Genomic DNA, 57671 nt, shown 5'->3' on the forward strand with positions numbered 1-57671 from the left:
GTATCTGCCGATCGAGCTGATTCGCGAGGTCAAGCATCACGCGGTCGACACCGAGCAGTCGCTCTCGGCGATCGTGGCCGCCGCGCTGCGCGCCTACCTCGACGAGCAGCGACGCAAGCGGAGGAAGCATGGAGACTGAGGGCATCGAGGGCCTGCTCATCGAGACCCACAACTGGGGCAAGACGGTCGCGTTCTGGCGGGGCCTCGGCTACGAGCTCGATTTCGAGACCGATCACCACTCGGGCCGCCTGCGCCACCCCCGCGGCGGTCCCTACATCTTCGTCGCGGAGCGGCCGCGCGACCGTGCGCTGCAGGTCCTGCCGGTGGTCGCCGTGGCCGACCCCGCGCGGTTCTCGCCGCCGAGCGCCGGCGCCGTCCTTCGCCCGTTCGAGCCGCAGCATTGGCGCGCGCTCGAGATGCTGCTCGCCGACCCCGACGGTCGTCCGCTCAGCGTGCAAGCGCCGCTCGCGGCGGCAGAGTAGACGAGAGGAACACCATGCCTGAAAAGCCAATGACGGGAGCAGATGCAACGGCGGTGCGCGTGGCCCTGTGGCGCGCCATGCACGTCCAGATCGACGCGCCGCCGCACGTCCTCGACGACGAGGTTGGCCTGAAGCTGGCGGCCCCGGACGACGGCTGGCGCCAGCGTCCGGACATGAACCCAGGAGCCACGAGCCGCTTCCGGGCCTCCATCGTGGCCCGCGCTCGCTTCATCGAGGACCTCGTCGTGGAGGAGGCGGGCCGCGGCGTCCGCCAGTACGTCATCCTCGGCGCCGGTCTGGACACGTTCGCCCAGCGCCGGCCGGACATCGCCTCTCGCCTCCGGGTCTTCGAGGTCGACCGGCCCGGCCCTCAGGCCTGGAAGCGGCAGCGCCTCGTCGAGCTCGGCTTCGGCGTCCCGGACTGGCTGCGGCTCGTGCCGGTCGACTTCGAGGCGGGCGCCTCCCTCTGGGAGCAGCTCGCGAGCGCCGGCTTCGACGCGACCGAGCCGGCGGTGGTGGCGTCCGCGGGCGTCAGCATGTACCTCACCAGGGACGCGAACCTCGCCTCGCTGCGCCAGGTCGCCGGGCTCGCGCCGGGCTCCACGCTGGCCCTGACGTTCATGCTGCCCCTCGAGCTCGTCGAGCCCGAGGTGCGCCCCGCCACCGAGTGGGCGCACAAGGGAGCGCGAGCCGCCGGCACGCCCTTCCTCAGCTTCTTCACGCCGCCCGAGATCCTGGCGCTCGCGCGCGACGCCGGCTTCAAGGACGCGCGGCACGTATCGGCGGCCAGCCTGGCCCAGCGCTACTTCGCCGGGAGGGCCGACGGCCTCCGGCCCGTGAACGGCGAAGAGCTGCTCGTCGCGACGACGTAGCGCCGCCGACGGCCGCGGGGGAGCGCATGCGCCGGCGCGTCGTGGACGCGCGCGGGCGCTTCGCGGCGCAGGTGGTCTCCGCGCTGGACGAGCGCGATCTTGATGACCCCGATCGCATTACCTACAAGCTGTTCGCGGCCTTCCGCGCCCCTCCCGCCGCGGACGAGGCGGCGCGCGGCGACGGCCCTCGCCCGGGGCGGCCCGCCCGCCCCCAACCACGAAGGAAGATCCGCAAATGAGCAAGACAATCGCGATCAACGGCTTTGGGCGCATCGGGCGCTGCATCGTGCGCGCCCTGTCGCAGCGCGGCGCTCCGGACATCGAGCTCGTGGCGCTCAACGACATGGCGAGCCCCGAGACGCTGGCTCACCTCTACAACTACGACACGGTGCACGGCCGCGCCGAGCGGCGCGCCGTCGCCGCCGAGGGGCGATTGCTGATCGACGAGCGCCCCGTCCGCGTGCTCGCCGAGAAGGATCCGGCCAAGCTCCCGTGGCGCGAGCTCGGCGTGGACATCGTGCTCGAGTGCACCGGTGTGTTCACCGATCGCGACAAGGCGGCCGCGCACCTCGCGGCCGGCGCGCGCAAGGTGATCATCGGCGCCCCCGCCAAGGGCCACGACGCGACGATCGTGCTCGGCGTCAACACCGAGGAGTACGACGCCTCGGCGCACACCATCCTGTCGTGCGGCTCCTGCACCACCAACTGCCTCGCCCCCGTGGCCAAGGTGCTGCTGGACGCCTTCGGCCTCGAGCGCGGGCTGATGACGACCACGCACGCTTACACCAACGATCAGGTCCTGCTGGACGTGCCGCACCGCAAGGGCGACTTGCGCCGCGCCCGCGCCGCCGCGCAGAACATCGTGCCCACCTCGTCCGGCGCCGCCAAGGCGCTCAGCGAGTGCCTGCCGGCGCTCGCCGGCAGGTTCGACGGGCTGTCGATGCGGGTGCCCACGATGGACGTCTCCGTCGTGGATCTCACGTTCGAGAGCACCCGGCCGCTCACCAAGGACGCGATCCATGCCGCCATGAAGCGCGCCAGCGAGGGTCCGCTGCGCGGCATCCTCGGCTACACCGAAGAGCCGCTCGTCTCCAGCGACTACCTGGGCGATCCTCGCTCGTCGATCTTCGACGCGACGCTGACGCAGGTGATGGGGGATCGCTTCGCGAAGGTGTTCGCCTGGTACGACAACGAGTGGGGCTTCTCCAACCGGATGGTGGAGCTCGCCCAGCTCGTGGCGGCGAAGCTCTGAAGAGCGCCTCGGCGGTGGCGACGATCGCTCTTCCTCGGTAAGCTTCGCGCCAATCCGGCCCACAAGGAGGCTACTCCCGATGAAGAAGATCGACATCTCTCAGGCCCCGACGCGCCTCGGCACCGCATACCCGGCGCCGTACGACGCCCCGTGCCGCGAGCGGGCGCGGTGGCGGCTCGGCAAGGCGGCGGGGCTGACGCAGTTCGGCGTCAACCTGCTTCGCCTGCCTCCCGGCCAGTGGTCGAGCCAGCGTCACTGGCACCATTCAGAAGACGAGTTCGTCATGGTGCTGGAAGGCGAGGTGGTGCTGGTCACGGACGGGGGCGAAGAGGTGCTGCGCGCGGGCGACTGCGCCGGGTTCCGCGCGGGAGATCCCGACGGACACCACCTCCAGAACCGCTCGGATCGCGAGGCCGTGCTGCTGGAGATCGGCTCGAGCGTCCCCGGCGATGTGGCCGAGTACCCCGACATCGACCTGCGAGCCCTGCCCGACGGCTACGTCCGCAAGGATGGGACGCCCCATGTCGGCAAGAGGGTGCGCTGACACAGCGCGATGCTCGGATCATGAGCGGCGTGGACACGGGGCCCGCGCGCCTGAGTCGCCGCTGCCGGCGACACCGCGTCACGCTCACACCCAGCGACGATCGCAGCCTCGGTGCGCGTCCTGAATACATGGATATCTCCAACCATCGCAGATCGTGATCAAAGACCCGTTTACCGGGCATACTCCCCAATGCGCGGGGCTACCCGCTCCGCGCGTAAAACGCTGACGTAAGATTCTTACTTGAGCATCTTTGCCGATTACCTTGCGGCTCACCTGGCCGCTCCAAGGAGAAATTTATGCGTCTTACCAGCTTGCTGGGCTACGGTTCGGTCTCGCTCGCCTGCTTCCTCTTCGCGTGCGTCGGGGACCCCTACGGCGAGGGCGACGAGATGGAATCGCTGGAGGGCGATCTCAGCAGCGCGGACTCAGTGCTCGAGGCGGACCTCGCGCTCCAGTCGCAGTGGTCGACGGGGTACTGCGCGAACGTGACCCTCAAGAACACGACCAACAACACGACCCGGACGACCACCACCGCCTGGGGCATGACCGTCGCGCTCAACGGCTCCACGGTGAGCAACGCGTGGGGCGCGCGCACGACGTCGTCGGGCGGGCAGCTCGTCGTCACGAACGAGACCTACAACGGCACGCTGGGCCCGGGAGCGACGACGAGCTGGGGCTTCTGCGCGAACGGCACCGGCAGGCCGTCGCTCGTGTCCGTCACCGGCAGCGGGACCGGCGGCTCGACCTCGGCGAGCTCCAGCAGCAGCAGCAGCAGCGCTTCGAGCAGCAGCTCCTCGGCCAGCTCTGGCGCGGGCGGCAGCGGCGGCGCGGGCGGCGCAGGGGGCTCCGGCGGCGCAGGGGGCAGCGGCGGCGCAGGCGGCGGTGGCGGCGCAGGCGGCGGCGGCGGTAGCGCGGGCGGGAGCTCCGGGCTCCCGGTCCCGCCTGGGGGCGGCGTGCCGAGGCCGACCGGCTCGCCCGGGAACCTGGTCGTGCTCAACTGGGCGGGCTTCCAGGGCGCCGTCTCGTACACCTTCGACGACTCGAACTCGAGCCAGATCCAGAACTACGACCAGCTGAACGCGCTCGACGTGCCGTTCACCTTCTATCTCCAGACCGGCAAGAGCGAATCGAACAACCCGGTGTGGCAGCGGGCCGTGGCGGACGGGCACGAGCTCGGCAACCACACGAAGAGCCACTCGAGCAACGACAGCGGCGCCGACACGGACGCGGCCACGCAGTTCATCGAGAGCAAGTTCGGCGTCAAGGTGTGGACGATGGCGGCCCCGAACGGCTCGTCGGTGTACGGGAACATCGCTCGGTCGCGCTTCCTTATCAATCGCGGCGTGGCCAACGCCCTGATCGGCCCGAACGACTCGACCGATCCGTTCAATCTGCCCTGCTACATCCCCCCGACCGGCGCCTCCACGCAGATGTTCGACGATCAGGTCACGAGCGCGCGGTCCGCCAACAAGTGGCGCACCGTCCTGGTGCACGGCTTCACCGGCGGCAGCGACGGCGCCTATCAGCCCGTCCAGCTCCGGGCGTTCCTCGATCACGTCCAGCACACCAAGGCGCTCGGCGACGTGTGGATCGACAGCGTGGTGAACGTCGGCGCCTACTGGCGCGGCCAGAAGATGCTCTCCTCGGTCACGCCCACGACGTCGGGCAGCGACAGGACGTGGCGGTGGACGCTGCCGGCCCACTTCCCGCCGGGCAAGTACCTGCGCGTCAAGGTGAGCGGCGGGACGCTCAAGCAGGGGGGCCGCACGCTCCAGTGGAACGATCACGGCTACTACGAGATCGCGCTCGACGAGGGCTCGCTCACCCTGTCGCCGTAGCGGGAGGGAGAGCGACCGCTGGCCGCGCGCGACGGCGACGGGGCGCGGCCAGCGCGCTCATCCGCCCGCCGCGCGCGGCTGGTCCGGCAGCGGCGCCGCGCGCGACGGCGACGGGGCGCGGGGGTCCGCCGGCACGCCGAAGGCGGCGAGGGTGAACACCGGCATGATGGCGCCGAACACGCCGAGCCCCATGAACGCCGCGATCCCGAGGTGCAGGAGCGCCGTGGCCACGATGACGGCGCGCCGGGTGAGCCGCGGCCAGATGAGGAATGCGTACCCGATCTCCACGGCGAGCACCGCCCACCCCGCGGCCTGCGCGATCCACGGGTGCCAGGCCAACCAGGAGAAATCGAGCTGGCGGTACTCCGGGAGCATGACCGAGCGCCAGATCGCCTCGCCGTTCCACCACGACGGGCCCGACGCCTTTTCCAGCCCGCTGGCCAGGTACGCGATGCAGAGGTGCACTTGGACGACGCGCAGCCCGAGCCGCGCGGCCGGCGTCGGCTCGGCGGCCGCGCGGCTCGGTCCGAGCAGCCATCGATCGACGGACAGCGCGACGCCCGACGGGATCCAGACGAGATAGAAGAGAAAGATGTTGGCGAAGAGATCCGCGCCGTAAACGGTCGCGTCCGCCGTCACCATCAGCATCCTGTGGGTGATCCACGCGAGCAGGGCAGAGGTCCTCGTCCAGAACCCGCAGAGCAACGAGGCGAGGGAGAGCACGTACACGGCTCCGACGCATGCGAGGAGCGATGTCTCGCCGATCCCGAGCGGGCCGAGCCGCTCGGCCAGCCAGCCGATCCCCGGCAGCTCGATCTGGGCGAAGGCCTCCCGCAGCGGGCCCTGGAGGATACCTGCTGGACCGTAGAGCTCGAAGAGCGAGGGGGCGACGAGCGCCGCCTGGACGAGGAGCACGGTCGCGAGGCCGATGCGGAGCGCCGCGAGCGGCTCCGCGGACGCAGGGGCGAGCGCGAAGCGCTCGACGCGCGAGGCGACGCGGGAGAGCCCCGCTCTGCAGGAGATCCCGATCGGCCCGATCACGGCTCACCGCCGCTGTTCTGCCGGGCGGCCGGCCCCCTGGACTGCTGGACCAGCTTCGCCCGATAGAGGAGGTTCCACGCGGGCCGGCGGCCCTCGCGGTACTCCTGCATCGGGGGCAAATCGCAGATCTCCAGCCGGACGACCACGCTCGTGGCGCCCGGGTGCCTCGCGAACATCTTGCCTGCCCACGAGGCGACGAGCGACCGCCGCAGCGCCTCGTCCTGCGCCTGCAAGAACAGCGAGAGGATGCTCCTGACGCGGAGATCCGCCTCGTGGTTGGCTCCGGACTCCAGCACCTCGGCGCGGGCCGCGCCGCTCGCGTCGGTGACCTGGAACCTGGCCCAGGGCAGCGCGCTGACCGCGGGAGCGAAGAAGTTGTAGCCGCTGTCGGCGCCGGAGAGCGCGCCATGATAGGCGATCACCCCGCCGAGCCACCCCGCCCTCTGCAGATCGACGTGGAGCGCCCCGAGGACGACGCACCCGAGGTGCACTGCGGCGGCGGCCGCGATCAGGACGGTGCGCCCGCGACTCCGTGCTCTTCCACCCATGAGGATCCCCTCCGACTTCACGCGCCCGGAGGCCCTGCGCGGCCGCGCCGCCGAGGCCCGGAGGCCGGGCCTCGACGCCTCGGCCTTGCGAGCAGCGCGCCATCAGCGATCGTCGGGGAGATTCACCGCGGGCGTGGGAATATCCCTTCCCGGAGCCGCCGAGGAGAGCGAGCGCCACGGCTGATACCACCCGAACGGCTGGAAGCCCGGCCGGTAGCCGTAACCGCCGTACGGCCGGTAGCCGTAACCGCCGTACGGCCGGTAGCCGAAACCGCCATACGGCCGGTAGCCGAAACCGCCATACGGCCGGTAGCCGAAACCGCCATACGGCCGGTAGCCGAAACCGCCATACGGCCGGTAGCCGTAACCGCCATACGGCCGGTAGCCGTAACCACCGTACGGCCGGTAGCCGTAACCGCCATACGGGGCCACGATCCGGGAGGCGTCGAGATCCGGGCTCGCCGTCTCCTCGACGATCACGAGATCCTGGATCGGTGTCGAGGTCTCCGCCGCAGCGAGCTGCGTCGTGCCGAGGGCGACGCCGAACAGGGCCAGCGCACCAAGCGCTTTCACCAGCTTCATCATGGACTCCTTTGCAATGCGAGCCGCTTGATGGGCATCCCCCATCCAGGCTGCGTCCGTCGTGATGCAAGCGTGAGACCCGTTCGCGGCGTATCGCCGGCGCCCCGCGCCGCGGCGTCGACTCCCGAGAGCCCCGCCTCCGCGCAGGGCGCGCCGACCGACGGAGGCTCGAGTGCGCAAATGGCCGTCGGCGCCCGGGGCTCGCGGCTCCGGCGTGCACGATCGCGGGCGTCGGGCGCGCGGCGACCGCGCCCCGCCCGGCTCAGGGCATGATCAGGACATCCGCCAGATCGTCGACGATCCTGCCCGCGTCGCCGACCTCGAGGTTGACGAGCACGGTGATCGAAGCGTCGCTGTCGATCGCGTAATAGGACGAGGACGTGAAGCCCCAGATACCGCCGTCATGCCCGACCTGGGCGCCGAGCCGGGATTCACGGCGGGAGAGCCCGAGCCCGTACCCGGTCACCTCGCCGAGCCTCGCGTCCACCCAGGTGGTCATCTCCGCGAGCTCGGCTGGGCCGAGCAGCTCGCCGCCGAGCACCTTGCGGTAGAAGCGCGTGAGGTCGTCGGTCGTCGAGACCAGGGCGCCCGCCGCGCCGGCCGCCGACGGATCCGCCGCGGAGGTCGTGTCGACGAGCTTTCCCCGGTCGACCCCGTAGCCGTGCACGAGCCCCGGCACGGCCGCCTCGGCGCCGTCGAGGTAGGTGCGCGCGAGCCCGGCCGGCTCCAGGATCCGGGCGCGGAGCAGCTCGCCGACGGGCTCTCCCGACGCGGCTTCGAGGATCAGACCAGCGATGATGTAGTTCGTGTTGGAGTAAGCGAAGCCCTCCCCAGGCTCGAAATACGGCGGCTCCGACGCGGCGATCTCGATGAGCTCCCGGGGCGCCCACGCGCGCTCCGGGTCGGAGAGGGCCGCGGACCAGAACGCGTCGCTCTGCGTGAAATCGTAGAGCCCGCTCGTGTGGTTCAGGACCTGCCGGACGGAGATCTGGTCGCCGCCGGGGACGCCCTCCACGTGCTCGGAGACGGCATCGTCGAGCGACAGGCGGCCTTCGGCGCGCAGCATCAGCGCCAGGGTCGCCATGAAGGTCTTGGTGATGCTTCCTACCCGGAAGAGATCATCGGGCCGCAGGGGGACCTCCGCCTCTGCGTCGGCCACCCCGGAGGCGCCGCGCCAGCTGCACGCCCCGAGGCTCACGGCGGCGGCCGCGCCGGGGAGCCGCTGGTCCTCCACGGCCGCGTCGAGCGCGGCCTGGAGCTCGGCCGAGAGCGCGTCGCAATCGACGGTCGTCCCGCCGCCCGCGCCCCCGGTCCCTGCGTCGCCGCTCTCGATTCCATCGCTCCCGCCGCCCTCACCGTTCAAGCTGGCCTCTACCGGCAGCGGCGCGGGCGAGGAGCCGCCGCACCCGGCGAGCAGAACGACCCCAGCGCAGGCGAACCAAGCGGTCCGCCGAAGAACACGGCTCATCGATCCGATCTCCACGATTCCTAAAAGAAGCTCACTGCTGCGCTCCGCCGCGCCGCTGCCGAGGGCGCCTCAGGGCGGCCTGCGGAGGGCGCGCATCAAGGCGCAAGTCGTCCGAGCGTGTCAACCCGCGCGAGCAATAGCGGTGCTCCCCCCGACACGATCACAGCAAAGCCAGACGCGAGCGGCTTCGCCGCGGTGGGCCGCGCCACCTCAGGGCTCGAGATCAGGGCGGCCTACGGCGCCGCGGCCCATCCGGACAACCCACGGCGGACGCGCTCGAGATAGCCGCTCTCGCGCACGACCTCCTCGTATCCAGGCACCGCGCCGACCCACGCCCGCATGCGCACGTTCGGCGTATCGGTGAGGTACATCGTGGGGATCCCCATGAGCGCGGGGCCATCCATGCCCGCGGTCGTGACGCCGACCTGGCCGACGAGGCCGTGCGTCCGCTTCAGGTGCTCGAAGAACTGCAGCTGCGCCCGGCGCATGTCGAGCTGCCGAAAGATGGGGTCCTTCCAGAAGAGGGTCATGTCGACCGCGCCCTCGGGGACCCGTCCGTCGCGAAGGGCGTCGCCGGTCAACACGGGCACGAGCCCCGCGCGTCGAGCCAGGTCCGTCAGCTCCAGCAGCTCGGCGAGCGTCGTGTTTCGGTGCGGGTGGTGGACGCACTCGCGGATCCAGAGCAGCACCTTCTTCCGGCACGGCGCTCCGGCCCGCGCGTCCGCGAGCCTGCGATCGACCCAGCCGGCCACCGCCTCCGGGATCGGCGCGTCCCCGAGGAACGCCGCGCGGAGCCTCCGCTGGGCGGACGACGGATCGGCGTCGAAGGCGCGCGCGACGATCTCCGTCGTCTGCTTCATCGCGCGCGGGCGCGAGCGGTACGCCTGCAGGTGATCGCTCAGGCCCGCATCGCGGAGAAACGCCTCGGCTTGCGGCGTTCCGGCCTTGCCTGGCTCGATTTGAACGGTCGCGCCCGCGAGGACGGCGGCCGCGGCGACGTGCCACCCCTCGCCGAACGAGAAGCCGTTGTCCGTGTGGAACGTGTACGCGTGGTTTCGCTCCTCGACGATCGTGCGCGCCGCGCGCGCGGCGACCTCGGCCCTGTGCGCCGCCGCGCGCGCCGCGCGGGCGGCCTTCGAGCGAGGCGCGCCGGCCTCGAGCTCCGCGGCGCAGGCCGCGGCCGCGCGGGCCGCGGCCTCCGCGCCGAGCACGATCGCCTCCACGCGCCGCCAGCCGTCGTCGCACGCCTCGCGCGTCGGCGCGCGCTGCGCGCTCATCGAGAGCTGGCCCGCGCCGTGGAGCGCGTCTTCGGCGCGCGCCGCGTGGGCCCTCGCCAGCGTCGAACGGGCGCCCATCCCCGTCGCGAGGGTCCGCTCTCTTCCAGCGGCGCGCTCCTGCCCCTCGAGCGCGGCGCGCTCCTGCTCGGCGGCGGCCAGCGCGCGCTCCGCCTGCGCGATCGCGCGCTCCAGCAGGCGTCGGTAGCGCTCGCGCTGCCCCGGCGCGTGCAGCGTGGTCGCCAGGGCGAGCGCGGCGTCGAGGCTGCCTTCGGCGTCGCGCTCGAGGTGCTCCGCGGCGAGCGCCTCGGCGACGGCCGCCCCCGTGCACCCCGGCTCGGATCCCTCGGTCCTCATGACCTGCGCCTTCTACCCCAGCGGACGACATGTCCGCTATGGTGGAAACACCATGACCTCCTCGCTGGTGCAAGCGACCGCCCTCGAGCTCCTCGCCCTCTACCGCGCCCGGAGCGCCTCGCCGGTCGAGGTGACGCGGGCCGTCCTCGCCCATGTGGAGCGCCACGGCGCGCCGCTCAACGCGTTCGTGCTGGTCGACGAGGAGCGCGCCCTCGACGCCGCGCGCGCGTCGGAAGCGCGGTGGGCCCGCGGCGCGCCGGCGGGGCGGCTCGACGGGGTGCCCGTCTCGGTGAAGGACCTCTTGCTCACGGCCGGCTGGCCGACCCGGCGCGGCTCGCGCACCGTGGACGCGAGCGGCCCCTGGACCGAGGACGCGCCCGCGGTCGCGCGCCTGCGGGAGCACGGCGCGGTGCTCTTCGGGAAGACGACGACCTCGGAGTTCGGCCTGAAGGGCTCCGGCGACAGCCCCCTGACCGGGATCACCCGCAACGCGTGGGACCCCCGGCACACGCCGGGGGGCAGCAGCGCGGGGGCCGTCACCGCGGTGGCGGCGGGGTTCGGCCCGATCGCGGTGGGGACCGACGGCGGCGGCTCGATCCGCGTCCCCAGCGCGTTCTCCGGGGTGGTGGGGCTCAAGCCGACCTTCGGCCGCGTGCCGGCCCACCCGGCGAGCGTGGTGGGCGTGCCCCCGCACGTGGGGCCGATCGCGCGCGCGGTCGGCGACGCGGCGCTGCTCCTCGCGGTCCTCTCCGGCCCTGACGACCGCGACCCGTTCCGGGCCCCGCCGGCGCCCGGGGACGCGGCGGACGCGCTCGACGGCGCGCCCATCGCGGGCGCGCTCCGGGGCGTGCGCATCGGCGTGAGCGCCACGCTCGGCGCCATCGAGCCGGCCGGCGAGACGCGTGCCCGCTTCGCCGCGGCGGCGGCGACCCTGGAGGAGCTCGGCGCCGAGGTCGAGGAGGTGGATCCCCCGCTCGCGGACGCGGGGGGCGTGCTGCGGACGCTGTTCGCCGCCCGCGCCGCGCACACCGTGCGGGAGCTCGGACCGGAGCAGCGCGCGCTGCTCGATCCCGCGGTGCGGAGCGCGGCCGCCGAGGGGGAGGCGCTCGGCGCGGTGGCGTACCTCGAGGCCGAGCGGCGCCGCGCGGAGCTGGCCCTGGTCATGGCCGCGCTCCACCGCCGCTTCGACCTGCTGGTGACGCCCACCTCGGCCGGGGCGGCTCCGCTCATCGAGGGCGGCGGCCCGCCCCCCGCGTCCTTCGCCGGCCCCTTCAGCCTGACGCGCCAGCCGGCCATCAGCGTGCCCATGGGCGTGACCGGCGCCGGCCTGCCGCTCGGGCTCCAGATCGTCGGGCGCCACTTCGAGGAGGCGCTGGTGCTGCGCGCCGCGCGCGCCTTCGAGGGCGCCAGCGTCCCGCTCCGGGCGCCGCCGCTGCTCTCACTCCGGTGAGGCGGCGGCGTCGCGTGCCCCTCTCGGGGGAACCACGGTGGCCTCTGCCCGCTTCAGGCCGAGGCGCGAGAGCCGGACCGGGGCGTCCCCGGGCGCCGGGTGCCGGATCGTCCCTCGGGGCTCGAGCGGCGGCGCCGCCGGCTCGTTGCCGGTGACCTGCTTCAGGCCGTAAAAGCCGTTCATCGCCGCCGACAGCATCATCCCGCCGCGGCTCAGCGACCGCGCGCCGCGCGCGAGGCGCTCGACCACCGCCGCGGGGCCGAAGGCGCGATTCCACATCTGCCGGTGGGCGGCGAGGAGCTGCTCGGGCGACATGCGCGCTGGCCGGAAGGCGACCCCGTAGCCGCTGTAATGGGGCCAGTCGCGCTCTTCGAGGATCCGCCCATCTCGCCGGTGCTCGTCGTACAGCGGCGTGCCCCGGAACGGCGTGAGGATGCTCAGGAACGGGACGTCGACGCCGATCTCGTTCAGCCGATCGGCCGTGGAGGCGATGACCTCCGGCGTCTGATCGTCGAAGCCCGAGATGAAGCCCGCCATCACGCAGATCCCGCGATCGTGCAGCTCGCGGATCGCCTCGCGGTACTCGCGCGCGCGGTTCTGGCGCTTGTCGACGCTCTTCAGATCGGCCTCGTCGAGGCTCTCGATCCCGAGGAAGATGCCGATGCAGCCGGACCGCTCCATCGCGTCGAGGAGCTCCCGGTCCTTGACGATATCGATGGACGCCTGCGTGAGCCACCAGCGATCGAGGCCGGCGAGCTCGCGCAGGAGCTCCTTGGCCCAGCGGCGCTGGACGAGCAGGTTGTCGTCCCAGAACCAGGCGACCTTCTCCTGCCAGAAGCGGGGGAAATGCGTGGTGGCGATGTCGCGGATCACCTCGTCGACGGGGCGCACGCGGAAGCCGGGGTTGAGGTCGGGCACCGTGCAGAAGCTGCAGGTGAACGGGCAGCCGCGCGTCGCCTGGAGCACGCGGGGCACGAGGAAGCGGCCTTCGAGCAGATCGTAACGAGGGGTCGGCAGTCCGGCGAGCGAGGCCGGCTCGCCGTGATACACGCGGCGCTGCGTGCCTCGCTCGAGGTCGCGCAGGACGGCGGGCCAGACCGTCTCGGCCTCCCCGGTGACCACCACGTCCACGTGCTGGAGCGCCTCTTCGATCCAGTACGAGACGTGCGGCCCGCCGGCGACGACGCGCACGCCGAGGGCGCGGTAGCGGTCGGCGAGCGCGTAGGCGCGGCGCGCGAAGCCGGAGAAGAACGAGAGCGCGACGACGTCCGGCGCGGCGTCGACGGGGACGGGGCGCACCTGCTCGTGGAAGAGCTCGACCTCGTGCTCCGGCGGGGTGATCGCCGCGAGGTGGATCCCGGTGACCGGCGGGACGAAGTGGAAGCGGTGCCCCCTGCGATAGCGGGGGACGTAACTCACGACGATCCTCACCTTCATGGGCGCCTCCTCGGGGTCGTGCGCCGCATCGGACCGGCCCCGCCATGACGATGTGGATCCGCGGGCGGACGGAGCTCCGATGAGGCGCGCTGAGGATAACGTGAGGCGGCCAGTGTCGCTTCCAGGAGCGGGAGGAGCGACCGTGGAGAGACGGTGGTGGGCGCGTGCGCGGGCCGAGGAAGCGAGCGCCCCTTCCGCCCGCCAGACGTCCGGCCAGGGATCCGGAGAGAGAGTTCAACGCAAAGGCGCAAAGACGCAAAGACGCAAAGACGCAAAAAAAATTTTTAGTTTTGTAGTTTTGCGCCTTTGCGTCTTTGCGACTTTGCGTTTATTTCTCTTCGCTCGCGAGGCAGATCCCTGGCGGGAGCTCTGATCCGCGGTACTACAGGCCGAAGCTCGCCTTGATCGCGTCGAACTCCGCGAAGGCGTCGCTGCTCGCCCTGGTCGCGCCGCCCTGCGACGTGAAGAGGGACGAGCCCCATGTGCCGCTCTGCGTCGGCTCCCAGAAGAACGTCCCGAGCCCCCTGCCGTCCGGCAGGTCGCGCATGATCCGATTGGCCTTCGTGCGTTCGGGGTTGTATTCCGCGATCGCGAACGACAGCTCCGGGAATGTCTCAGCCAGTTCATTGAAGGTGTTCTGCCACACCTCGGGCTCCCCCTGAAATGCCGTGTAGCAGGAGAGCCCGAGGACGTCGAACGCGACGCCTCGCGTCCTGGCGCTGTTGACCCACCACGCGACGCCGTCGACGTCCTCGGTGTTCTCGACATGCAGCATGATCTTGATGGTGTCGTCGACCTCCTTGACCCCGGCGATGCCTGCCTTGAGCAGCGCGGCCAGGTTGTCCCAGTTCTGGTTCGACGCTCGCCCGGTGAGGCCGCTCGGATTGACGACCGACTCGTTGCCCCAGCAGTCCGTGTCGGCGGACGGCACGTGGATCAGCATGCCCGGCGTGATCTCGTTGCCGATCTGCACCATGTCCGGGCGCGCGCCCGCGCCGACGAGCGCGGCGACGACGTCCTTCGTGTAGTCCTTCAAGAGGCCCGCCATCTCGTCGATCGACCGGGCGCCCCGCCAGGCCTCGGGGATGATCTGTTTGCCGGGGTCGGCCCAGGTGTCGCTATAATGGAAGTCGAGCAGGAACCCCATGCCCGCGGCCTTGATCTGCTTGCCGAACTCGATCGTGTGGTCCTTGTCGCAATAGCTCTCTTCCTTCTCGCAAGAGCCGCCGGTCCCGAACGCATAGCCGTAGGTAGCGCCCGGGTCCACGAACGTCCGGAGCCGGATGTAGTTGAACCCGTGGTTCTTCAGCAGCTCGAGCATCCCTTTTTCGTTGCCGTCCGTGTCCACGTACGTCGCGCCGCTATCGACCGCCTCTTGAACGCTGGAGATATCGGCGCCGAGGATGAAGCCGGGCTCGAACGGCGCCATGCCGCCGGCTCCGCCCGTTCCGGCGCCACCCACGCCCACCGACGTGGAAGCGGACGACGACGAGCTCGTCGCGACGGACGCGCCTCCCCCGCTCGAGCTCCCGGCCGTCGCGCTCCCGCCGCCTCCCCCCGAGGCGGATCCCCCCTGACCCGCGCTGCTTGCGTCGTCTCCACCCGCGCTCGGCTCTGTGCAGTGACAGAGAAAAATTGGAATGAAGAGCGCAGCAAGCCTGGTGCAGGAGCGTACGGTGGAGCGCATTGTGGACATCATGCCACCATCCTACCCGGGCTCGACGGCCAGAGTCACGCGGCGATCGTTCCGCCCGCAGGCGGCGCGGGGTCACCCGCCAAAGCGACAAGCGGGCTGAAACCGCCTGAAAAGCGCAGAACATATCGAACCGCCAAGGACGCCAGGAAGACAGCAAAGATCCTATCTTGGCGTCCTTGGCGGTTGATTTCTCGCTTGATGAACGCGATCGGCCTCTCAAGCGGTCAGGCGCGCGCGCTCACGAGCCAGCAGGCCGCGGTGAAGCGCGCCGCGCCATCGCGGACGTACGGCTCGAAGGCGGCGCGAACCACCTCGGCCGTCCGGGCGCGCGTCGGCTCGTCCGCGTCCCGCAGCGCGAGGCCCACCGGTCCGAGCTTGATGACATAGGTGAGCAGGTCTTTCTCCGCGACGCCGGTGGGCACGTCGAGCGGGCGAATGGCGACGTCGGTCCAGCCGCTCACGTCCAGGATGCGCTGCACGCGGTCGCTGTCCGCGAAGGCGAACGGGCCTGGCGCGTCGGGGCCCGGGGTGGGCAGGTTGGGCAGCAGCGGCGCGGCGGCGCGGGCGGCCTCGGTCATGAACGGGTTCTCGGCCGGGCTGCGCCAGGCCACGAACGAGAGCCTGGCGTCGCGCCGCGCGGCGCGCCGGAGGTTGGCGAACGCCGCGGCGGGATCGGCGAAGAACATCACGCCGAAGCGCGAGATCACCGCGTCGAACTCGCCGGGCTCGAAGCGATGCGTCTGCGCGTCGGCCTGGACGAAGGCGGCGGAAGCCAGGCCCTCGGCGGCGGCGCGCGCCCTGGCGGCCGCCACGAGCGGCCCTGAGATATCGACGCCGAGACAGCGGCCCGCCGGCCCGAGGCGCCGCGCCATCGCGAGGGCCGTGGCGCCCGCGCCGCAGCCGACGTCGAGCACACGGCCGCCCTCGCCGGGGAAGGCTTCTTCGAGGAGCGGCGCCCCGAGCGGCGCCAGCATGGCGTCGAGCACTCCCTGCATCTCCACCCAGATGGGCCCCCCGGCGTCGTTCCACAGGGCGGCCTGGTCGCGATTGGGCTGGTCGGCTTCGGACATCGGAGTCTCCTTTCGCTTGCGATGGGCAAGCACGCCCCGTAGTCTGCAAGTTCAAGTCGACTTGAGGTCAAGGGTGAAAGACAAGGATCTGGACATCGCCGAGGTCGCCCGGCGCTCCGGCGTGCCCGCCTCGACCCTGCGGTACTACGAAGAGAAGGGGCTCATCGCCTCGACCGGGCGGCGGGGCTTGCGGCGCCTGTTCGCCCCCGGGGTGCTGGAGCGGCTGGCGCTGATCGCCCTCGGCCAGGTGGCGGGGTTCTCGCTGGACGAGATCGCGCAGATGTTCGCGCCCGACGGCCGGGTGCGCATCCAGCGCGAGCGGCTGACGGCCAAGGCCGACGAGCTGGACCAGACCATCCAGCGGCTGGTCGCCATGCGCGACGGCCTGCGCCACGCGGCGGCGTGCTCCGCGCCGAGCCACATGGAGTGCCCGCGCTTCCGCAGCATCGTCCGGCTCGCCGGCGCCGGCCGGCTCGAGCCGCCGCCGCGGGGAGCCTCGGGGCGGAGGCGGTCCGGGCCGCCCGCGGAGCCGCGCCGGCGCCCCGTCGGTTAGCTCGTCATTCCCGAGGCGCTGCTGCTCGCCGACGCACCGGCGCTCGCGGGCTGGATCATCGATCGATCTCGCGTGTCGACGCGCGGTCCCGTATGTGGCGACAGCCCGGAAATCGTCATCCAGGCCGACCGAGACGAGGGCGGACGCCGGGTGAACGAGGGGATCGATGAACGTGTGAGAGAAGAGGGTCCGCCACCCGTATGCGCCATTGCAGCGGTCCCCTTGCGCCGACGACGATGATTCGAAGATTCCAGATTTATTCTCCCATGGTTGGTCATGCCGTCAAGAGCACCAAGCAGGCCGAGCTGCTCGCGCTGGAGGGGTCGGCGCGAGCGATGGGCCCGGCCGCAGTAGAAGATCAGGCAAATTCGGACTCTCGCTGAGCGCCCGGGGCGGCACTGCGCTTGCCTCCTGTCATGGCGGTGCGCGCGGTCTCGCACGATTCCCGCACCATTCTCGCAGGATTCCCGCAGCACCCCGCACGAGTCCCGCACGAGTCCCGCACGATTTCCGCACGAGAGGAGCATTCGAATGGGCAGCAAGGCGAAGACGACGACCGCGGTCGCCCGGTCGATCGATGATGTCTCCGAGCAGATCTTCCGGCAGGTCGAGCAGAGCGGCGCGCTGCCGCCGCACCTGGGGGCGCCCGAGGCCGTCGGCGCGGCGCTGTGCACGCTGTCGCGCCGGCTGAGCGGTGGAGAGGCGCGGGACCTCGCCTCGGCCCTGCCCTCGACGATCCAGGCGATCGTCCAGCCATGCGCCACGCACCGCGACGAGGATCCGGAGGTCTTCGGTCGTCGAGAGTTCCTCGAGACGCTCGCGGAGCACCTGCACATCGATACCGACCAGGCGAGGGCGGTGTCCCATGCGGTCTTCGCTGCCGTGGAGCGCGAGATCCCCATGAAGGAGGTCACGGACATCGAGAGCCAGCTCCCGGCCGATCTGAAGGAGCTCTGGGGGCGCCACCGCTTCGCGGGCAGCTCCCACGCGGAGCGGCCGGCGGACACGTCGCTGGCGGAGCCTCCCCCGCGGGCGTCCGTGGACACGCCCGCGCCGGACCAGCTCCGCGACGACGTGGGCGCGGACGGCACGGCGGCGACCTCATCCGGCGACGCCCCCGCCGTCCGGCGCGCGAGCTGACGGCGGCACGGGGCGGCGCTCCGGGGAGCTGGACGGTCCAGCGGGAGGAGCCAGCCCCGGAGCGCCACCTTGACGCGCTCCGCCAGCGCCACCGGGGCGGGGCGCGCGAACGACGGGAGAACCTCGGCCAAAACGACGGGAGAACCTCGGCCAAGAGGAGCGGCGGTCGAGGTCCCGCAGGCGCTCGGCGTCCATCCCGGCGTCCTGCTGCGCCGCGCCACGCTGGCCGAGGTGACGCGCGGGAGGCCCCCGCGCAGCGCGCAGCCTGCGAGCGAGGCGACAGCCGTCGAGGTAGTCCGGCAGCCGCCACGTGATGACACCCTCCTCACAATTCCAGCGTCTGTGCAGAATTACGCAAAGGCTCGGTGTTGATTGTTGATTCGGCGCGGGCGTAACCTGCCCTCACCGGAGGCCGAACGGCCGCCGTCCACCATGGCCACCCAACCATGAGGCCGTCCAGCGGCCCATGGAGAGCACAGCGAGGAGGAGCGAGTTAGATGACAATCTCCGCGTCAGCGCCTGAAGCAGACGAGCCCCAGCTCGCCGGCCTCGCCGCGGAATGGCGCGCCATCGTGGCACGGGAGCGGGAGAACCGCGTGGCGCAGGTCGCCGCGTGGGAGGCGAAGCTCGCCGAGCTCCGCGCCGAGCAAGAGGAGCTCGTGAGGGGTGGCCGCTGGGCCGGCGGGCCGGACGATCTCCTGAGCATCCTCGGGCAGAGCCGGCAGGAGCGGTATCACTCCGCGCTGTTGGCATGGCTGCTCGATCCCCAGGGTCGACATGGCCTCGGCGCTGGCTTCCTCGAGGCGTTGCTCCGCCGCTGCGCGGCCGATCCGCCGAGGGCCGCGCTGAACCGCGCCCGGCCCGCGCTCGACGTGAGCAAGGGCGACGCCCGCGCCGATGTCGTCGTCGCTGGGCCTGGGCTCTTCCTCGTGATCGAGAACAAGGTCGATGCCCGTGAGCAGCCCCTGCGATGCGATCGCCTTTACGAGAGCTTCTGTCGAGAGCCAGGCGCGCTGTTCGTCTTCCTGTCGCCGTCCGGACGAGCGCCCGTGACAGCCACGGGCCCCGCGCGGGAGGCGTTCACGCCGATGAGCTACGCCGACATCGCGGCGATGCTCCGCGACGCGATCGCCTCGGCGCCGGGCAAGGGCGCGACGGCGCATGGGCGCGAGGCCGCCTCCAACTATCTCGCCACCTTGGAGAGGGAGTTCCGATGAACCGCATCGACGATCCGCGTGCCGTATTCTACCTCCGGAATCAGCCGCTCATCGAGGAGTGGGCCGCCATCGGCGAGTCCGTCGCCGACCTCGCGCACGCGTTTCTATGCTCGTGCGCGGATGGGATCGCCGAGCTCGCCTCCGAGCTCTCTCCAGATGTCGACGTCTACAAGTTCCTGGAGGACGACGAGGACTGGCCGAAGATCCTGCTGGTCTTGCCAGGATGGTTCCCGTCGAGCCAGGCCGGGCTCGTCCCCGGCGTCGACGTCGCCCCCAGGGTCGGGGTCGGCCTGGAATGGAACAAGTCGAGGCGCCTGAACTTCACCACCTCTCCTGCTTGCGCGTTCACGGGCGTATGGGTGGATATCGACATCGCCGGCGGCAAGGAGCTGTCGAGGAAGCTCCGCGCGGCCTTCGGAGAGGCCGGCATCCTCAAGCAGCACAGGCTCACCTCCAGCGCCTGGTGGCCCGCCTACCGCTACGAGACCGCGACAGGGGATTACTGGAACGATCTCGCCCCCTACCGCGAACAGCTCATCCAGTCGGTGCGGTCCCACTGGATGGAGTTCGCGCCGCGGATCCGGGACGTGCTGGCGGGCTGAGCGCCTGGCGCCGTACGCCTCGGTGGGGCGCCGCGGCATCCGCGCTCCCCTCCTCCTTCGCAGAGCGAACGCAGAGCGACACCGGCGCCCGCAGCGCCGACGCGAGCTCGCCGTGGCTCGACGAGAGCGCGGCGAGCGCGCGGCGAGCGGCCCTGCGCGACGTCGGGTCGCCACCGCGACCTCGTGGCCTGACATGCGGGGAGCCTCGGCCGCCCATCGGTCGGCCAAGTGGATCGGGGTCGGATCGAGCCGTTCAACGGGGCGCCGTGCGCGCGCCGCGCGCTGGCCACTCCGCGCACGTGACGATTTCCGCGCCCCTGCCGCGAAAGACGGTGTTGACGAGGAGCTCGTGCACCGCCGGGTCCGGGTCGGCGCACCCGTCGCGGAGCACGGTCAGCCCGTAGCCCCGGTCCGACGCGTCGTAGAACGTGGCCGCGACCATGGCGCTCGTCGCGACGCCCGTGAGCGCGAGCGAGTCCACGCCGCGGGCGCGGAGCACCAGATCGAGATCCGTTCCTGCGAACGCGCTCGTGCGCCGCTTGAGCACGACGATGTCGTCCGCGGTGACCTCCAGCGCGACCTCCGTACCCGGCGAGCCCTCGTGGAACAGGTCACCGGCCCGGTGGAAGGCCGCGAAGACCTCACCCGCCAGGTCCGCGCCGTTGGCCCGAAACGCGGTACGCACGAACACCACCAGCACCCCGGCTGCGCGGGCTCGCGGCAGCAGCTCGGTGACCGGCGGCACCACGGCCTTCGCGAACGGGTAATTGTTCAGGATCCCGACCTGGAGGTCACCGACGATCAGCGCGCTACGCATGGTGCGAGCTTCTCCATCCAGCGGTTCACCGTCAACAGCATTCCGAGGGACGAGCACCGCGCGCGCCGTCGCGATGCCCATTTCTTGTCTCCCCTCTGTGCTCTCTGTGCCTCCGTGGTTCGAATCTCTTCATTCTCCGGCGTTTCAAGCTGATCAGTGCCAGCTCCGAGCTCTCGACGGACACGCCGGCGGAGGCTCGTCACCGGTAGGACCAAACGCTCCCAGGCGATGTTTCTCCATCAGAGCGTCTGGGGTGTGCGTGCGCTCCCCCGCGCGAGCGCCGTCCGGCGACTCGTGGGCCGGCGAGCTCGCCGCGTCGTCAGCGGGCCGGGTGCCTAGTCGGAGTCGGGCACCCCACGGGCGCGCCGCTCGCGGACCCGACCTTCATCCATGCTGAGTTGCACGATCAGGTAGATCCAGAGCGGGAAGAGCGTCCGCACGACGTCTACGATCCTCCCTAGCGAGGGAGAATGTGCGTCGTGGCAAACAACGGCCGGGGCTCCGAGCGCGACGCCACAGACCACGATGCCGATCGTCCTTAGCGGCTGGGGGACAATCATGACCGCTCCGCTACAACGGGACGGCGCACAGGAGGCCCATGGCGACTCCGCCCCAGAGCCCGGTGTCGTCGCACTGCTGACGCGCCCTCGCGGTCCTGGCCCGCGGACACACCGCGTAGCGCAACGTCAAGAGAGAGCCGCCAGCGTAAAGGCCGCACATCAGGAGGCTGATCGGGCCGATGGCCTGCTGGACGTCTCCGGTCGGCTCGTCGCCATCGGAGACGGGCATGGCGTTCTCCTCCTGCGCCGCGGCGTCATCGAGCACCGAGGCGCAGGGCACGTCCGCGTAGGCTCCCGGGTCGAGCGGGTCGAAGATGCGGATCGCCGCTTCGGGACAGTCGGCGCACGCCGCGGCGAGCTCGTGCCGCCCGGCCGCCACGATCTGCGGGATCGCGGGCTCCTCCGGGTCGAGGCTCAGCTCGAAGTGGCGCGTCGAAAGGCCGGCCTCCTCCTCTCCCGCCGCGCTCGGTTCGTCCGCTGCTCCGCAGGCCGGCGCTCCCATGAGCGCGGCCACGGCCAGGGTGATCCCGATGTGCACGGTCCACCTCCACGCGACGCATTCCGTCGCGCGCGGGACTTTGTTGCCAGCGGCATGCCAGGGCCGCATGAACCAGCGCGCGTGGGCTCAGGGCAGGGTGAAGTCGTCGAGCTCGTCCCGTTGGCCGAGGCCATCGCGACCATCGCCAAGAACGAAGGGCGCGCCCCGAGCAACCCCACCACCCAACATCGAGCACTAACCTCTGTGGTGCGCTCCAGAGCGGTTCCGACCCCGCCGGTGCGCTCTGCTTTGCGCTTCGGAGGGCTTCCGACCCCGTTCGAACGCTCTGCTTTGCGCTTCGGAGGGGTCCGGACCCCCTTCTGGCACAAGATCTCGCGGTTTTGCGGGGATTCTGGCACAGAATTTCGGTTTGAAACGCGTTTTCTGGCACAATCCTGCCCAGAAAGACGCTCCGCGGAGCGATCTCGAGGGGTCCGGACCCCGGTGTGTCGCAATGCATTGCGTTTGTGCCGGTGCCGGACCCCCCCCACGTGGCACATGCCAAGGCGGCTTGGCACAGGTCGCACGGGGCGTCGGGGGCTCGCTCCGCCACGAGCGCGGCTCGCCCCGTCACGAGGCGCTGGGCGCTCGCGGCGGGCAGAGGAGAACGGGACCGGGCGCCGGGATGCTCGCCGCGCGACCCCGGAGGACGCCATCGGCGGATGCCGGGGGCATGCTCTCCGGGCGGGCGGTGACGGGTGGAGGACGAATCGACGGGGAGGTCGGAGCGCCGCCAGCGGGCGCGCGCGGCGCGAGCCCGCCTCAGAGGTCGGCGGGCACCGGCGCGGCGGTCGGCGCGTCGGCCGGAGGCGGCGCTGTCGCCTCGTCCTCGGGCTTGCCGTTCTTCCGCGCGCCCCGGCCGGTCGGCCCGACGCTCCAGCCCGCGAGCGGCGCGAGCAGCTTGTCGGCGAGCTCCTGCGTCTCCGGCTCGTCGGGCTCCACCGCGCCCATCACCTTGATCACGTACGCGCGCAGCGCCTCGGTGAAGGCGTCGAGCGCCTCGCGCACGCTCGGCGGCGCCGCCGCGGCCGCGGCCGCGGGCGCCGTGACGCCGAGCGCCTTGCCGTACGCGGCGTGCGCGGCCTCGAGGGCGGCGAGGAAGCGCTTGCCGCCGAGCGCCTCGATGCGCGCGTCGAGGCCGTTCTTGCGGATCCGCTGCAACCGGAGCTCGCTCTCGGACCATTCGAGGAGGTACGTGAGCTGAAGGAACTTGAGGCCTCCGGTGAAGATCGCCGCCTTGAGCGAGCTCGCCTCCGCGGCCTCGGGCGCGCCCGGCGGCAGCTTGGTGAACGCGGTCAGGAAGTCGTGGAGACCGCTCCAGCACCCGTCGAGGACACGGTCGCACTGGACCGTATCCTCGCTCGCCTCCCCTCCCTCGGAGAGCGACACCTGATCGCGCAGCGCCGACGCGAGCGCGGCGTGGCTCGACGAGAGCGCGACGAGCGCCCGCGCGATGCCCTTCGCGAGCTGCCTCTTCACGGGCTTCGCCACCGTGACGAGCTGCTCGCCCAGCGCCATGGCCCCGACCGCGGTGAACCGGGGGACCTGGACAACTTCAGAAGCGGTGTATTTGCTCATGAGATCACCCTCGTCCGTGCAGGAGCGCGGGATTGCGCTGCTATGCCGGACGGGCCGGCGTCGTTTATTCATGACGCGAAGAGAGGTGTCCAGAGCGAAGTGGATGGGAAGATAGGTTATAGAAGAAGCTCGGGTGTCGAATTCCTGCCGTGCGTCGGGGCGCGCAAGGGACGCGCGGGGAAAGAGATGGGTGAGAAGAATGAGAGATGTTGAGGAGATAGCCGGGTTGGCACCGATCTGGCCAGGAGGGGAGCTGGAGGCGCGCTGTCCGGCCTGGGGAGGACCCGTCGAAAGAGTGCTTTCGTAGGGGGCGACGTTCTCGTGATGGTGATCGCGCCATTCTCGACGTACAGATCCGGCGGCGGTGAATCTGCGGCTGCCGAGATCCGGACGGGTTAGCGGGAGGACGCAGCCCGGAAGACGGAGGCGAAGCGGCCGGCGGGCGTCACGATGACGTGGTCCTGGAGGGGGACGCCGATCAGGTGGGCGGCGTGCTCGATCGCATGGGTCAGCTCCACGTCGTCCTCGGACGGCGCGGGGTCGCCGCTCGGGTGGTTGTGGGCCATCACGAACGCGACGGCGCCCAGCTCGAGGGCGGCGCGCAGGACATCGGCGGCGCGCAGGGATCCGCTCAGGAGGCCGCCGCGGCAGACCATGCGCGCGCCGCGGACGCGATCGTGGGCGTCGAGCGCCGCGATCCAGACCTCCTCGTGGACGAGGGGCGCGAGCGTCGCGTGGAAGAAGCGGGCGACGTCGCGCGGGCGCCGCAGGCGCTTGGGCCGGCGCATGCGCGCGGCGTGCAGCCGCCGGCCGAGCTCGAAGGCGGCCGCGAGGCGGGTCGCCGCCTGGAGGGCCACCTCGGCGCGCTCCGCCAGCGCCGCCGGGGAGAGGCGCGCGAGCGACGGGAGATCGTCGGCCAGGAAGAGGGGGCGGCCGAGGGCGGGGAGGCCGAGCACCAGGGTCATCGAGGAGCTGATCCGGATGGCCAGGGACGTGAAGGTCGCGCAGAAGCGCGGCGAGGACCTGAAGCTCAACGACGCGGAGCTGGCCTTCTACGACGCCCTCGGGGCGAACGACTCGGCCGTGCAGGTGCTCGGCGACGCGGTGCTCGCGCAGATCGCCCGCGAGCTGACCGAGACCATCCGCAACTCGGTGACGATCGACTGGGCCGTGAAGGAGACGGTGCGGGCGAAGCTCCGCACCCTCGTGCGCCGCAGGCTGAAGAAGCACGGGTATCCGCCGGACAAGACGGACGATGCGGTCAAGAAGGTGCTGGATCAGGCCGAGCTGCTCGCGCTGGAGTGGGCGGCGCAGACACCCTGATGAATGCCTTGAGCTCAGCATCGGGAAGGGTATCGACTCCAGAACAACGCTTGACTCGGGCCGCCGCGCCGTGGCGTCCTCGGTGCGAGGGAGGCTGCGATGGCGCTCGCTCTTCGACGCGTTCTCCGGGCGTTGATCCCGCTCTTGATGTTTCTCGCATGCGTGCTCGCGCAGGCGGGATGCCAGTGCATCTCCGGCGACCCGCCCATGGATCCGCGTCAGGGCGTCGTCGCCTGCCGGACCCAGAGCGCACGCAGCCCTGCCACCTCCCTTCCCGCGCCAGAGGTCGAGACCGTCGCCGCCGGCACCATCCCGGGGGCGTTCTCCATCACGAACACCGGAGAGGCCGTGTACAGCATGGATCTGGCCTCCCCGCCCTCGCGCGCGGGCGTGGGTCCTCGGATCGAGCTCGTTTATCGCAGCGACGGCGGCGACGGCGTGCTCGGGGCCGGCTTCTCGATCGCCGGGCTGTCCGCGATCACGCGATGTCCCAAGAGCCTCGCGCAGGACGGGGAGATCCGCGGCGTGCGGTACGACGGCGACGACGCGCTTTGCCTCGACGGCCACCGCCTGGTTCCCGTGGGAGAGGGGCCGGGGATCATCGAGTACCGGACGTTCCCGGAGTCCTTCGTCAAGGTGGTCGGGCGCTACGGTCCGGAAGGCGGCGCGCCCGCCGAGGCGCTCTTCTTCGAGGCAACCCTGCCCACCGGCCGCGTCGTCGAGTACGGACGCACCGAGGGCAGCAAGCCGCTCGCGCGGGGCGGCGTCCCGCGCGCCTGGCTCGCGAACAAGGCCCGCGACGGCCGCGGCAACGCCATGACGTACGCGTATTGCCTCGCCGAGGCGGAGGACGGCCATGCCGCCGAGTACGCGGTGGACGAGATCCGCTACACGGCTTTCGAGGGAACGCCGTCGCTCGAGCCTTCGCGGGCGGTACGCTTCGTGTATGGGACCAAGGATCCGGCCGCCATTCGCACCGGGTACTCGGGCGGCATGGCGCTCCAGCGCTCGCTTCGCCTGGAGGAGATCCAGATGCTCGGTCCGGGCGATGCGCTGGTCCGGAGCTACGGGTTCCGCTATGAGCTCAGCCCGACGACGAGCCGCACGCTCCTGACCCAGGTCGAGGAGTGCGCGAGCGACCGGGTCTGCAAGCCTCCCACGCGCGTTCAGTACAGCCACGCGAAGCCCGGATTCGAGCGGGTGACGACGGAGATCGACGAGCCGGTCTCCGAGAGGGCGAGCCCGATGGTGTTCGACCTCGACGCCGACGGGCTCGACGACCTCGTGATCCCGGACATGGTCGCGGGGCTCAGCACGCCGGGGAATCCGATCACCGCGTGGCGGGTGGCGCGCAACGTCGGGGCGCGCGCCTCGCCGTCCTTTCTCGCACCGGCGGAGCTCGCCTTCCTCGAAGAGTGGCCCACGGTCGCCGATCCGATGGGGTCTTCCGATCCGGCCCTTCTTCAGCCCGAGCTCGGCACGGTGCTGGACTACGACGACGATGGGCGGGCGGACGTGCTGCTCCATGACGTCTACGATGCCAAGACGACGTGGCATGTGCTCCTGTCCCGGCCGGACTGGACCTTCGCCCTCCATGACACGGGCATACGCAGGCCCTTCCCGCTCGGAGTCACGCCCGCGCCGCCGAGCCTGAGCAGCCCCGGCGCGTCGATGCACCTCGCCGATCTGGACGGCGATGGTGTGCCGGATCTGATCCAGTGCGAGGACCACGCCCGCGAGGGGCAGGCACCGCTCCCGCTCGCTGCCGTGTGGGCCGTCCACCCCTGGCGACCAGCGCGCGGCACGACGCCCGCGGGCTTCGACCCCGCGGGCGAATCGATCGAGCTGCTCACCGGCTACCCCTGCGATACGGAGCTCCACACGCTCGACATCGACGCCGATGGCAAGATCGATCTCGTCGTGCCGGCGCTGCGGCGGTTCGGTGACGGGACGGTCCTCGTCGGATCGAGCTACGACGCGATCATGCGCCGGGGCGATGGGCGCTGGGAGGTGATCGACACGGAGCTCCCCGTCGTGTGGCCCGGGGGCCGCGTCGTCTTTCTCGACGCGAACGGAGACGGCCTGCCCGATGCCGTCGAGTCCGGCCCGGGTGACCACCAGCTCACTACCTACTTCAACACGGGGCCGACCTTCGTGGCCTCGCCGTTCCGGACCGTCGATGCGTTCAGCTTCGGCGATCTGTTCGGTCTTCCCGATCAGGACGTGTTCTTCCGGTTCGCCGTGCCGCTCGACGTCAACGGCGACGGGCGGCAGGATGTCCTCATGCCGGTTCCACCAGGCATGCTGCTGGGCGGCTCCGACGCGCTCCCGTCGTGGGCCGTCCTGCTGGCGACCGGCGACCGCGCGGGGCCGCCCTTCAGGCTGGTCGACGCAGGGCTGCCGTTCGAGGCCAGCCTGGGCGACGCGGTCACCCTCGCCGATCCACGCGGGCCGCGCATCGGCGACGTCGACGGGGACGGCGCGCAGGACGTGATCCTGACGCTCGGCGGCGTGTTCAACGTGTTCCGGAACCTCTCGGCCGATCAGGATCTCCTGGTCGCGGTCTCCGACGGGATGAACGCACACGACCCGACCGAGCCGGGCTTCGTGCCCAATGTGAGCATCTCGTACGGGCACCTGACCGACGCGTCGGTGGCAACGGGCGACAGGGCGGAGGATCCGGCGCGGGAGAGCCCGCTGTACCTCGCGCGTTCCGGCGCGGCGGACGACTGCGGCTACCCGCGACGCTGTGTGATCGGGCCGCGGCGGGTGGTCAGCGCGTACGCCCTCAATAACGGCGCCGATCGACCGCGGCGCTTCGAGGTCAGCTACCGCGACGGGCGCTACCATCGGCTGGGCCGCGGATTTCTCGGCTTCGGCGAGCGGCTCGTCACCGACCTGGATACGGGCGCCGCGACGCTCGATGTGTACGATCACGTCACCTTCGACGACGAGCTCCAGGTCTTTCCGTTCGCGGGGAGCGTCCAGCGGACATGGCGCTGGGCTCCGGGGCTGGCGAGCCAGCCCAGACCGGAGCAGATCGAGCTCTCGTTCGTCGACGTGACGCGGACGCTCGTTCCGACGAACGACGGCGCGACGTATTTCACGCTGCCGACCGAGCGCCGGGTGAGGCGAGCGCAAGGGGTCTATCCGCCTCCAAACGCCGCGACGCCGAGCATCGAGGCGTACGTGCGGGAGGTCGAGGCCGGAGGCGGCAGCGCGACGCTGCTGCGCGACTCGGTGTCGACGGTGACGGACTTCGACACGTTCGGCAATGTGCGCGCCGAGGAGAGCTCGACGAGCGGCGTCGACCTGACGGTCAAGGTCACGCGGACGTTCAAGAACGACACCGAGCGCTGGGTCCTCGGCCAGCTCCAGACGCAGAAGGAGTGCAGCGCCGCGGCGGGGTTGTCGCAGTGCCGGAACGTCACGCGGACTACGACGATCTACGGCGAGGTGGAAACCGAATCCACCGAGAGCGACGACGGTCTGCCGGACACGAAGCTTACGATCGCTTACGTGCGCGACGACTTCGGGAACATCACCGGCGTCACGGCGGAGGACGCCTTCGGACACCAGCGGACATTCAGCACGGACTTCGACGAAGAGGGCATGTTCCCCGAGAAGCACGTGAACGCGGCCGGGCACACCACGCTCGTGGAGTTCGACGACGCGCTCGGCGTGCTCCTCAAGAGGGTCGATCCGAATCAGCTCGTGACGACGTGGGCGCACGACGGTTTTGGGCGCCTCGGCGTCGAGACGCGCCCGGACGGCACGACGACGACGGTCACGCTCTCCCGCACCAAGGACGGCGGCCCGGAGCAGGACGCGTGGCGGGTGAGGCAGCGGAGCACCACGAGCGGCGGAGCCGACGACACGGTCGAGCTCGATGCCCTCGGCCGCCCGATCCGGTGGTGGTGGTACGGGCCCGAGCCGGAACCGGCGCAGGGAGCGGGCGATGCGAAGCGCATCCTGCAAGAGGTTGGTTACGACGCGCTGGGCGAGCACATCGCGCGGCGCTCGGTGCCGGTTCGCGAAGATACCCCCGAGAGCGAGAGGCTGTACGATCGCTTCGAGTACGACGCGGTAGGCCGCGAGGTGCGGCATGCGACGCCATGGAACGCGGTCACGACGACCGAGTACGATGGCCTGCGCGTGCGCGCCACCGACCCGCTCGATCACGTGACCGTGACCGAGCTGGATCCACTGGGGCGAACCGAGTCGATCACCGACGCAGCCGACGGGATCACCCGCTACAGTTACGGCCCGTTCGGCATGCTGCACACGGTCACCGATCCAGGCGATGCGGTGACGCGCACGACGCGCGACGCGTTCGGCCGCGTCCGGCAGCTCGACGACCCCGATCGGGGCACGACGGTCTCGATCCATGACGGCTTCGGCGAGCTGGTTTCGTCGACCGATGCGCTCGGGCGAGAAACCACGTGGGCGTACGACGCGCTCGGGCGACCGCGCTCCCGCGTCGACCAGGAGGGCGCCGAGCGCCTGACGACCACGTGGACGTGGGACACCGCGGCGCACGGGATCGGAAAGCTCCACGCGCTCGCGAGCCCCGACGCAGAGAAGACGTACGGGTACACCGACCACGGCCAGCTCGATGTGATCTCGCTCCGCATCGACGGCGAGCGCGCTCCCCTGGAGGCGAGGCTCGGCTACGACGAGCTCGGTCGCGTCGAGGCGGTCACGTATCCGGCGCCGGCCGGCGCGGCGCCGTTCGTCGTGGCCCACGATCGCGACGCGCATGGCCATGTGCTCGCCGTGCGCGACCGCGGAACGGGCTCCGCCTACTGGCGCTTGACGGACGTGGACGACGCGGGGCGCTTCCGGGAGGAGGTGTTCGGCAACGGCGTCGTCACGGAGCGGAGCTACTTCGCCGACAAACAGCGCCTGAGGCGCGTGGTGACGCAGAGCGGCGCGGGTGAGGTGCAGGACCTCGACTATGGGTTCGACGATCTCCTCAATCTCACGCGCCGCACCGACGCGCTCCAGCCCGAGAACACGACGGAGCGCTTTCGCTATGACCCGCTCCAGCGGCTGACCTGCGCGTACTTCGGCGACCTCGAGCGCGCGTCGGCGCCCTGCGCGCTCCGGTACGGCCACGACCCGAACGGCAATCTCACCTTCAAATCGGACATCGGAACGCTCTCGTACGATGACCCGCTGCACCCGCACGCGGTCACCGGCGCGGGCACGGGCAGCTTCGCCTACGACGCCGTTGGCAATCAGGTCGCGCGGCCGGGCGGCACGATGGTGCGCTATACGCCGTTCGACCTGCCGGAGCGCATCACCCAGGGCGCGAGCACCATCACGTTCGGTTACGACGGCGACCAGCAGCGGATCCGCAAGACCACGCCGGAAAAAGAGACGCTCTACTTCGGCGATCTGTACGAGCGGGTCACCGATCGTGCGTCGGGCGCCGTGGAGCACCGGTACCACGTCCGCTCGCCGGAGCGCGTTGTGGCGATCGTGACCCGCGGAGGCTCGGACGCCGGCACCCGTTACGTGCATGTCGATCACCTCGGCTCGGTCGACGCGCTCACCGACGAGGACGGCGACGTGATCGAGCGGCGGAGCTACGACCCGTTCGGCCTGCGCAGAAACCCCGTGTGGGGAGAGACCGCGCCTGCGTCGTTCTCCAGCGAGACGACGCAGGGGTTCACCGGGCATGAGAGCGACGACGAGCTCGGGCTCGTGAACATGAAGGGCCGGCTCTACGATCCCAGGATCGGGCGGTTCTTGACCACGGACCCGATCGTTTCGATCCCGTCCTTCGGGCAGAGCTGGAATCCGTACAGCTACGTGCTGAACAACCCGCTCGCGTACGTCGACCCGGGCGGCTTTCAGGCAGCGCTCCCGGAGGCCGGGGCTCGCTCACCGCTGCCGGCCGGCGCCGATTTCCGTTGGGAAGTGCTCGACCTGCCCCCGATCGGACTCAAGCTGATCGTCCGCCAAGCTCCGGAGGTCGAGGCGCGCTCCGACGCCGACACCAACACCGTGGCTGCCGAGACGGGCGGCGCCATGCGGCCGATCGACGTCAGCACGACCGGAAGCGCGTCCGGGTATGTGCCGCAGCCGGTGATCGCGGTGCCGGAGGACACGGGCGCCGACGCCGTGGTTGGCCAGAGCTTGCTGGGCGCCGCCGAAGGGACGGTCGAGCTGGCGGCAGGCGTCGCGCGGTCGCTGGCGCTGAACGCGCTGACGCTCGGAATCTACAGCGGATACGAGCTCGGGAGCGCGGCGTGGGCGGGGTACGAGGAGGGCGGGCTCCTCGGCGCGCTGAACGCCGTGAACCCGCTCTACCAGATCGGACAGATCGGGGCGGATACGGCCCTCGCGATCGACCGAGGCGACCACCGGGCGGCGGGCGCGGCGGGGGTAAAGACGATCCTCCTCGGCGCGGCAACGGTGTACGGTGCTGGCAGAGGGCTGGGAGCGCTCGCGGAGAGCTCGGCGGCTGCGGTGGGGGCCACCACGGCAACACCGACAGCGTACTCGGTGGCGTTTGAGACCACCATCCCGAAGGCCGGGATCGGCCGATACCCTGCGCACTTCGCGGCAGCGAATGAGAATTTACTTCGAGCGATGGCTGATCCACAGCTCGCGCCAATGCTTCGTCAGACTCTAGGGCAACAGTTCGAGAGCACGATCCTTAGTCCAACAGGCCGCGTTCTTGGAAGATCACCGGCGGGGTGGACATGGCATCATGTTCCCGGTAGACCTGGCGTACTTCAACTGGTTCCAATCGAGCAACACGCGTCCGGTTCGTCCTGGCAGCATCTACTTCACCCGAACGGACAGGGAGGGATGAGCGAATGGGGACACCTCTTCTAAAAGAAGTTCTTCAGGACTGGCAAAAGTATGAGCCCGATGACGACATCTATGCCCCATTCGGAGCAAGCGTAACCTTGGACACCGCCGTCACCATTCTTCCGTTCGATCGGCATCGTCCTCGGAGGTTCGAAGGTCTCGAATATATCTTGAGTTTTGAGCAGGTCAGGGACGCCATCGTCGGGCTTGAGGCCCAGCTTCGACGCGAGACATCGGCTGAAGAGCGGCTCGCAGCAGTTCTGCACTATGCGCGACATGACGCGTTCATCGATCCCCAGCACGTGTTGGTGGGTAGATTGCGCGAATGAATCGGCTCGCCGCGAGCGCCGTGGGCGTACGACGCGCTCGGGCGACCGCGCACGCGCGTCGACCAGGAGGGCGCCGAGCGCCTGACGACCACGTGGACGTGGGACACCGCGGCGCACGGGATCGGAAAGCTCCACGCGCTCGCGAGCCCCGACGCGGAGAAGACGTACGGGTACACCGACCGCGGCCAGCTCGATGTGATCTCGCTCCGCATCGACGGCGAGCGCGCTCCCCTGGAGGCCAGGCTGGGCTACGACGAGCTCGGTCGCGTCGAGGCGGTCACGTATCCGGCGCCGGCCGGCGCGGCGCCGTTCGTCGTGGCCCACGATCGCGACGCGCATGGCCATGTGCTCGCCGTGCGCAACCACGGAACGGGCTCCGCCTACTGGCGCTTGACGGACGTGGACGACGCGGAGCGCTTCCGGGAGGAGGTGTTCGGCAACGGCGTCGTCACGGAGCGGAGCTATTTCGCCGACAAGCAGCGCCTGAGGCACATGGCGACGCAGAGCGGCGCGGGTGAGGTGCAGGACCTCGACTATGGGTTCGACGATCTCCTCAATCTCACGCGCCGCACCGACGCGCTCCAGCCCGAGAACATGACGGAGCGCTTCCGTTACGATCCACTCCAGCGGCTGACCTGCGCGTACTTCGGCGACGTCGAGCGCGCGTCGGCGCCCTGCGCGCTCCGGTACGGCCACGACCCGAACGGCAATCTCACCTTCAAATCGGACATCGGAACGCTCTCGTACGATGACCCGCTGCACCCGCACGCGGTCACCGGCGCGGGCACGGGCAGCTTCGCCTACGACGCCGTTGGCAATCAGGTCGCGCGGCCGGGCGGCACGATGGTGCGCTATACGCCCTTCGACCTGCCGGAGCGCATCACCCAGGGCGCGACGACCATCACGTTCGGCTACGACGGCGACCAGCAGCGGATCCGCAAGACCACGCCGGAAAAAGAGACGCTCTACTTCGGCGATCTGTACGAGCGGGTCACCAAGGCGGCATCGGGCACCGTGGAGCATCGGTACCACGTCCACTCGCCGGAGCGCGTGGTGGCGATCGTGACCCGCGGAGGCTCGGACACGGGCACGCGGTACGTGCATGTCGATCACCTCGGCTCGGTCGATGCGCTCACCGGCGAGGACGGCGACGTGATCGAGCGGCGGAGCTACGACCCGTTCGGGCAGCGCAGGAGCCCCGTGTGGGGAGAGCCAGCGCCGGCGTCGTTCTCCAGCGAGACGACGCAGGGGTTCACCGGGCACGAGAGCGACGACGAGCTCGGGCTCGTGAACATGAAGGGGAGGCTCTACGATCCCAACACCGGGCGGTTCTTGACCACGGACCCGATCGTTTCGATTCCGTCCTTCGGGCAGAGCTGGAATCCGTACAGCTACGTGTTGAACAACCCCCTCGCGTACGTCGACCCGGGCGGCTTTCAAGAAGCGCCCCCGGAGGCGGGGGCTCGCTCACAGCTGCCTGCCGGCGCGGACTTCAGCTGGGAAGTGCGCGACCTGCCCCCGATCGGACTCAAGCTGATCGTCCGCCCGGTTCCCGAGGTCGAGGCGCGCTCCGACGCCGACACCAACACCGTGGCTGCCGAGACGGGCGGCGCCATGCGGCCGATCGACGTCAGCACGACCGGAAGCGCGTCCGGGTACGTGCCACAGCCGGTGACCACGGCGCCGATCGGCTGGTCGCAGAATCCCTACGTGCAGGTGGAGGGAGGGTTCGTCGCCGGGTTGTTGCTCGGGGCGGTTCCTTTCGCCGGCGTGGGTCACGAGCTGCTGGACGCCGCCGGCGTGCTGGCCCATGGGACGCCTGAAGCCAGGATGGGGCTGGCTATCGGGCAGATCGTGGGTGGGGTTGCCCTCACGCTGGGAGGCTTGACGGGGGAGGTGTTCGGGGGCATCACGAGCGCCACCGGAATCGGCGCGGCGATCGGTCTGCCTGCGATCGCGGTGTCGACCGGGCTCGTCGTCGGTGGGGCCAGCAACATCGCGGCGGGGATCCAGGGGCTGTCGCAGGCGCTGATGTCGCAAGGGTCGGGCAGCAGAGGCCCGCAGGGGACGGCGCCCTCCGCCGGCGGAACAGCGGGAGGTCCTAGATCAGGCAAGAGCTTCACCCCCAGTGGAAAGAAAGAGATCGATGCAGCAAATGCGGCGAGCAATGGTGGCGTAAACAAGTGCGCGAATTGTGGTACTGATGTTGTCCCCGGAAAGAGAAGCGAGGCAGGCGAGAGGCCGCCTGGGAATGAACGCCAGCGCGATCACATCATCCCGCGAAGCAAGGGTGGGGATGGGGGCCCATCGAATGGTCAGATCCTCTGTCGTAGTTGCAACATCCGCAAGTCGGACCGGTGAAGCGTCAATGAGGCACGTGAAGATTTTGTTCAAGTACGACTGCGACATCGCCGACCATTATGAGGTCGAGAGCCTATGGGCGCTCCCCCACGAGGACGGCTATCAACTAGACAATATTCCATTCTACGCTCGTGATGTTGCAGACGGAGACGTCGTGATCGCACAGCGAGGACCTGACGGGGAACTATGGTACGACAAATTGGCAAAATCCTCAGGTCATAGCACTATACGTCTATGGTTTGCCCGTGTAGAGGACGTCCAGAAGACGCGCGAGGAGCTTCGTGCCCTTGGCTGCGCTTCGGAGCAGAGTGATTTGCCGCGGCTGGTCGCAGTGGACGTGCCTCCCAACGTTCCTTATCCGCTAGTGAGAGCGAAGTTGGAGCAGGGTGAGCGAGATGGTGTGTTTGAGTTTGAAGAGGCGTGCCTTGGACAAGCGGCGTAGTCGGCAGGGTTGCCCTTGTGCTTGATCGCCAGAGCTGCCGGCGTTGTCAGCACAGAGGTAAAGATCGCAGCCACCGGCTCGCTGGCTGGATTCTCCAGGACTACGGAAGGTTACACCTGGCACCACCAGCAAGACGGGATGACGATACAGCTTTCAACGGCGGCAGCCCTACGCCAGACACAATTAATATCGAAGGCCTACCAGGGGCATCGGCGGACGTACAAGTATTTTTCGGAATTGGCAGATCAGTAGAGTCGAGCGATCTCGGTTGGAATCTTACCACTCTCGCCGAACGACTAGAAGAGGGGTTGCTGCCGATAGCAGCTGACTCCGGCGGGAACGTCTTCTGTCTCGCCCTCCAAGGACGCCGCCGCGGCAATGTCCTTTACTGCGATCTCCAATCCGTTTTCGGCGACCTTGAAGCCACACCGGACTTGTTGCCGGTAGCGTCGGATTTTGATGCATTTCTGACGAAAATGCGTCCGTTCGCATGACGGAGCGAACGACGGCGAGCGCTCTCCCCTGGAGGCCAGGTTGGGCTACCTATGAACGTGTCAAGCCCGGGAGCGGTCACGTATCCGGCGCCGGCCGGCGCGGCGCCGTTCGTCGTGGCCCACGATCGCGACGCGCATGGCCATGTGCTCGCCGTGCGCAACCGCGGAACGGGCTCCGCCTACTGGCGCTTGACGGACGTGGACGACGCGGGGCGCTTCCGGGAGGAGGTGTTCGGCAACGGCGTCGTCACGGAGCGGAGCTATTTCGCCGACAAGCAGCGCCTGAGGCACATGGCCACGCGGAGCGGCGCGGGTGAGGTGCAGGACCTGGACTACGGGTTCGACGATCTCCTCAATCTCACGCGCCGCACCGACGCGCTCCAGCCCGAGAACACGACGGAGCGCTTCCGTTACGATCCGCTCCAGCGGCTGACCTGCGCGTACTTCGGCGACGTCGAGCGCGCGTCGGCGCCCTGCGCGCTCCGGTACGGCCACGACCCGAACGGCAATCTCACCTTCAAGTCGGACATCGGAACGCTCTCGTACGATGACCCGCTGCACCCGCACGCGGTCACCGGCGCAGGCGCCGACAGCATGCTGCACGCGACCTGCGCCAAGACAATCACGTGTCCCGCGGGACAGGTCGAGGCGTTCGAACCGGGCGACACGGTCGAGTTTGATCCCGACGAGTGCGGCGCGTGCCCTCTCCGAACCAAGTGCACCCAAGCCACCTCGGGACGAGGGCGGACCGTGTCCATCGCCGAGGACGAAGCTTTGCAGAGCAAGTTCCGGAAGCTACAGCAGACTGGGCCAGGGCGCGCCGTGCTCCGGCAGCGCATCCCTGTGGAGCATGCCCTCGCCCACATTGCGGCGCGCAAAGGACACAGCGCGCGCTACATCGGGGCCAGGAGAAACCTGTTCGACCTGCGGCGCGCCGCAGCGATCCAGAATCTCGAGTCGGCCCAGCGGCTGATGCAGGAGGCCGCATAACCTGTCGGAACTAGATGATTTTCAATATGATTGGCGCTCTAGTCCTCCTCGATCCCACGGGCGCGCCGCTCGCGGGCACGACCCTCGTCTATCCAGCATTGCGCGAAGACGTACAGGTAGAGCGGCAGGCCGATGTGGAGCCAGCCGACGGGCGAGAGGGGTGCCAGCGGGTCCGGTCTGTCCATCACCGTTGCAGCCACGATCGCGACGCCGGAGGCCAGGATGCCGATGGTTCTCAGGGTGCTGGCCATGGCTCAGAGAAAGGCGCAGGGAACCCCGAGGGTTCCCAGGCCGTAGGTGGACAGGCGGTCGCAGCGCTGTGCGTCCCGCGGACTTCTGGCGCGCGGGCAGATCGCCTCGGTTGCGAACGCGCCTGCCGCGAGCATGAAGACACCGCATCCGAGGCCGATCGGGCTCCACGGCTGCTGAGCCGCCGCGATCGGCTCTCCCCCTCCTCGGCGGCAGGCTCGATGCTCGCCGCGACCTCGCCGGCGAGCATCGAGGCGCAGGACACATCGGCAATGGCGCCCGGGTCGCGCGGATCGAAGAGGATGACCGCCGCGTCGGGACGGTCAGCGCACGCCGCGACGAGCTCGTGCCACCCGGCCGCCATGATCTGCGGGATCGCGGGCTCCTCCGGGTCGAGGCTCAGCTCGAAGTGCCGCGGCGGAAGGCCGGCCTCTTCCGCTCCGCCCTCCTCTCCCGCCTCGTTCGGTTCGTCTGCCGTTCCGCAGGCCGACGCTCCGACGAGCGTGGCCACGGCCAGGCCGATCCCGGTGTGCATGGTCCACCTCCACGCGACGCATGCCGCCGCGCGCGGAACTTTGTTGCGAGGGGCGTGCCAGGGGATAAGCCAGCGCGCGGGAGGTCAGCGCAGGATGAAGTGCTAACGGACTCGACGAAATCGCGTGACCCCTCGCGCGGCCTCCCCTACGGCGCGGCGAGGGCCGCGATCGCCTCGGCCGAGAGCGCGCCGTCGTAGATCCGGAAGTCGTCGATATACGCCTTGAGCAACGGGTCCGTGAACTGCGACTTGCCGATGTAGTTGTTCACCGTGGGCGCCAGCCGCGACGGCGTCACGTCGTGCGGAGGCGCCGGCGTGGTCGACGCGACGGAGACACCGTCGACCCACAGCTGGTACGTGCCGCTCGAGATCGTGACCGCCACATGCTTCCAGACATCGACGTTCAGCGGGTTCGGGACCCGGACGATCGCCTCGTTGCCCACCATGGCGACCTCCGTGTAGACCGAGAGGCGCAGGGCCCCGGTCTCGTCGAGCGGGGTGAGGAACATGAACCCGTTGCCGCCGAAATCGAAGATGCGAGCCCACCTGTCGACGCTCTTCAGCTGGACCCAGGTCGCGATGGTGAGATCGGTGAGCTCGTCGGTGAGCCCGTCGGGGAGATCGACGTGGGGATCGGCGCCCTGCAGATTGAGCGCGCCGCCGATTCGCCCCTCCGCGAGCCATCCGGCGCTCCCGACCAGCGTGGCCTCATTCCCGTTGCCCGACGCGTCGTGGGCCACGAGGCCGGTCTCCTCGTCGAACGTGTAGTGCACGATGAGCCTCGGCGCCGGCCCGGCGCCGCCGCTGCCGCCCGCGCCGCCGTCGCCGCCCGCGCCCCCATCGCCGCCAGCTCCGCCGGCGCCGGTCGCACCGCCGTCTCCACCCGCGCCGCCGCTGCCGGTCGCTCCGCCGCTGCCGGTCGCACCGCCGTCTCCACCCGCGCCGCCGCTGCCGGTCGCACCGCCGTCTCCACCCGCGCCGCCGCTGCCGGTCGCACCGCCATCTCCACCCGCGCCGCCGCTGCCGGTCGCTCCGCCGCTGCCGCCCTCACCACCGCCCCCGCCTTCACCACCGCCGCCCGCGGCGCCGCTGCCGCCATCGCCGCCCGCGCCGCCCGTGCCCGTCGCGCCCCCACCCTCGCCCCCGGAGCCGCTCGTCGTCGAGCCTCCACCCGACGTCGTCGTCGTCGTCGACGTCGTCCCGCTGCCGCCGCCCCCCGGGTCGTCATCGCTGCTCGAGCCGCATCCGCCGGCCGCCGTTCCCAGCATCGCGGCCGCGAGCAACGCAGCCCTGAGACCACCCGACAAGATCGAAGTCTCTCTCATCGCATCCTCCAATAAGGCCGATACCTCGAGCCCCCGGGAACGCTCCGGCGGTGCTCGACAGGGTTGTTGGGGTCCTACAAAACGCGACGGCGATGACGGCCGTCGTCAAGCTTCAAGCATCCGGTCGAGAGATGAAATCATCTCACATACCGCGGAGCAACACCGAACCCACCACACCGGTCCGGCTCGGCTCCACCGACACGGCGATCGGCCTCTCCTTCGTGGGGCGCAGCAGATACGTCAGCGCGGCGCCAGCGAGCGCCGCCGCGCCTACACCGAGAGAGATGTCGGCGATCAGGTACCGCGTGCGCACGGCGTCCAGATCGCTGTCGGCGCAGCGCGGACTGCACGTCTTCTCCAGGCGATCCTGCTCGGATCGGCCCATGAGCCCCCACACCGCAAAGCTCGCCCCGCCCGCGACCCCCAGGCCCGCCAGCACGTAGGTGAGCGCCGGCACCGGACGGTAGGTCTCCGTGACGCTGGCCTGCGCCGGCGGGACCCGGGCCTCCGCGAGGGGCTCGAGCGCGACGTTCAGCTGCTGGAAGCGCTGCCCCTCGAAGAGGATGATCTCCTTGGACACCGGCTTGTGCCCGGCGCGCTCGACACGGTAGGTGTGCTTCCCCGGATCGAGCTTGAGCGGCGCGCCGCTCGACGACAGCTCGACCGGCTGGCCGTCGACCAGGACCGTCGACCCGGTGACCTGCTCGCCGCCGCTCGTCACGTTGAACACGACCGACGGCGTCGCCCGCTCGATCTCATCGACCCACGCCCCGCAATCGCGGAGGACCGGAGCCGGGCAGTCCGACCGGGCGCAGCCCTTCAGCGCGCGGCCCGCCTCGAGCAGCTGGTGCTCCTTCCGGAGCCGCTGCACCTCGGCGTGCGCGGCGACACATTGCGTGACCGCGGAGGCCGCCCCCGCCTCCGGCGCCGCAGGCCCGTCCGCCGGCGCCGCAGGCTCGTCCGCCAAGGCCGAGAGCGGCCAGAGCGCGGTCGCCGCCAGCGCGAGCGCCGCCCACCCGCCGCGCCCCGTTCCGAAAGGCTTCCCCCTCCGCAGCATCCCTGTCTCTCCAGCCATCGCGCCAAGCTCCTCGTGTCCAGCAGACTCGCACCCGACCGCCTGTCGAGCAAACTTCCGACGGTCGGCCGAGCGGGCCGACCGCGGCCGGCTCACCCGCTCATTGCGCCGCGAGGGCCGCCACCTCGGCCGCCGAGAGCGCGCGATCGTAGATCCTGAAATCGTCCAGGATCCCAATGAGGTAGGGATCTCCCGCGAACTGAGAGCGACCGATGAAGTTCTGCGTCGTGTTCCCCAGATCGGAGGGGCGGGTAACGATCAGATCGCTGCTCGCCACCTCGGCCCCGTTGATGTACATCGACGAGCGGCTCGGGTTGTAGCTCAGCGTCACCGCGATGTGCGTCCACGTGTGGAGCGGCAAGCTACCATTCATGGTGTATTCCTCGACGCCCGCAGGGGAGTTCAACGAGAGGCGGACGCCGGTCGGATTCGCCGCCTTCGGGCACACGTAGAGCCACGCCACCTCTCCGGATCCGAAGTCGAAGATCCGCTGCCACCACTGCTGCTCGCCGAGCGAGATCCAGAAGGACACCGTGAGCTCGTTGAGCGTCTGCAAGACGCCGGGCGGGAGCTCCACGTACTCCTCCTCCCCCGAGAGGGACAGCGCATTGCCGATGTGCCCCTCCACCGACGTCCCCCCGAGGAGGGTCCCGTCGCGCATGCCGCCGGTGGCGTCCACCGCGATGCCCTCCTCGAGCGCGTCGAACGTGTAATGCAAGAAGAGCCCCGTCTCGAGGTCGATGAGCGGACCGCCCCCGTCGCCGCCCGCGCCCCCGCGGCCCCCGGCGCCCCCCTCACCTCCGGCGCCCCCGACGCTTGCAGCGCCGCCGTCGCCCCCGACACCTCCGGCGCCCCCGTCGCCGCCACCACCACCGGTGGCCCCGGTGCCGTCGCGGCCTCCAGAGCCGCTGCTGCTCTCGCTGGAGCTCTGCGTCGCCGAGCCGCCTCCGGCGCCCGCCGCGCCCTCTTGAAGATAGGACAGGCTTTCGAGCGAGCAGGCCCCGAGGCACAAGGGAGCGAGCGCCAGGAGCGCACGCGCCGCCGGACGAAGCGCCGCAGGGCCGGCCAGCACCCTTCCACGAGCTGCCATGTTCATGTCACCTCCCAACCACGATGGACGCCCCGCGGACGCCTGCGATGCCGCTGCCGTGGCCCGAGGACCACGACCCCCACGGGAACAGACGGGAACAGACGGGAACAGAGAAGAAAGGGCCCGGCTCCCCGCCTCGAACCGACGCATCGGCCACCCTCGCATGCCGGCTCACGGCCCGCCGGACTCCGGCCAGCCGTCGGCGCTCCAGCGCATCTCGGCGACGCGAAGGGCGAACATGCCGTCCGCGTCGGCGTCGTACGAATGATAGATATGATACCAGGACTCACCGGCCTGGAGCAAGCCGTTGCTGCCAGGCCCTCGCCACCTCGAGCTGCTCGTCAGCACGCGCGAGCCGCCGCCGCTCAGCATGCGATTCCCGAGCCTGTCCACGTAAGGACCGGCGAGCGCCCGGGACCGACCGACCATGATCTTGTACGTGCTGCTCGCGCCGACGCAGCAGGTGTCGAACGAGGCGAACAGGTAATAATAATCGCCGCGCCTCGCGACGAACGGCGCCTCGATCGCGGTGCTCGGCCGCGCGGCGATCGACGTGAGCGTCCCGTCGACGGGAGCGCCGGCGAGGTCGAGCTGCATGAGCTTGAGCCCCGACCAGAAGCTCCCGAACACGAGCCAGGGCGTGCCCCGCTCGTCAATCACGACGCTCGGGTCGATGGCGTTGTAATCGGTGCCCTCGCTGCAGACGACGGCGCCGTGATCCAGCCAGCGGGTCTCCGGGGCGTCGAGCGACCCCCGGGTCGCGTGGCCGATGCAGGAGCGGTTCGTCCCGAAGAACGACGCCGCGTAATACAGATGATAGAGCCCGCCCCAGGTCGAGATGTCCGGGGCCCAGAGCGCGTCGACGTCGCCCACGGCGCTCGCGACCCAGTCGGGAGTGTCGCTGAACACGGAGCCGGCGGAGTCCCAGCGCACGAGGTCGGTGGAGGTGCGGATCGCGATCCCGGGGCCCGTGGAGAAGACGTAATAGCGATCCCCCGCCCGGATGATCGACGGGTCGTGCACTCCCTGGACGTCTCCGCTGATATCGAGCGCGACCGGACGCTCCGGCTCCCCGGGGCCGCCGCCATCCCCTGCTCCGCCGGTGCCCGCGCCCGTGCTCGCTCCGCCCGAGCCGACTCCCACGCTCGCTCCCCCGGAGCCGACTCCCACGCTCGCTCCCCCGGAGCCGACTCCCACGCTCGCTCCCCCGGAGCCGACTCCCGCGCTCGCCCCCCCGGAGCCTCCGCCATGGCCTGTTTCCCCGGCGCCGGCCCCGCCGGCGCCCGTCCCTCCGGCGCTTGCGCCGGTGCTCGTTCCGCCGGCGCCCGCCCCTCCGGTGCCTGCGCCAGACTCCGCGCCTCCGGTGCCCGCCGCGGAGCCGGACGCCACGCTCGCCGCCGCCGGCCCGCCGGCGCCGCCCTGGGCTCCGGTGTCGCCGCAGGCCCCGCAGCCGCCCATCACGGCCAGGGCCAGCGCGGAGAGCGCTCCCGTACCCGACGTGGTGTCGACACGCGATCTCACATGCACTCGACCTTGAATCGCTTGATCCCCTCGGCGTCGATGGTGTAGGGCGGGTCGCAATTCGCGCTGGTCGCGCTGGCCGGCGCAGCGGGCGTGGGCTTGTCCGCCGTCGCCGCGGCGGCGCCACCAGGCGCGGCCGGCTCCTTTGCCGGCGGCTCGGGATGCTTCGCCGACGGCCTGGCCTGCTTCGCGGACCCCCTGGGCTGCTTCGCGGACCGGTCGGCCGGCTTTGCGGACGAATCGGCCAGCGGCTCGGGCAGCTCGGCCGGCTCGATGGTCGGCTCCGCCGACCCCGCCGACGGCTCGCCCGACCTCGCAGCCGCAGGCGCGGCGGCCGCCGCAGCGACGCCGGCGCCCGACGGCGCCCCGGACGCCGGGACGACGGCGGGCGCGAGCGGCGCGAGCGACGGCTGCGGCGACGCCGACAACGAAGCGGCGTCCAGGGACGCAGGCGCGGAGCGCGGGGAACGGGTGATGGCCGCCGCCAGGACGATGCCGCAGCCGATCCCCACCACGGCCGTGGCGAGGAGCGAGCGGGACGCCCGCTTCAGCCACGGGCGCGGCGCCGGCCCCTGCTCGTCCGTGAGCTTCGAGTCCGAGCCCGTGATCGTGCTGTAGCCGGCGCGCGCGAGCGATTGATCCAGCGGCGGCGGCGACAGGGTGTCGACCGGCATGGATGCCCGCGCCGTGGCGCCCCGGCGCACCATCTCACGGCCGATGATGCGCTTCGTCTCCGCGCGCACGTCCTCGAACTCGCGCGAGACGAACCTGCCGATGTCGCGGTTCGTCACGGGGGCCATACCCGCGACGAACGCCTCGAGATCGGCCTCGAGCTCCGCCGCGGTGGCATAGCGCTGCTCCGGCGCGACCGAGAGGGCCTTGAGGATGATGCGCTCGAGCTCCTCGGGCACGTCGGGCTTGACGTCGCGCGGCCTCGGGAGCTCCCCGTTCAGCACGCGATGCATGATGGCGATGTCGGTCATGCCCTTCCACATCCGCTCGCCCGTCGCGGCCTCCCAGAGCATCACCCCCACCGCGTACAGATCCGCGCGCCGATCGATGGGGCCCCCCTCGATCTGCTCGGCCGGCATGTACCCGATCTTGCCCTTGATCACCCCCGTCGCCGTCTCGACGCTCCCGCCCGTGAGCTTGGCGATGCCGAAATCGATGAGCTTGACCTGGCCATCGTAGGTCACGAAGACGTTGTGCGGCGAGACGTCGCGGTGCACCACGTTGAGCGGCTCGCCGTCGAAGCCGGTGAGCTCGTGGGCGTAATGAAGGCCGCGGAGCGCGTCGATGATGACCCGGAGGTGCATCTCCAGCGGGAGCTTCGTGCGCGCCCGCGACCGCACGATCGAGAGCGACTGGCCCTCGAGGTACTCCATCACGATGGCGGCCCCCCGCGTCGTCTGGACGATCGCGCTCGTCTGGACGATGTTCGCGTGGTTCAAGCGCGCGGAGAACCGCGCCTCGTTGATGAACATCTCCCGCATCTCGAGGTTGTCCAGGAGATCGGGCCTGAGAAACTTCAGGACGACGAGCTTGTCCACGCCCTCCGCGCCGCTCTGCACGGCGAGGAAGACCTGCGCAGTTCCCCCGCGCCCGAGCTCGAGCAAGAGGTGATGCCCCGGGTCGGGCGGTGTGCTGGGCGGGCCCACGTTCACTGGGCGATGATGGCACGAAAAAAACGAGCGCGACCAGACGGTTTCAGGGGGATCTCGAGCCTTCTTCCGCAATGCACTGCATTGTGCCGCCTCCCGTGAGAAGACGCGGGTGCGATAGTGTCGCAGTGTTGTCGGGCCAAGCAGGCGCACCCCCGAGCTCGCGCGTCCGCGCGGCGCGCGGGACCGGGCGCCGGGCCACGCATGCGATGCACGGCGGCCCGAGCCCTCAGAGGCGCGCCTCGAGGGAGAGAGAGACGGCGAGGAGCAGGCGGCCATAGGGGGTGGCGTCGGCGGCGGGGCTCGAGCTGCCGGCATTGCGCTCGGGGTACGGGATATCGATGCTGGGAAGCGCGGCGCCGGCGAGGCCGCCGAGGCGAACGCCCGCGTGATCATGGATGAACCAGCGCGCGGCCGCCTCGAGGTGCGGGACGGCCGCCCACGAGGCGCCGGAGGGGCCGTCGAACACCGGCGACGGGACGTGCGTCTCGTAATGGAGGCGCAGCGCGGACGCGCCAGCCCCGAGCGTCGCGAGGCCGTGCCCGCTCGCGAAGGAGAGCGCGCCGCCCGCCGTGGCGCCGACGAGGGCGACGCCGTGCTCCATCCGCCCGCCGGGGACATCCCAGGAGGCGCCGCCGAGCGTGGTGGTCGCGCCCGCCGCGACGTACCAGCCGCGGAAGATCGCGGTTCCGCCGATCGAGAGCGCCGGCGTCGGGGGGACGTCGCCGAAGGCGAAGAGCAGCGTCGGGCCGACCGAGGCGACGAGGCGCGCGGGCGGGCTCGCGTCGTCGGCTCGCTGGGAAAGCGCGGGGGAGCGCGACGCGGGCGCGCGGACATCGGAGGGCGCGGGGGAGGCCGCCGCGGAGGCGGCCGGGCTGGCGGAGGGGCCGCTCGCGGGGCCGGCCTTCGAGGGCCGGGGGTCCTGGCTGCCGGCGGCGGCGGCGCCGGTCGGAGGAGGAGCGGCGGGGGCGTCGCGGTGCAGGAGGCGGGCGCGGAGCAGCTCGACGGCGGCCAGGGCGAGGACCTCGGGGCCATCGCCGCGGCGCACGGCGACCTCGAGCTCGCCGCCGCCGTGCCGCGCGGCGAGGGCGATCGTCGCGCGCCGGCGGGCGACGACGACGCGCGCGTCGGCGCCCTCGCGCGCGTCGGCCTCCCCGGGGCCGCCGGGGGTGATGCGCACGCCGAGCGCGCGGAGCTCGTCGCGAACCCGCTGGAACGTCGCGTCCGCCGGGTCGCCGGAGAGGGCCACCGTGGCCCGCGCGGGCGCGCTGGCGCCGGCGAGGGCTCCCTCCGCGGCCGGCGGGGGCGCCGCGCGCGCGACGCCGAGGAGGGCCGGCAGCGCGCCGAGCACCGCCGCGAGGCGGAGGCCGGCGCGGGCGGCGGCGCGGCGCGCAGGGTGGAGCTCAGGGCGCATCCGCGATCGAGCGCGCGAGGGGCGCGTAGGCGCCGCGGGGGTACTCGGCGAGGTAGCGGAGCGCCGCGCGGCGCGCGGCCTCCCGATCGCGCCGCTGCTGGAGCTCGAGGCTGCGCCCGAGCGCCTGCTCGCGCAGGGCGCCGCCCGGCGCCTCGCGGAGGTAGGTGTCGAACCAGGACAGCGCGTCGCCAGGATCGCCGAGCTGATCGGCGGCGAGCTTGCCGAGGAGGAACGCCGCGTCGCCGCGCGCGCCGTGCCGCTGGCGCAGCGCGAGGAGCGCGGCGCGCGCGGCGTGCGGGCGCCCCGCGTAGCGGGCGGCGTCGGCGAGCAGCCGGAGCTCGTCGGGCGCGGCCCGCGCGAGCACGGCGTCGAGCCCCAGCCGCTCGACGGCCGCGAGCGCCTCCTGGTGGCGCCCCGCGCTCGCCAGCGCCTGCCAGCGCGGCGCGGTGTCCGCCGCGCCGGGCGCCGGCGCGCGCGCGTCGCGATCCCCGGGCGGCGCCGCGACCGCCGCGGGCGCGCCGGACGAGGGGGCCGCGGCGGCGCCGCTCGGCGCGGGCTCGCTCGGCGCGGGCTCGCTCGGCGCGGGCTCGCTCGGCGCGGTGAGGTCGAGCCGATCGCCGGCCGAGAGCCGCGCCGTCCCGAGCTCCGGGCCCGTCACCTCGACGCTCCCCTCGGCGAGCGCGAGCGTGAAGCGCCGCGCCTCGGGGGCCCAGCGCGCCTCGAAGCGCGTCCCGGTCACGCGCACCGCGTAGGGACCGGCGTGGACGACCCAGCGCGTGTCGCTCCGGTGGACGACGTGGAAGTCGGCGCCGCCCCGCTCCACGCGCAGCTCCGCGCCGCGCGCGTCGGTCGCGAGGACCTCCAGCGCGGACGCCGCGTCGAGCCGCACGGAGGTGCCCTCGGCGAAGGTGAAGGCGAGGGGCGCGTCGCGCGCCTCGACCCGCGCGCCCGCGCTCGGGCCCGCGCTCGCCGGCGCTCCCGCGGTGGCCGCGACGGGACCGCCCTCGGGCGCCCAGGCCGTGCGGAAGAGCGCGGCGCCGCCCGCCGCGAGCAGCAGCGCGGCGGCCGCGGCGGCCCAGACGGCGGGGCGCGCCCGGCGCGGCCGGGCCTCGGCCTCGGCGGCGAAGAGCCGCGCGCGCGCCGCGGCGAGCGTCTCGCCCGGCCTGGCGCGCTGGTCGGAGGTGCGGGCCACCTCGGACCCGAGGGTCTCGATGCGTCGTGTCACGGGTTCCATCGGGTGCCCTCCTCGATCCAGGTCGCGAGCACGGGGTCTCGCTGGGCGGCGCTCACGAAGCGCGCCTCGGCCCGGGCGATCCGCCGCTTGATCGTCGCCAGCGACACGCCGCAGGCGGCCGCCGCCTCGGTGAGCTCCATGCCCTCGATGTAGCGCAGCGCGAAGGCGACGCGCTCGTCGAGCGGGAACGACTCGAGCAGCCGGTAGGTCCGATCGTGGGCCTCCCGGAGCTCCGCGTCGGCGCCGCGCGCCGGGGGCTCGGGGAGGTCCTCGGGCGAGAAGAAGCGCAGCCAGCTCCGGGCCTTGTGGTGGCGGATGCTCTTGCACGCGGTGTGGACCGCGACCGACCTCATCCACGACGTCAGCGCCGCCGCGTCGCTCAGCTGGTGGACGCTCGCGTAGGCGGACACGAAGGCGTCGTGGACGACGTCCGCGAAGGTCGTGTGCCGCTCGGTCCCGAGGACGCGGCGGGCGATGCGCTCGACGAGGGCGCCGTAGCGCTCGAAGAGGACCGCCTTGGCCCAGGGGTCGCCGCGCTGGAGGCGGCGGAGCAGCTCGGCGTCGTCGCGCTCCACCGGCAGCGCGACGAGCTGCCCGCCGCCCGGCGCGGGGCCGGCGCGGCTCGCGGTGTGCGGGAGCGGCGAGCGTGAGCCGCTAGCCATGGCGGCCTCCGCGACGGGAGGCGGCGAGGTCGCCGAGCCGAGGCTCGGCGCTGCGGGACGGGGCGGCTTCGATGCGGTCGGGCACAGCTCTGCATCAAAGGACCGGCAGGGGCCCGAGACGGCTCACGATCGTTTTCGTGCGCTCCGGTGAGCCGTCCGGAGGCGGAGGCGGCCCCTTGGGGGCGACTGGGACGCGATGTCCCCCTTCCTTGCCATGCGCCTCTCCGCCTTCGCTTCTTGCTTCATCGCCGCCGCCGCCCTCGCGGGCGCCGCCGGCGCCGCGCCGCGCCCGCTCCCCGGCGATTGGCGTCACGTCGCCGAGGCGCAGGAGCGGCTCGCCATCGCCGATTACGCGGCGGCGGAGGCCCTCGTCGCGCGGGTCCCCGCGCAGAGCGAGGCGGCGCGCGACGCCGGCACCCTGCGCGGGCAGCTCGACGCGGCGCTCGCCCCGCGCCTCGAGCTCGAGACGCGCGCCTTCTTTGACACGCAGCCGCTCGCTCGCCTGTCGCAGAGCGCCGGGGTGTCGTTCTGGCCGGCGGCGAGCCTCCAGCTGCGGCTCCGCGCGATCGGCCTCTGGTACCCGCGCGCCCCGCGCGAGACGGCGGAGCTCGGCGGCAGCGCGACGCCGGCCCACGCGGTGGGCGGGCTCGTGGGGCTCCTCTTCCGCCCGGCCCGGGCCGACCTCGACGTCGTCGCGACGGGCCTCGGGCGGATCTGGGCGGACGGCAGCGCGCAGGTGTCGGGGAGCGCCGAGATCGAGGGGCGCTGGCTCTCGCCTTTGCGGCTCCGCGCCTCGGCGCGCCGCGACGAGCTCCTCGACACCCACGCGGCGATCCGCGAGCACGTCTCCGTCACCGCGGCGGGCGGCGCGCTCGCCGTGGACGACTGGAACGGCTGGAACGGAGAGCTCCGCGGCGAGGGGCGCTGGTACTCCGATAACAACCGCGGCCTCACGGCCTACGGCTGGGCCGTGGCGCCGCTCCTGCGCGGCGCGCTGAGCCTGAAGGCCGGGTGGGGGGCGGCCTGGGCCGACACCTCGCGCTCGCGCTGGTCGCTCGCGGCGCAGGCCTACGCGCCGTACTTCACCCCCCTCGGCGCGCGCCGCCACGGGCCCATCGTCGTCGCGGCGCTCTCGCTCGGCAAGCTCCGCGTCGACGCGAGCGGCGACGTCGCCGTGCAGGGGAGCGAGCTCGACCCGACCGCGCTCGCCTGGGGCGTCACCTCGCGCGTCGACGGCGCCTACGTCGACCTCCGCGCGGGGGCCTCGATCGACCTCGGGGGCGCCCGCGTGGGCGTCACCTACCACCACAACCACCAGCTCTATTACCGGTTCCATGACGCGGCGTTTCGTCTCGAGCTCCCGCTTTGATCCGGAGCTCTTCCGGTGGTCGTCGGCCGCGCCCGTGCGGCTCGTCGATCGCATGATCGTCTGGGCGATCGCGGCCTTCGGGCTCGCGGGGGTCGCCGGCTTCGCGAGCTTCTGGTTCCAGGAGCGCCACGTCGCCCACCTCCCGGCCTTCGTCGCGCTGTCGATCGCGGTCTGGTACGGCATCGGCCGCATCGTCCTCGCCTGGATCGGCTACCTCGCGCTGGACCGCGTCGAGCACCGCCCGGCGCCCCAAGGGCTCTCCGTCGCGGTCTTCACCACGGCCGCGCCGGGCGAGCCCATCGCGATGTTCGAGGCGACCCTCGCGGCGCTCGCCCGCGTCCGCTACCCGCACCGCACGTACCTCCTCGACGGCACGGGCGACCCGCGCTTCCGCGCGCTCGCCGCGCGGCACGGCGCGGTGTGGCTCGACTCGAGCGGCGTCCCGGGCGCCAAGGCCGGCAAGATCAACGCGGCCCTCGCGCGGACCACCGAGGACTTCGTCCTGGTCCTCGACCCGGACCACCTGCCGTTCCCGGAGCTCTTCGACCGCGTCCTCGGGCACTTCGACGACCCGCGCGTGGGCTTCGTGCAGGTCTCGCAGGGCTACTACAACCAGGCCGACTCCCCGATCGCCCGCGGCGCGGCCGAGCAGACCTACGGGTTCTACGGGCCGATGCAGCTCGGGCTCCACGGGCTCGGCTGCGCGGTCGCCATCGGCGCCAACTGCACCTTCCGCCGCGCCGCGCTCGCGTCCATCCGCGGGCACGCCGTGGGGCTCGCGGAGGACCTCATGACCTCCGTCCGGCTCCACGCGGCGGGATGGCGCTCGGTCTACGTCCCGGAGATCGTCAGCCGCGGGCTCGTGCCCGACGACCTCGGCGGGTACTTCGGCCAGCAGCTCAAGTGGGCGACCGGCGCGGTCGACGCGCTCTTCGCCGAGGTCGTGCCGCGCTTCTGGCAGCTCAGCGCGCGCCAGCGGCTCTCCTACGTGGCCATCGGCACGTACTACCTCACGGGCCCCGCCACGCTGACGTACCTCGTCCTGCCGCTCGCCGCGCTCTGGGGCGATTTCCGGCCCATGCACGCGGATCCGGCGGGGTTCGTCGCCGCGGGCGCCCCCGTCGTCGCGGCGGCGGTCGCGCTCCACGTCTACGGGCAGCGGTGGCTCTGCGACCGCGCCACGGAGGGCGGCCTCCACTGGCGCGCCCTCCTCCTCAAGCTCGCCGCCTTTCCCATCTACACGCTCGGGGTGGTCCTGGCGGTCGCGAAGCGCCTCGTCCGCTACGTGCCCACGCCCAAGCGCGGGCTCGGCGGCCGGCTCCTGCCGCTCGCGTGGCCGCACCTCCTCGTCGTCGCCTCGTTCCTCGTCACGATCGGCGCGAGCCTCTGGCTCCGCACCTCCGCGCACGGGCTCGCCGAGCGCTGGAGCGACGCGGAGGCCTACTGGGCGATGGTCCTCTTCGGCGCGCTCGGGGCCGCGTCGATGAGCGGGGCGATCGCCTGGGCCGCGCGGCGCGGCGGGTGCGCGGCGATCGATCCCTGGGAGCGGCTCCCCGCGCTCGACGCCGCGACCGCCAACACCGCCACGACCCCCCTCGGAGGATCACGATGAAGCGCTCCCACCGCGTCGCCTTGACAGCTGCCGCCACGACCGGAGCCGCCCTCGCGGTGCTCTTCTCGACCTACGCGCGGGCGCCCGCCGAGACCTGGCTCTCGTCGGCCTTCGGCACGGCGAGCGCGGCCGTGGCCACGGCGGATCTCTCCTGGACCGCCGGCCCCGAGCGCGACGCGCGGCTCGCCCGCCTCTCCGCGGAGCTCGCGTCGCGGAGGCTGGACGACCTCCGCGCCCCGGCGCGCCTCCTCCACGGCGCGCACGACGGAGGGCTGCCGCGCGACGTCAGCGGGTACCTCGCGCTCGAGGAGGCGGTGGGCCAGACGCTCCTCCTCACGCAGATCTACGCGGCCTGGGGCGACGGCGCGGACCAGGCTTTCCCGAGCCGGGCGGCGCGGGCCATCTGGGCCGTGGGCTCGGTGCCGGTGATCACGTGGGAGCCGTGGCTCAGCGCGTTCCAGCGCCTGGACGCGTCGCTCCGCCCGGCGGCGACGCGGGACCAGGGCGGCCTCACCGACATCGCCGACGGCGAGTACGACGTCTACGTCGACCGCTGGGCGCAGGCGGCGGCGGAGTACGGGCACCCGATCCTCCTCCGCTTCGCGCACGAGATGAACGACGGCTACCGCTACCCGTGGGGGCCGGCGAACAACCCGGACCCGCGGGAGTTCATCCGCGCGTGGCGGCACGTCGTCGGGCGCTTCCGCGCCGCGGGGGCGGCGAACGTCCTCTGGGTGTGGTCGCCGAGCGTCTCGTACGAGAACTACTGGGAGTACTACCCGGGCAACGCGTGGACCGACTGGGTCGCGACGGGCGTCCTCAATTACGGGACCGCCGTCCGCTGGTCCAAGTGGACCTCGTTCCAGGAGCTCTTCGCGCGCCACTACGAGCGCCTCGCGCCGCTCGGCAAGCCGATGATGATCGCCGAGCTCGGCACGCTCGCCGCCGGCGGGGATCGCGCGCGCTGGTACGAGGAGGCGCTGACGGGCTTCGCCGAGCGCCACCCCGCGGTGAAGGCGCTCTTGTTCTTCCACGTCGCGAGCGACGCGACCGTGACCCACGAGCCGCTCTCGTGGGCCTTTGCCGACGACCCCGCGGTCGCCGGCGCCGTGCGCCGCGCGCTCGCGGCGCAGACCCGCCACGCACAGGAGGTTCAGCGATGAAGACCGTATTGCTCGCCGGCGGCCTCGGCACCCGGCTCAGCGAAGAGACCGCCGACAGGCCGAAGCCGATGGTCGAGATCGGGGGCCAGCCCATCCTCTGGCACATCATGCAGATGTACGCCGCCCACGGCTTCGACGACTTCGTCGTGGCCTGCGGCTACAAGGGCGACGTCATCAAGGACTGGTTCGCGGGGCTCCGGACGCGCCGCGCGGACTTCACGGTGGACCTCCGGAGCGGCGAGGTCGACGCGCTCGGCGTCCACTGCCCGAGCTGGCGGGTGACGCTCATCGACACGGGGCTCCACACCCAGACGGGCGGGCGCATCCGCCGGCTGGACCGCGTGCTCGGGCGGGAGCCGTTCATGGTCACCTACGGCGACGGGGTCGGGGACATCGACATCGCGAAGCTCGTCGCCTTCCACCGCTCCCACGGCAAGCTCGCGACGATCACCGCGGTCCGCCCGCCGGCGCGGTTCGGCGTCCTCGAGCTCCGGGGCAGCGAGGTCGCGGCGTTCGCCGAGAAGCCGCAGGCCGAGGCTGGGTGGATCAACGGGGGCTTCTTCGTCTTCGAGCCCGGCGCGCTCGAGTACCTCGAGTGCGACGACGCGACGCCGCTCGAGCGCGAGCCGCTCGAGCGGCTCGCCGCCCACGGGCAGCTCATGGCCTACCAGCACGAGGGCTTCTGGCAGCCGATGGATACCCTGCGCGACAAGCGCCTCCTCGAGCGGCTCTGGGACGAGGGCCGCGCGCCCTGGAGGACCTGGTCATGAGCGAGCACCTCGACTTCTACGCGGGCCGCCGCGTGTTCGTCACCGGGCACACGGGGTTCAAGGGCTCCTGGCTCACCGCATGGCTGCGCCTGCTCGGCGCGCACGTCACCGGCTACGCGCTCCCGCCGGAGGGCGCGCCGAGCCTCTTCGCCGACGCGCGGATCGGCGACGGGGTCACCTCGATCCTCGGCGACATCTGCGACGAGGGGCACCTCGAGCGGGCGATGGCCGAGGCCCGGCCGGAGATCGTGCTGCACCTCGCGGCGCAGGCGCTCGTCCGGCGATCGTACGCGCGGCCGCTGGAGACCTTCGCGACGAACGTCCTCGGGACGGCGCGCGTGCTCGAGGCGGCGCGGCGCCTCCCGTCGGTGCGGGTCGTCGTCGTGGTGACGACGGACAAGTGCTACGAGAACCACGAGTGGGTCTGGGGCTATCGCGAGACCGACGCCCTCGGCGGCCACGACACGTACAGCGCGAGCAAGGCCTGCGCGGAGCTCGTCGCCTCGGCCTACCGGCGGTCGTTCTACGGGCGCGAGGTGGCGCTCGCGACCGCGCGCGCCGGGAACGTCATCGGCGGCGGAGACTGGGCCGAGGACCGCATCGTGCCGGACATCGTCCGGAGCGTCGCCGCGGGCGAGCCCGCGCGCATCCGGCACCCGCGCGCCGTGCGCCCCTGGCAGCACGTCCTCGATCCGCTCTCGGGGTACCTCCTCCTCGCGCGCCGGCTCTGGGACGATCCGGCGGGGTACGGCGGCGCCTGGAACTTCGGCCCGGACGACGCCGAGCCGACGACGGTGCACCGGCTCGCGGAGGCCATCGTCCGCGCGCTCGGGCGGGGCTCGCTCGATCTGGCCGAGCCCTCGGACGGCGAGCGGCTCCACGAGGCGGGCGCGCTGCGGCTCGACTGCAGCAAGGCGCGATCCCGGCTCGGCTGGCGTCCGCTCCTCGACACCGATCGCGCCATCCAGCTCACGAGCGCGTGGTACGCGCGCTACCTGGAGGATCGCGGGCGCGCGCGCTCCCTCGTCGAGGAGCAGCTCCGCTTCGCCACGGGGCTCGCGTGAGGCTCGGCAAGGCGGTGGTCACGGGCGCGACCGGCTTCATCGGCGCCGCGCTCGTCCGGCGGCTCCTCGCGGGCGGGTGCGACGTCGTCGCGGCGGCGCCCGCGCGGCCTTCGGGGTGGGCGCGCCTCTCGCGCCCCTCGCCGGGCCAGCGCCTCCGGCAGCTCCCGCTCGAGCGGCTGACGCGGGACGCGCTCCTCGATGCGGTCGGCGACGCGCCGCCGGATGCGGTCTTCCACCTGGCGTCGGCCGGGGTGAACCCGAGGGAGCGCGCGCCGGACGCGCTCCTCGAGGGCAACGTCGGGGCGCTCGTCGCGACGCTGGAGGCCGCCGCCCGCTGGGGCGGGGCGCGCGTCGTCTTCACGGGCTCGTGCTCGGAGTACAGCGCGGTCGTCGAGGGGCAGCTCGTCGGCGAGGCCGCGGCGCGCGCGCCCGCCGACCTCTACGGCGCCGCCAAGGCCGCCGCTCACGACTACGGGCGCGCCGTGGCGCGGGCGCTCTCGGTGCCGCTCGTGACGCTCCGCCTCTTCGGCGTCTACGGCCCTGGCGAGGCGCCCCATCGCCTGATCCCGTACCTCGCGGCCCGGCTCCGCGCGGGAGAGCGCGTCGACCTCACCCCCGGCACGCAGCTCCGCGATCTCACCTTCGTGGACGACGTCGTGGAGGCGCTGCTGCTCGGCGCGACGACGGCGGGGCTCGAGCACGGCGCGGCCTACAACGTCTGCTCGGGGCGCCCCACGAGCGTGCGCGAGGTCTGCCTCGAGGTCGCGCGGCAGCTCGGCGCGCCGGAGTCCCTCCTCGACTTCGGCGCCCGTCCGCCGCGCGCCGACGAGCTCCCGTGGCTCGTCGGCGACCCCCGCCGCTTTTGCGCCGCGACGGGCTGGCGACCGCGCATGCCGCTCTCCACCGGCGTCGCCGCCGCGATCGCCGCCTCGTGAGGGCGGTGGTCGGAGGGGACCACGAAGGCGGGTGGCAGGCAGAGACGATCGACCCTCTTCCTGCGTTTCCCCGCGACCAGCACCCTTCCTCTCCAGCGACAGGGCGCGACCTCGGGCGCGACGCTCCGGATGTCGTTGGACGAAGGCGGATTCTCGACATGTGGAAAAGTCGGCGACGCAGGTCGCTCTCGAAGGAGCGGCAACGTGCACAGCGGGTCTCACGTCCGTCCACGCAGATGTGAGCCTCGCCTTGACATTACAGGTTTTCATTGCTTTCCTGCGGAGCAACAAGCCAGTGCTCCCAAGTAACTCCCCAGCAACAGAGTCGATCCGGTCGTTCTTCGCCTCCTGCCCAGAGATGCTCTTCGTCGCGAAGCTCGACGGCGAGCTCTTGCATTGCACCGACAGCCTGCGGCAGGCGGTGGGGCTCGCGCCGGATCAGGAGACGTCGCTCCTGGCCCTCGCCCATTCCGAGGAGCGCGACGCCGTCGAGGCCACCCTTGCCCGGCTGCGGAGCGGTGGCGATCCCGTGCAGCTCGACGTGCGGGTGCAGGACGGTCGGGGAGCTTATGCGCCCATGTCGTACAGCTTGCGCCGGTCGCCCGAGGGGGACGCCATCCATGGGTCGCTCCGGCGGGTCGCCGGCGGCACCACGGACGGCGCATCGACGGCGAGGATGAAGGCCAAGCTCCTCGACTGCATCGCAGACCAGATGGACATCGGTGTCTGGGCAGTCGATCCGCAGGGGACCTTCATCTACCATGACGGCAAGGGGATCGAGCAGGCCGGCGTCAAGCGGGGTGCGCTGCTCGGGATGGACGTCTTCCAGGTCTACGCCGGCACAGAGATCGCCGAGAACCTGAAGCAGGCCCTCACCGGGAAGCAGATGCACGCGTACAACAGCGCGCACGACATGCACTGGGAGAGCTGGTTCTCCCCCGTGTTCGACGCCGATGGCGCAATTCAGATGGTGGCGGGGCTGACGCTCAACATCACCGAGCTGCGGAGAGCCGAGGACGACGTTCGCAACAAGCTCATGCAGATTCAGCGGCAGCAGGAGGTCATCCGCAACCTGTCCACGCCGATCATCGAGGTGTGGGACGGGGTGCTGACGCTGCCGCTGGTCGGCGTCGTCGACAGCATGCGGACCGCCGATGTCCTGGACGCGCTGCTCACGCGCATCGTCGACAAGCAGGCGCGTTATGCGATCCTGGACCTCACAGGCGTCGATATCGTCGATTCGAGCGTGGCCAGCAACCTCATCCAGCTCGTGACCGCGATCCGGCTGCTCGGCGCCGAGGGCGTCGTGGCGGGCATCAAGCCGAACGTGGCGATGACGATGGTCCAGCTCGGACTGGATCTGTCGCAGATCCCCACGCAGCGGAACCTGCGCGCCGCGCTCGCCTTCTGCATCGGGATGATGAATGGGGAGCAACAGAAGCAGGCTCATGCCCAGAAGCCTTGACCTCGCGAGGGCGTGATGAGCGCCCTGTACGTCGACATCAGCCGCGTCGTCGCCTGCCCGCGAGAAGTGGCGTTCGACTACATGACCGATCCGCGCAACGACCCGGACTGGTGGGAGTCCGTGCTCGATACGACGATCATGTCCACGACCGCGCACGGCGTGGGCACCAAGTACCGGCAGCGGTGCAGGCTCATGGGGCACCGCTTCGACATCGATTTCGCGGTAACCGCACATGACCGGCCGGAGATGTTCCGCCTGGAGACGAGCTCCGGCCCGGTCCGCTTCGAGGCCGAGTACCGCTTCACCGCGGCGGACGGCGGGACGCGGGTCCGCATGCTCGCGCCCGTCCGCGCCGACGGGCTGCTCTTCAGGCTCACCGGTCCTGTCTTCCAGTGGTATCTCCTGCGCGTCAACGAGCGCTACTTCGACAACCTGAAGCGGATCCTCGACGCGAAGGCGAGCCGCCAAGCCTGAGGGTCCGTCGCACGAGCATCGCGGGCCCGGGGAGAGCGAGCGAGATTATGCGAAGTTACGCGTCGGTCGTCTCACGATCGTCAACTCGACGGGCCTGGACGGCTGGAGCGTCACCGGGGCACGCGGCGTGATATCGCCGTCCCGGGATAAACGAACCGTGTAGCTCTGCGCGATCCTGGCGAGGACGACCTTTGCCTCCATGGTCGCAAAGTGCTGGCCGATGCAGACGGTCGGCCCTGCGCCGAACGGCAGGTAAGCGAGCGGGGGGAGCGACTTCTCGAAGCCGATCTCGAACCGCTCCGGGACGAACCGCTCAGGGGCCTCGAAGTATCGCGGGTCGCGGTGGATCAGGTACGGGCAGATGAACACGATGCTGCCGGCGCGAACCGTGTAGTTGCCGAACATGACGTCCTCGATGGGCGAGCGGCTGGTGAGCCAGAGCGGCGGGTACACGCGCAGCGTCTCTTTCACGAGCATGTCGAGATAGCCAAGGCGCGGGAGGTCGGCCAGCGTGGGCGTCCTGCCCTGCAGCACCTCGTCGACCTCCCGCTGCAGCTTCTCTGCTACTTCCGGACAACGCGCCAGCCGGTAGAGCGCCCACGTGAGCAGGTTTGCTGTCGTCTCATGCCCAGCCATGAGTATGGCCAGCACTTCGTCGCGCACCTCCCCATCGCTCATCGATGCGCCGTCGTCGCCTGTCGCGTTGATCAGCATCGAGAGCAGATCACCGCCGTCTCCCCCTCGCGCGCGGCGCCCGGCGATCATCTGGCGGGCCACGCTGTCGAGGATCCGAATTGCGCGCTTCATCTCGCGTTTGTGCCTGATGGGCAGCCAGTCGGGGACGACGAGGGCTCCGCGCAGCTCGAGCGCGAGTGTCTTCTGGAAGAGGGTCATCGCCTCGGCGATCGCGTCGATGTGCTCCGATACGTCGGAGCCCAGGATCGCTTCGCAGACGATGCTCAGCGTGGTCTCCATCATCTCGCGTTCGGCGACCACCTTGTCGGCGCGCCTCCAGCGCTCGATCAGCAGATCGGCGTGCCGCGTCATGATCGCCATGTAGCCCTCCAGCCGCTTGTGGTTGAAGGCGGGCTGGAGCAGCTTGCGCTTGCGGCGACGCGACTCGCCGTTGCTCAGCACGAGCGGCGCGCCAAGGAACTTCTTGCTGGCGAGCTCCATCAGCCTGTCCTTGTAGAAGATGTCCCCTCGCTTGACGAGCGCGTCATGAACGTACTCCGCTCTGTTCAGCAGGTACGCGTCAATGGGCCCTATTTTGAAGTGCGTCAGGTCGCCGTAGCGAGCGAGCCCGGAGAGGAACGGGAGGCCAGCGTACATGAGTTCGAGGGCCGAGCCAATGATAGGACGACCACGCGGACCGGGGGGATATACATGGATCATCGGCGCTTGCTCCTTCGGGCTGCTCAGACGGCATACTCACCCAGCGGGTCGTCATAATCCCGCATGTAGAGCGTCTCGTGAAAATCGACGAAGCGGCGAATGATCCGGCCCACGGCCGCGTCGCCGAGCAGTGCGTCGATCTCGCTCGTGCTGCTTGCCAGGCGAGCGCGAGACCGGTGGTACTCCCGCGCGGCGCAGGCGAGCTCCTCCTCGAACACCGGCAGCGCATCAGCGACGTCCGTGCTGTAGTCGTGTACGCAGAGGTTGAACTCCCGGTGCAGGACATCCTTTCGTATACGTGTGAACAGCGGCGCCCACTTTTTCAATGACTCGAGCAGCAGCGCGTCGAGCGTCCGCGCGTCAGAGCGGGCGGCGCTGGCCTTCAGGCTGTCCATGAGGGCCCGGCGCTCCCCGTCGGTCTGCGCCAGGAGGCGTGGGCCCACGTCGTTGAGCAGCCGCACCTGCAAGGCAGCGTCATGGAGCGCGCTGGTCAGGAGCCCCTCGTCGATGGCGATCGACAGCCCCGAACTGGGCCTGATCATCTCAACCAGCACCGCCACGTAGTAGGCCAGCGTGGGGATGACCATGATCGCACCGGTGCTCGCGCGCAGCCGCTCAGAGAACGTCATGCGTGGCTCTTCCAGGAGGCTGTCAACCCCCTCGTAGCGAGAGATCAGCCCCTGCGTGACCATCTCGCCCATGCGGCAGGAGGCGGTCGTCCTGGCGAGTTCGTACGTCGTCTCCACGTTCGCGATCAGGCTCGGCCACAGCGAATACTCAAGCTCCTCGCGCGACACCCCAGCGCGTTCGGACAAGAAGGCGTCGGCGAGCGCTCGATGCTTGTCAGGGCTGAGGCTCTGCTCGAACGCCGAGACGCGGCGCGCCATCGGCTCGACAGGTAGGAGCAACTGCTGCGCGGAACGCGGTGAGCCCTTGAGCCGCTCGATCATCGCGCCGTCGAACGCGCGCAGCAGCGCG

At 71.3% G+C, this 57671-nt stretch carries 49 protein-coding genes and 2 pseudogenes (2 of these 51 only partly in view); 28 read left to right on the forward strand and 23 right to left on the reverse strand.

Annotated elements, in window-relative coordinates; genetic code table 11:
• The 7 genes from WME98_RS00450 to WME98_RS00480 form a co-directional block, all read left to right on the forward strand.
• A protein-coding gene (locus tag WME98_RS00450; RefSeq protein ID WP_437949394.1) for a ribbon-helix-helix protein, CopG family crosses the window boundary here: on the forward strand, positions 1-139 show its 3' portion. Its footprint begins 56 nt before the window's first position; only the last 139 of its 195 coding nucleotides appear in the window; the start codon falls outside the window, past its left edge; its stop codon occupies positions 137-139.
• A complete protein-coding gene (locus WME98_RS00455) occupies positions 129-482 on the forward strand; it encodes a hypothetical protein (protein ID WP_061624660.1) in 354 nt (117 codons plus the stop codon). The genes WME98_RS00450 and WME98_RS00455 overlap by 11 nt, the downstream gene beginning before the upstream one ends.
• 14 nt (positions 483-496) lie before the next feature.
• Positions 497-1354, forward strand: a complete 858-nt coding sequence (locus WME98_RS00460; RefSeq protein ID WP_437949395.1) for a class I SAM-dependent methyltransferase — start codon at positions 497-499, stop codon at positions 1352-1354.
• A 26-nt stretch (positions 1355-1380) separates the two neighbouring features.
• Positions 1381-1593 (forward strand): hypothetical protein, encoded by a 213-nt coding sequence (locus WME98_RS00465; RefSeq protein ID WP_437949396.1) that lies wholly within the window; start codon positions 1381-1383, stop codon positions 1591-1593.
• Complete coding sequence (gap, locus tag WME98_RS00470) at positions 1590-2606, forward strand: type I glyceraldehyde-3-phosphate dehydrogenase (protein WP_437949397.1); 1017 nt, start codon at positions 1590-1592, stop codon at positions 2604-2606. Before WME98_RS00465 ends, gap begins: the two co-directional genes overlap by 4 nt.
• 79 nt (positions 2607-2685) lie before the next feature.
• Positions 2686-3150, forward strand: coding sequence for a cupin domain-containing protein (locus tag WME98_RS00475; RefSeq protein WP_437331642.1), 465 nt, complete (start codon positions 2686-2688; stop codon positions 3148-3150).
• Positions 3151-3446: 296 nt separating this feature from the next.
• A complete protein-coding gene (locus tag WME98_RS00480) occupies positions 3447-4988 on the forward strand; it encodes a cellulose binding domain-containing protein (RefSeq protein ID WP_437949398.1) in 1542 nt (513 codons plus the stop codon).
• A gap of 57 nt (positions 4989-5045) precedes the next feature.
• Here the strand turns inward: WME98_RS00480 and WME98_RS00485 are convergent, their stop codons facing one another.
• The 5 genes from WME98_RS00485 to WME98_RS00505 all read right to left on the reverse strand — a co-directional run bounded on the left by WME98_RS00485 (position 5046) and on the right by WME98_RS00505 (position 10258).
• Positions 5046-6029: an HTTM domain-containing protein gene (locus WME98_RS00485; protein WP_437949399.1), complete on the reverse strand. Its 984-nt coding sequence runs from the start codon at positions 6027-6029 to the stop codon at positions 5046-5048.
• The gene (locus WME98_RS00490) at positions 6026-6577 is read right to left on the reverse strand and encodes a hypothetical protein (protein WP_437949400.1); all 552 of its coding nucleotides are present in this window, start codon (positions 6575-6577) and stop codon (positions 6026-6028) included. Before WME98_RS00490 ends, WME98_RS00485 begins: the two co-directional genes overlap by 4 nt.
• 102 nt (positions 6578-6679) lie before the next feature.
• Positions 6680-7162, reverse strand: a complete 483-nt coding sequence (locus tag WME98_RS00495) for a hypothetical protein (protein WP_437949401.1) — start codon at positions 7160-7162, stop codon at positions 6680-6682.
• A 259-nt stretch (positions 7163-7421) separates the two neighbouring features.
• Entirely contained in the window at positions 7422-8627 is a 1206-nt protein-coding gene (locus WME98_RS00500; RefSeq protein ID WP_437949402.1) for a serine hydrolase domain-containing protein, read from the reverse strand.
• A gap of 233 nt (positions 8628-8860) precedes the next feature.
• On the reverse strand, positions 8861-10258 hold the full coding sequence (locus WME98_RS00505; protein WP_437949403.1) for a hypothetical protein: 1398 nt from the start codon (positions 10256-10258) through the stop codon (positions 8861-8863).
• Positions 10259-10310: 52 nt separating this feature from the next.
• Here WME98_RS00505 and WME98_RS00510 point away from each other — a divergent pair, with 52 nt between their 5' ends.
• The gene (locus WME98_RS00510) at positions 10311-11708 is read left to right on the forward strand and encodes an amidase (RefSeq protein ID WP_437949404.1); all 1398 of its coding nucleotides are present in this window, start codon (positions 10311-10313) and stop codon (positions 11706-11708) included.
• On the opposite strand, the gene WME98_RS00515 is transcribed toward WME98_RS00510, so the two are convergent.
• The 3 genes from WME98_RS00515 to WME98_RS00525 all read right to left on the reverse strand — a co-directional run bounded on the left by WME98_RS00515 (position 11697) and on the right by WME98_RS00525 (position 15911).
• Complete coding sequence (locus WME98_RS00515) at positions 11697-13145, reverse strand: B12-binding domain-containing radical SAM protein (protein WP_437949405.1); 1449 nt, start codon at positions 13143-13145, stop codon at positions 11697-11699. The genes WME98_RS00510 and WME98_RS00515 overlap by 12 nt on opposite strands.
• Before the next feature lie 382 nt (positions 13146-13527).
• Positions 13528-14574, reverse strand: a complete 1047-nt coding sequence (locus WME98_RS00520) for a glycosyl hydrolase 53 family protein (protein ID WP_437949406.1) — start codon at positions 14572-14574, stop codon at positions 13528-13530.
• A 491-nt stretch (positions 14575-15065) separates the two neighbouring features.
• On the reverse strand, positions 15066-15911 hold the full coding sequence (locus WME98_RS00525) for a class I SAM-dependent methyltransferase (RefSeq protein WP_437949407.1): 846 nt from the start codon (positions 15909-15911) through the stop codon (positions 15066-15068).
• A 73-nt stretch (positions 15912-15984) separates the two neighbouring features.
• Between WME98_RS00525 and WME98_RS00530 the strand changes: the two genes are divergently transcribed.
• The 4 genes from WME98_RS00530 to WME98_RS00545 all read left to right on the forward strand — a co-directional run bounded on the left by WME98_RS00530 (position 15985) and on the right by WME98_RS00545 (position 19423).
• Positions 15985-16464, forward strand: a complete 480-nt coding sequence (locus WME98_RS00530; RefSeq protein ID WP_061628044.1) for a helix-turn-helix domain-containing protein — start codon at positions 15985-15987, stop codon at positions 16462-16464.
• Positions 16465-16995: 531 nt separating this feature from the next.
• Positions 16996-17604: a DUF2267 domain-containing protein gene (locus tag WME98_RS00535; RefSeq protein ID WP_437949408.1), complete on the forward strand. Its 609-nt coding sequence runs from the start codon at positions 16996-16998 to the stop codon at positions 17602-17604.
• A 497-nt stretch (positions 17605-18101) separates the two neighbouring features.
• The gene (locus WME98_RS00540) at positions 18102-18821 is read left to right on the forward strand and encodes a PD-(D/E)XK nuclease family protein (protein ID WP_437949409.1); all 720 of its coding nucleotides are present in this window, start codon (positions 18102-18104) and stop codon (positions 18819-18821) included.
• The gene (locus tag WME98_RS00545; protein WP_437949410.1) at positions 18818-19423 is read left to right on the forward strand and encodes a hypothetical protein; all 606 of its coding nucleotides are present in this window, start codon (positions 18818-18820) and stop codon (positions 19421-19423) included. The genes WME98_RS00540 and WME98_RS00545 overlap by 4 nt, the downstream gene beginning before the upstream one ends.
• Before the next feature lie 253 nt (positions 19424-19676).
• On the opposite strand, the gene WME98_RS00550 is transcribed toward WME98_RS00545, so the two are convergent.
• The 4 genes from WME98_RS00550 to WME98_RS00565 form a co-directional block, all read right to left on the reverse strand.
• A complete protein-coding gene (locus WME98_RS00550; protein ID WP_061628048.1) occupies positions 19677-20240 on the reverse strand; it encodes a cysteine hydrolase family protein in 564 nt (187 codons plus the stop codon).
• 570 nt (positions 20241-20810) lie between these two features.
• Complete coding sequence (locus WME98_RS00555) at positions 20811-21338, reverse strand: hypothetical protein (protein WP_437949411.1); 528 nt, start codon at positions 21336-21338, stop codon at positions 20811-20813.
• Positions 21339-22100: 762 nt separating this feature from the next.
• Positions 22101-22916, reverse strand: coding sequence for a hypothetical protein (locus tag WME98_RS00560; protein WP_437949412.1), 816 nt, complete (start codon positions 22914-22916; stop codon positions 22101-22103).
• Positions 22917-23311: 395 nt separating this feature from the next.
• The gene (locus WME98_RS00565; RefSeq protein WP_437949413.1) at positions 23312-23881 is read right to left on the reverse strand and encodes a JAB domain-containing protein; all 570 of its coding nucleotides are present in this window, start codon (positions 23879-23881) and stop codon (positions 23312-23314) included.
• On the opposite strand from WME98_RS00565, the pseudogene WME98_RS00570 reads away from it, so the two are divergent.
• The 8 genes and pseudogenes from WME98_RS00570 to WME98_RS00605 form a co-directional block, all read left to right on the forward strand.
• A pseudogene (locus WME98_RS00570) lies at positions 23823-24239 on the forward strand (type I restriction enzyme endonuclease domain-containing protein); the annotation flags it as partial. The gene WME98_RS00565 and the pseudogene WME98_RS00570 overlap by 59 nt on opposite strands.
• Before the next feature lie 99 nt (positions 24240-24338).
• Positions 24339-31088 (forward strand): RHS repeat-associated core domain-containing protein, encoded by a 6750-nt coding sequence (locus WME98_RS00575; protein WP_437949414.1) that lies wholly within the window; start codon positions 24339-24341, stop codon positions 31086-31088.
• Positions 31070-31393 carry a DUF7716 domain-containing protein gene (locus WME98_RS00580; protein WP_437949415.1) on the forward strand — a complete coding sequence of 108 codons (324 nt, stop codon included), beginning with the start codon at positions 31070-31072 and terminating at the stop codon, positions 31391-31393. Before WME98_RS00575 ends, WME98_RS00580 begins: the two co-directional genes overlap by 19 nt.
• 195 nt (positions 31394-31588) lie before the next feature.
• Positions 31589-33754, forward strand: coding sequence for an RHS repeat-associated core domain-containing protein (locus WME98_RS00585; RefSeq protein WP_437949416.1), 2166 nt, complete (start codon positions 31589-31591; stop codon positions 33752-33754).
• A 16-nt stretch (positions 33755-33770) separates the two neighbouring features.
• Positions 33771-34196 (forward strand): DUF4265 domain-containing protein, encoded by a 426-nt coding sequence (locus WME98_RS00590; protein WP_437949417.1) that lies wholly within the window; start codon positions 33771-33773, stop codon positions 34194-34196.
• A 21-nt stretch (positions 34197-34217) separates the two neighbouring features.
• The gene (locus tag WME98_RS00595; RefSeq protein WP_437954152.1) at positions 34218-34448 is read left to right on the forward strand and encodes an HNH endonuclease; all 231 of its coding nucleotides are present in this window, start codon (positions 34218-34220) and stop codon (positions 34446-34448) included.
• Positions 34385-34690: an SMI1/KNR4 family protein gene (locus tag WME98_RS00600; RefSeq protein ID WP_437954153.1), complete on the forward strand. Its 306-nt coding sequence runs from the start codon at positions 34385-34387 to the stop codon at positions 34688-34690. Before WME98_RS00595 ends, WME98_RS00600 begins: the two co-directional genes overlap by 64 nt.
• A gap of 618 nt (positions 34691-35308) precedes the next feature.
• A pseudogene (locus WME98_RS00605) lies at positions 35309-35680 on the forward strand (transposase); the annotation flags it as partial.
• 38 nt (positions 35681-35718) lie between these two features.
• Here WME98_RS00605 and WME98_RS00610 read toward each other — a convergent pair.
• The 9 genes from WME98_RS00610 to WME98_RS00650 all read right to left on the reverse strand — a co-directional run bounded on the left by WME98_RS00610 (position 35719) and on the right by WME98_RS00650 (position 46446).
• Entirely contained in the window at positions 35719-35931 is a 213-nt protein-coding gene (locus WME98_RS00610; RefSeq protein ID WP_437949418.1) for a hypothetical protein, read from the reverse strand.
• Positions 35932-36610: 679 nt separating this feature from the next.
• A complete protein-coding gene (locus WME98_RS00615; protein ID WP_437949419.1) occupies positions 36611-37789 on the reverse strand; it encodes a LamG domain-containing protein in 1179 nt (392 codons plus the stop codon).
• A 142-nt stretch (positions 37790-37931) separates the two neighbouring features.
• A complete protein-coding gene (locus WME98_RS00620) occupies positions 37932-38864 on the reverse strand; it encodes a hypothetical protein (RefSeq protein WP_437949420.1) in 933 nt (310 codons plus the stop codon).
• Between the two features lie 100 nt (positions 38865-38964).
• Positions 38965-39954 (reverse strand): LamG domain-containing protein, encoded by a 990-nt coding sequence (locus WME98_RS00625; RefSeq protein ID WP_437949421.1) that lies wholly within the window; start codon positions 39952-39954, stop codon positions 38965-38967.
• Between the two features lie 171 nt (positions 39955-40125).
• Positions 40126-41097, reverse strand: a complete 972-nt coding sequence (locus WME98_RS00630) for an arabinan endo-1,5-alpha-L-arabinosidase (protein WP_437949422.1) — start codon at positions 41095-41097, stop codon at positions 40126-40128.
• A gap of 374 nt (positions 41098-41471) precedes the next feature.
• Positions 41472-43139 (reverse strand): serine/threonine protein kinase, encoded by a 1668-nt coding sequence (locus tag WME98_RS00635; RefSeq protein ID WP_437949423.1) that lies wholly within the window; start codon positions 43137-43139, stop codon positions 41472-41474.
• 226 nt (positions 43140-43365) lie between these two features.
• A complete protein-coding gene (locus WME98_RS00640; protein ID WP_437949424.1) occupies positions 43366-44550 on the reverse strand; it encodes a hypothetical protein in 1185 nt (394 codons plus the stop codon).
• Positions 44540-45784, reverse strand: a complete 1245-nt coding sequence (locus tag WME98_RS00645; protein WP_437949425.1) for a FecR domain-containing protein — start codon at positions 45782-45784, stop codon at positions 44540-44542. Before WME98_RS00645 ends, WME98_RS00640 begins: the two co-directional genes overlap by 11 nt.
• On the reverse strand, positions 45772-46446 hold the full coding sequence (locus WME98_RS00650) for an RNA polymerase sigma factor (protein WP_437949426.1): 675 nt from the start codon (positions 46444-46446) through the stop codon (positions 45772-45774). Before WME98_RS00650 ends, WME98_RS00645 begins: the two co-directional genes overlap by 13 nt.
• Before the next feature lie 196 nt (positions 46447-46642).
• Here WME98_RS00650 and WME98_RS00655 point away from each other — a divergent pair, with 196 nt between their 5' ends.
• The 8 genes from WME98_RS00655 to WME98_RS00690 all read left to right on the forward strand — a co-directional run bounded on the left by WME98_RS00655 (position 46643) and on the right by WME98_RS00690 (position 55298).
• Entirely contained in the window at positions 46643-47815 is a 1173-nt protein-coding gene (locus tag WME98_RS00655; protein WP_437949427.1) for a hypothetical protein, read from the forward strand.
• Positions 47781-49427, forward strand: coding sequence for a glycosyltransferase family 2 protein (locus WME98_RS00660; protein WP_437949428.1), 1647 nt, complete (start codon positions 47781-47783; stop codon positions 49425-49427). The genes WME98_RS00655 and WME98_RS00660 overlap by 35 nt, the downstream gene beginning before the upstream one ends.
• Positions 49424-50590, forward strand: a complete 1167-nt coding sequence (locus tag WME98_RS00665) for a glycoside hydrolase family 26 protein (RefSeq protein ID WP_437949429.1) — start codon at positions 49424-49426, stop codon at positions 50588-50590. The genes WME98_RS00660 and WME98_RS00665 overlap by 4 nt, the downstream gene beginning before the upstream one ends.
• Positions 50587-51360 carry a glucose-1-phosphate cytidylyltransferase gene (gene rfbF, locus WME98_RS00670; RefSeq protein ID WP_020737752.1) on the forward strand — a complete coding sequence of 258 codons (774 nt, stop codon included), beginning with the start codon at positions 50587-50589 and terminating at the stop codon, positions 51358-51360. Before WME98_RS00665 ends, rfbF begins: the two co-directional genes overlap by 4 nt.
• Positions 51357-52424: a CDP-glucose 4,6-dehydratase gene (rfbG, locus tag WME98_RS00675; RefSeq protein ID WP_437949430.1), complete on the forward strand. Its 1068-nt coding sequence runs from the start codon at positions 51357-51359 to the stop codon at positions 52422-52424. The genes rfbF and rfbG overlap by 4 nt, the downstream gene beginning before the upstream one ends.
• A complete protein-coding gene (locus tag WME98_RS00680; RefSeq protein ID WP_437949431.1) occupies positions 52421-53359 on the forward strand; it encodes an NAD-dependent epimerase/dehydratase family protein in 939 nt (312 codons plus the stop codon). Before rfbG ends, WME98_RS00680 begins: the two co-directional genes overlap by 4 nt.
• Positions 53360-53597: 238 nt before the next feature.
• Positions 53598-54824, forward strand: coding sequence for an STAS domain-containing protein (locus WME98_RS00685; RefSeq protein WP_437949432.1), 1227 nt, complete (start codon positions 53598-53600; stop codon positions 54822-54824).
• Positions 54825-54839: 15 nt separating this feature from the next.
• The gene (locus WME98_RS00690) at positions 54840-55298 is read left to right on the forward strand and encodes an SRPBCC family protein (protein WP_437949433.1); all 459 of its coding nucleotides are present in this window, start codon (positions 54840-54842) and stop codon (positions 55296-55298) included.
• Positions 55299-55343: 45 nt separating this feature from the next.
• Here the strand turns inward: WME98_RS00690 and WME98_RS00695 are convergent, their stop codons facing one another.
• Complete coding sequence (locus WME98_RS00695) at positions 55344-56693, reverse strand: cytochrome P450 (protein WP_437949434.1); 1350 nt, start codon at positions 56691-56693, stop codon at positions 55344-55346.
• Positions 56694-56716: 23 nt separating this feature from the next.
• On the reverse strand, positions 56717-57671 hold the 3' portion of the coding sequence (locus tag WME98_RS00700) for a hypothetical protein (protein WP_437949435.1). It continues 341 nt past the right edge of the window; the window shows 955 of its 1296 coding nt (coding positions 342-1296); the start codon falls outside the window, past its right edge; the stop codon is at positions 56717-56719.

Source organism: Sorangium sp. So ce296 (assembly GCF_051529605.1).
Lineage (GTDB): Bacteria > Myxococcota_A > Polyangia > Polyangiales > Polyangiaceae > Sorangium > Sorangium cellulosum_D.

Excerpts from the sequence above, each read along its gene's own strand:
- WME98_RS00655 (WP_437949427.1), top strand. The coding sequence starts at position 46,643 with ATGTCCCCCTTCCTTGCCATGCGCCTCTCCGCCTTCGCTTCTTGCTTC.
- WME98_RS00620 (WP_437949420.1), bottom strand. The coding sequence starts at position 38,864 with ATGGCTGGAGAGACAGGGATGCTGCGGAGGGGGAAGCCTTTCGGAACG.
- WME98_RS00465 (WP_437949396.1), top strand. The coding sequence starts at position 1,381 with ATGCGCCGGCGCGTCGTGGACGCGCGCGGGCGCTTCGCGGCGCAGGTG.
- WME98_RS00645 (WP_437949425.1), bottom strand. The coding sequence starts at position 45,784 with ATGGAACCCGTGACACGACGCATCGAGACCCTCGGGTCCGAGGTGGCC.
- WME98_RS00695 (WP_437949434.1), bottom strand. The coding sequence starts at position 56,693 with ATGATCCATGTATATCCCCCCGGTCCGCGTGGTCGTCCTATCATTGGC.
- WME98_RS00520 (WP_437949406.1), bottom strand. The coding sequence starts at position 14,574 with ATGGCGCCGTTCGAGCCCGGCTTCATCCTCGGCGCCGATATCTCCAGC.
- WME98_RS00660 (WP_437949428.1), top strand. The coding sequence starts at position 47,781 with ATGACGCGGCGTTTCGTCTCGAGCTCCCGCTTTGATCCGGAGCTCTTC.
- WME98_RS00490 (WP_437949400.1), bottom strand. The coding sequence starts at position 6,577 with ATGGGTGGAAGAGCACGGAGTCGCGGGCGCACCGTCCTGATCGCGGCC.
- WME98_RS00460 (WP_437949395.1), top strand. The coding sequence starts at position 497 with ATGCCTGAAAAGCCAATGACGGGAGCAGATGCAACGGCGGTGCGCGTG.
- WME98_RS00575 (WP_437949414.1), top strand. The coding sequence starts at position 24,339 with ATGGCGCTCGCTCTTCGACGCGTTCTCCGGGCGTTGATCCCGCTCTTG.
- gap (WP_437949397.1), top strand. The coding sequence starts at position 1,590 with ATGAGCAAGACAATCGCGATCAACGGCTTTGGGCGCATCGGGCGCTGC.
- WME98_RS00690 (WP_437949433.1), top strand. The coding sequence starts at position 54,840 with ATGAGCGCCCTGTACGTCGACATCAGCCGCGTCGTCGCCTGCCCGCGA.
- WME98_RS00540 (WP_437949409.1), top strand. The coding sequence starts at position 18,102 with ATGACAATCTCCGCGTCAGCGCCTGAAGCAGACGAGCCCCAGCTCGCC.
- WME98_RS00545 (WP_437949410.1), top strand. The coding sequence starts at position 18,818 with ATGAACCGCATCGACGATCCGCGTGCCGTATTCTACCTCCGGAATCAG.
- WME98_RS00525 (WP_437949407.1), bottom strand. The coding sequence starts at position 15,911 with ATGTCCGAAGCCGACCAGCCCAATCGCGACCAGGCCGCCCTGTGGAAC.
- WME98_RS00615 (WP_437949419.1), bottom strand. The coding sequence starts at position 37,789 with ATGAGAGAGACTTCGATCTTGTCGGGTGGTCTCAGGGCTGCGTTGCTC.
- rfbF (WP_020737752.1), top strand. The coding sequence starts at position 50,587 with ATGAAGACCGTATTGCTCGCCGGCGGCCTCGGCACCCGGCTCAGCGAA.
- WME98_RS00625 (WP_437949421.1), bottom strand. The coding sequence starts at position 39,954 with ATGGCAGCTCGTGGAAGGGTGCTGGCCGGCCCTGCGGCGCTTCGTCCG.
- WME98_RS00565 (WP_437949413.1), bottom strand. The coding sequence starts at position 23,881 with ATGACCCTGGTGCTCGGCCTCCCCGCCCTCGGCCGCCCCCTCTTCCTG.
- WME98_RS00495 (WP_437949401.1), bottom strand. The coding sequence starts at position 7,162 with ATGATGAAGCTGGTGAAAGCGCTTGGTGCGCTGGCCCTGTTCGGCGTC.
- WME98_RS00665 (WP_437949429.1), top strand. The coding sequence starts at position 49,424 with ATGAAGCGCTCCCACCGCGTCGCCTTGACAGCTGCCGCCACGACCGGA.
- WME98_RS00535 (WP_437949408.1), top strand. The coding sequence starts at position 16,996 with ATGGGCAGCAAGGCGAAGACGACGACCGCGGTCGCCCGGTCGATCGAT.
- WME98_RS00640 (WP_437949424.1), bottom strand. The coding sequence starts at position 44,550 with ATGCGCCCTGAGCTCCACCCTGCGCGCCGCGCCGCCGCCCGCGCCGGC.
- WME98_RS00475 (WP_437331642.1), top strand. The coding sequence starts at position 2,686 with ATGAAGAAGATCGACATCTCTCAGGCCCCGACGCGCCTCGGCACCGCA.
- WME98_RS00610 (WP_437949418.1), bottom strand. The coding sequence starts at position 35,931 with ATGGCCAGCACCCTGAGAACCATCGGCATCCTGGCCTCCGGCGTCGCG.
- WME98_RS00510 (WP_437949404.1), top strand. The coding sequence starts at position 10,311 with ATGACCTCCTCGCTGGTGCAAGCGACCGCCCTCGAGCTCCTCGCCCTC.
- WME98_RS00480 (WP_437949398.1), top strand. The coding sequence starts at position 3,447 with ATGCGTCTTACCAGCTTGCTGGGCTACGGTTCGGTCTCGCTCGCCTGC.
- WME98_RS00550 (WP_061628048.1), bottom strand. The coding sequence starts at position 20,240 with ATGCGTAGCGCGCTGATCGTCGGTGACCTCCAGGTCGGGATCCTGAAC.
- WME98_RS00515 (WP_437949405.1), bottom strand. The coding sequence starts at position 13,145 with ATGAAGGTGAGGATCGTCGTGAGTTACGTCCCCCGCTATCGCAGGGGG.
- WME98_RS00650 (WP_437949426.1), bottom strand. The coding sequence starts at position 46,446 with ATGGCTAGCGGCTCACGCTCGCCGCTCCCGCACACCGCGAGCCGCGCC.
- WME98_RS00560 (WP_437949412.1), bottom strand. The coding sequence starts at position 22,916 with ATGAGCAAATACACCGCTTCTGAAGTTGTCCAGGTCCCCCGGTTCACC.
- rfbG (WP_437949430.1), top strand. The coding sequence starts at position 51,357 with ATGAGCGAGCACCTCGACTTCTACGCGGGCCGCCGCGTGTTCGTCACC.
- WME98_RS00455 (WP_061624660.1), top strand. The coding sequence starts at position 129 with ATGGAGACTGAGGGCATCGAGGGCCTGCTCATCGAGACCCACAACTGG.
- WME98_RS00580 (WP_437949415.1), top strand. The coding sequence starts at position 31,070 with ATGGGGACACCTCTTCTAAAAGAAGTTCTTCAGGACTGGCAAAAGTAT.
- WME98_RS00500 (WP_437949402.1), bottom strand. The coding sequence starts at position 8,627 with ATGAGCCGTGTTCTTCGGCGGACCGCTTGGTTCGCCTGCGCTGGGGTC.
- WME98_RS00505 (WP_437949403.1), bottom strand. The coding sequence starts at position 10,258 with ATGAGGACCGAGGGATCCGAGCCGGGGTGCACGGGGGCGGCCGTCGCC.